This is a genomic window from Paraburkholderia hiiakae (assembly GCF_904848665.1).
GTDB lineage: Bacteria > Pseudomonadota > Gammaproteobacteria > Burkholderiales > Burkholderiaceae > Paraburkholderia > Paraburkholderia hiiakae.
In genome coordinates, this window is record NZ_CAJHCQ010000008.1 from 57,672 (window position 1) to 115,342 (window position 57,671).

The 57,671-nt window shown below is 64.5% G+C and carries 48 protein-coding genes and 1 pseudogene (2 of these 49 cut by a window edge); 23 read left to right on the plus strand and 26 right to left on the minus strand.

The genetic code is table 11. The annotated features are described in order from the left end of the window. From JMY28_RS16940 to JMY28_RS16950, 3 genes are all read right to left on the minus strand, one after another. Window positions 1-610: the 5' portion of a sugar kinase gene (locus JMY28_RS16940; RefSeq protein ID WP_201697082.1), read on the minus strand. The gene continues 377 nt to the left of window position 1, outside the view; 610 of the gene's 987 nt are visible here — the first part of the coding sequence; the start codon lies at window positions 608-610; its stop codon lies beyond the left edge, outside the window. Window positions 611-663: 53 nt separating this feature from the next. Then, on the minus strand, window positions 664-1,470 hold the full coding sequence (locus JMY28_RS16945; protein WP_201697083.1) for a TIM barrel protein: 807 nt from the start codon (window positions 1,468-1,470) through the stop codon (window positions 664-666). 185 nt (window positions 1,471-1,655) lie between these two features. Then, window positions 1,656-2,576: a LysR family transcriptional regulator gene (locus tag JMY28_RS16950; RefSeq protein WP_201697084.1), complete on the minus strand. Its 921-nt coding sequence runs from the start codon at window positions 2,574-2,576 to the stop codon at window positions 1,656-1,658. A 145-nt stretch (window positions 2,577-2,721) separates the two neighbouring features. Between JMY28_RS16950 and JMY28_RS16955 the strand changes: the two genes are divergently transcribed. The 6 genes from JMY28_RS16955 to JMY28_RS16980 all read left to right on the plus strand — a co-directional run bounded on the left by JMY28_RS16955 (window position 2,722) and on the right by JMY28_RS16980 (window position 9,153). Further along, on the plus strand, window positions 2,722-3,795 hold the full coding sequence (locus tag JMY28_RS16955) for a YeiH family protein (protein WP_201697085.1): 1,074 nt from the start codon (window positions 2,722-2,724) through the stop codon (window positions 3,793-3,795). 246 nt (window positions 3,796-4,041) lie between these two features. Beyond that, complete coding sequence (locus JMY28_RS16960) at window positions 4,042-4,776, plus strand: glutathione S-transferase (protein WP_201697086.1); 735 nt, start codon at window positions 4,042-4,044, stop codon at window positions 4,774-4,776. 148 nt (window positions 4,777-4,924) lie between these two features. Then, window positions 4,925-6,670 (plus strand): ClcB-like voltage-gated chloride channel protein, encoded by a 1,746-nt coding sequence (locus JMY28_RS16965; protein ID WP_201697087.1) that lies wholly within the window; start codon window positions 4,925-4,927, stop codon window positions 6,668-6,670. A gap of 161 nt (window positions 6,671-6,831) precedes the next feature. Beyond that, entirely contained in the window at window positions 6,832-8,190 is a 1,359-nt protein-coding gene (locus JMY28_RS16970; protein ID WP_201697088.1) for a C45 family autoproteolytic acyltransferase/hydolase, read from the plus strand. A 246-nt stretch (window positions 8,191-8,436) separates the two neighbouring features. Then, window positions 8,437-8,709, plus strand: coding sequence for a hypothetical protein (locus JMY28_RS16975; protein ID WP_201697089.1), 273 nt, complete (start codon window positions 8,437-8,439; stop codon window positions 8,707-8,709). Between the two features lie 213 nt (window positions 8,710-8,922). Beyond that, window positions 8,923-9,153, plus strand: a complete 231-nt coding sequence (locus tag JMY28_RS16980; RefSeq protein ID WP_201697090.1) for a DUF2795 domain-containing protein — start codon at window positions 8,923-8,925, stop codon at window positions 9,151-9,153. A 34-nt stretch (window positions 9,154-9,187) separates the two neighbouring features. Here the strand turns inward: JMY28_RS16980 and JMY28_RS16985 are convergent, their stop codons facing one another. After that, window positions 9,188-9,805 carry a TetR/AcrR family transcriptional regulator gene (locus JMY28_RS16985; protein WP_201697091.1) on the minus strand — a complete coding sequence of 206 codons (618 nt, stop codon included), beginning with the start codon at window positions 9,803-9,805 and terminating at the stop codon, window positions 9,188-9,190. Between the two features lie 252 nt (window positions 9,806-10,057). Here JMY28_RS16985 and JMY28_RS16990 point away from each other — a divergent pair, with 252 nt between their 5' ends. The 5 genes from JMY28_RS16990 (at window position 10,058) to JMY28_RS17010 (ending at window position 17,288) form a co-directional block, all read left to right on the plus strand. Beyond that, complete coding sequence (locus JMY28_RS16990) at window positions 10,058-11,194, plus strand: efflux RND transporter periplasmic adaptor subunit (protein ID WP_201697092.1); 1,137 nt, start codon at window positions 10,058-10,060, stop codon at window positions 11,192-11,194. Then, window positions 11,191-14,346 carry an efflux RND transporter permease subunit gene (locus JMY28_RS16995; RefSeq protein ID WP_328809413.1) on the plus strand — a complete coding sequence of 1,052 codons (3,156 nt, stop codon included), beginning with the start codon at window positions 11,191-11,193 and terminating at the stop codon, window positions 14,344-14,346. Before JMY28_RS16990 ends, JMY28_RS16995 begins: the two co-directional genes overlap by 4 nt. A gap of 2 nt (window positions 14,347-14,348) precedes the next feature. Continuing rightward, complete coding sequence (locus JMY28_RS17000) at window positions 14,349-15,926, plus strand: efflux transporter outer membrane subunit (RefSeq protein WP_201697278.1); 1,578 nt, start codon at window positions 14,349-14,351, stop codon at window positions 15,924-15,926. 86 nt (window positions 15,927-16,012) lie between these two features. Then, window positions 16,013-16,633 (plus strand): 2-hydroxychromene-2-carboxylate isomerase, encoded by a 621-nt coding sequence (locus JMY28_RS17005; RefSeq protein ID WP_201697093.1) that lies wholly within the window; start codon window positions 16,013-16,015, stop codon window positions 16,631-16,633. Window positions 16,634-16,865: 232 nt separating this feature from the next. After that, window positions 16,866-17,288 carry a hypothetical protein gene (locus tag JMY28_RS17010; protein ID WP_201697094.1) on the plus strand — a complete coding sequence of 141 codons (423 nt, stop codon included), beginning with the start codon at window positions 16,866-16,868 and terminating at the stop codon, window positions 17,286-17,288. 272 nt (window positions 17,289-17,560) lie between these two features. Here the strand turns inward: JMY28_RS17010 and JMY28_RS17015 are convergent, their stop codons facing one another. Next, on the minus strand, window positions 17,561-20,089 hold the full coding sequence (locus JMY28_RS17015; RefSeq protein ID WP_201697095.1) for a penicillin-binding protein 1A: 2,529 nt from the start codon (window positions 20,087-20,089) through the stop codon (window positions 17,561-17,563). Window positions 20,090-20,689: 600 nt separating this feature from the next. Here JMY28_RS17015 and JMY28_RS17020 point away from each other — a divergent pair. From JMY28_RS17020 to JMY28_RS17035, 4 genes are all read left to right on the plus strand, one after another. Next, window positions 20,690-21,349 carry a hypothetical protein gene (locus JMY28_RS17020; RefSeq protein ID WP_201697096.1) on the plus strand — a complete coding sequence of 220 codons (660 nt, stop codon included), beginning with the start codon at window positions 20,690-20,692 and terminating at the stop codon, window positions 21,347-21,349. 396 nt (window positions 21,350-21,745) lie between these two features. Further along, complete coding sequence (locus JMY28_RS17025; protein ID WP_201697097.1) at window positions 21,746-22,426, plus strand: PspA/IM30 family protein; 681 nt, start codon at window positions 21,746-21,748, stop codon at window positions 22,424-22,426. 129 nt (window positions 22,427-22,555) lie between these two features. Further along, window positions 22,556-23,722 (plus strand): tetratricopeptide repeat protein, encoded by a 1,167-nt coding sequence (locus tag JMY28_RS17030; RefSeq protein WP_201697098.1) that lies wholly within the window; start codon window positions 22,556-22,558, stop codon window positions 23,720-23,722. Between the two features lie 120 nt (window positions 23,723-23,842). Beyond that, window positions 23,843-25,333: a flavin-containing monooxygenase gene (locus tag JMY28_RS17035; protein ID WP_201697099.1), complete on the plus strand. Its 1,491-nt coding sequence runs from the start codon at window positions 23,843-23,845 to the stop codon at window positions 25,331-25,333. Here the strand turns inward: JMY28_RS17035 and JMY28_RS17040 are convergent. Together JMY28_RS17040 and JMY28_RS39345 are read right to left on the minus strand one after the other, a co-directional pair. Then, window positions 25,330-26,100: a class I SAM-dependent methyltransferase gene (locus tag JMY28_RS17040; protein WP_201697100.1), complete on the minus strand. Its 771-nt coding sequence runs from the start codon at window positions 26,098-26,100 to the stop codon at window positions 25,330-25,332. The genes JMY28_RS17035 and JMY28_RS17040 overlap by 4 nt on opposite strands. Before the next feature lie 19 nt (window positions 26,101-26,119). After that, a complete protein-coding gene (locus JMY28_RS39345) occupies window positions 26,120-26,251 on the minus strand; it encodes a hypothetical protein (protein ID WP_256094777.1) in 132 nt (43 codons plus the stop codon). 230 nt (window positions 26,252-26,481) lie between these two features. On the opposite strand from JMY28_RS39345, the gene JMY28_RS17045 reads away from it, so the two are divergent. Then, a complete protein-coding gene (locus tag JMY28_RS17045; protein WP_201697101.1) occupies window positions 26,482-27,903 on the plus strand; it encodes a methyl-accepting chemotaxis protein in 1,422 nt (473 codons plus the stop codon). A gap of 83 nt (window positions 27,904-27,986) precedes the next feature. Here JMY28_RS17045 and JMY28_RS17050 read toward each other — a convergent pair whose 3' ends face one another. From JMY28_RS17050 to JMY28_RS17065, 4 genes are all read right to left on the minus strand, one after another. Beyond that, a complete protein-coding gene (locus tag JMY28_RS17050) occupies window positions 27,987-28,805 on the minus strand; it encodes an ABC transporter permease subunit (protein ID WP_201697102.1) in 819 nt (272 codons plus the stop codon). Continuing rightward, complete coding sequence (locus JMY28_RS17055; RefSeq protein WP_201697103.1) at window positions 28,802-29,737, minus strand: ABC transporter permease subunit; 936 nt, start codon at window positions 29,735-29,737, stop codon at window positions 28,802-28,804. Before JMY28_RS17055 ends, JMY28_RS17050 begins: the two co-directional genes overlap by 4 nt. Next, entirely contained in the window at window positions 29,734-30,894 is a 1,161-nt protein-coding gene (locus tag JMY28_RS17060) for an ABC transporter ATP-binding protein (RefSeq protein WP_201697104.1), read from the minus strand. The genes JMY28_RS17055 and JMY28_RS17060 overlap by 4 nt, the downstream gene beginning before the upstream one ends. Before the next feature lie 133 nt (window positions 30,895-31,027). Further along, the gene (locus tag JMY28_RS17065; RefSeq protein WP_201697105.1) at window positions 31,028-32,128 is read right to left on the minus strand and encodes a polyamine ABC transporter substrate-binding protein; all 1,101 of its coding nucleotides are present in this window, start codon (window positions 32,126-32,128) and stop codon (window positions 31,028-31,030) included. A 457-nt stretch (window positions 32,129-32,585) separates the two neighbouring features. On the opposite strand from JMY28_RS17065, the gene JMY28_RS17070 reads away from it, so the two are divergent. Next, window positions 32,586-32,789, plus strand: a complete 204-nt coding sequence (locus tag JMY28_RS17070; protein WP_028204006.1) for a DUF1289 domain-containing protein — start codon at window positions 32,586-32,588, stop codon at window positions 32,787-32,789. A gap of 54 nt (window positions 32,790-32,843) precedes the next feature. Here JMY28_RS17070 and JMY28_RS17075 read toward each other — a convergent pair whose 3' ends face one another. The 5 genes from JMY28_RS17075 to JMY28_RS17095 all read right to left on the minus strand — a co-directional run bounded on the left by JMY28_RS17075 (window position 32,844) and on the right by JMY28_RS17095 (window position 39,231). Beyond that, complete coding sequence (locus JMY28_RS17075; RefSeq protein WP_201697106.1) at window positions 32,844-33,488, minus strand: OmpW/AlkL family protein; 645 nt, start codon at window positions 33,486-33,488, stop codon at window positions 32,844-32,846. A gap of 79 nt (window positions 33,489-33,567) precedes the next feature. Further along, window positions 33,568-34,758 carry an NAD(P)H-dependent flavin oxidoreductase gene (locus JMY28_RS17080; RefSeq protein ID WP_201697107.1) on the minus strand — a complete coding sequence of 397 codons (1,191 nt, stop codon included), beginning with the start codon at window positions 34,756-34,758 and terminating at the stop codon, window positions 33,568-33,570. A gap of 165 nt (window positions 34,759-34,923) precedes the next feature. Continuing rightward, a complete protein-coding gene (locus JMY28_RS17085; RefSeq protein WP_201697108.1) occupies window positions 34,924-36,357 on the minus strand; it encodes an aldehyde dehydrogenase family protein in 1,434 nt (477 codons plus the stop codon). Window positions 36,358-36,550: 193 nt separating this feature from the next. Next, a complete protein-coding gene (locus JMY28_RS17090) occupies window positions 36,551-38,143 on the minus strand; it encodes an ABC-F family ATPase (RefSeq protein ID WP_201697109.1) in 1,593 nt (530 codons plus the stop codon). Window positions 38,144-38,331: 188 nt separating this feature from the next. After that, the gene (locus JMY28_RS17095; RefSeq protein WP_201697110.1) at window positions 38,332-39,231 is read right to left on the minus strand and encodes an NAD(P)-dependent oxidoreductase; all 900 of its coding nucleotides are present in this window, start codon (window positions 39,229-39,231) and stop codon (window positions 38,332-38,334) included. A 192-nt stretch (window positions 39,232-39,423) separates the two neighbouring features. Between JMY28_RS17095 and JMY28_RS17100 the strand changes: the two genes are divergently transcribed. Beyond that, window positions 39,424-39,633 (plus strand): dodecin, encoded by a 210-nt coding sequence (locus tag JMY28_RS17100; RefSeq protein WP_201697111.1) that lies wholly within the window; start codon window positions 39,424-39,426, stop codon window positions 39,631-39,633. A gap of 176 nt (window positions 39,634-39,809) precedes the next feature. Here JMY28_RS17100 and JMY28_RS17105 read toward each other — a convergent pair whose 3' ends face one another. The 4 genes from JMY28_RS17105 to JMY28_RS17120 form a co-directional block, all read right to left on the minus strand. Further along, complete coding sequence (locus JMY28_RS17105; protein WP_201697112.1) at window positions 39,810-40,895, minus strand: BMP family ABC transporter substrate-binding protein; 1,086 nt, start codon at window positions 40,893-40,895, stop codon at window positions 39,810-39,812. Window positions 40,896-40,987: 92 nt separating this feature from the next. Continuing rightward, window positions 40,988-41,917: an ABC transporter permease gene (locus JMY28_RS17110; RefSeq protein WP_201697113.1), complete on the minus strand. Its 930-nt coding sequence runs from the start codon at window positions 41,915-41,917 to the stop codon at window positions 40,988-40,990. 39 nt (window positions 41,918-41,956) lie between these two features. Next, window positions 41,957-43,063, minus strand: coding sequence for an ABC transporter permease (locus JMY28_RS17115; RefSeq protein WP_201697114.1), 1,107 nt, complete (start codon window positions 43,061-43,063; stop codon window positions 41,957-41,959). Window positions 43,064-43,129: 66 nt separating this feature from the next. Further along, window positions 43,130-44,758, minus strand: a complete 1,629-nt coding sequence (locus JMY28_RS17120; RefSeq protein WP_201697115.1) for an ABC transporter ATP-binding protein — start codon at window positions 44,756-44,758, stop codon at window positions 43,130-43,132. 267 nt (window positions 44,759-45,025) lie between these two features. On the opposite strand from JMY28_RS17120, the gene JMY28_RS17125 reads away from it, so the two are divergent. Next, complete coding sequence (locus JMY28_RS17125; protein ID WP_201697116.1) at window positions 45,026-45,958, plus strand: LysR substrate-binding domain-containing protein; 933 nt, start codon at window positions 45,026-45,028, stop codon at window positions 45,956-45,958. Window positions 45,959-46,029: 71 nt separating this feature from the next. Here the strand turns inward: JMY28_RS17125 and JMY28_RS17130 are convergent, their stop codons facing one another. Further along, window positions 46,030-47,439: an 8-oxoguanine deaminase gene (locus JMY28_RS17130; RefSeq protein ID WP_201697117.1), complete on the minus strand. Its 1,410-nt coding sequence runs from the start codon at window positions 47,437-47,439 to the stop codon at window positions 46,030-46,032. A 576-nt stretch (window positions 47,440-48,015) separates the two neighbouring features. Between JMY28_RS17130 and uraH the strand changes: the two genes are divergently transcribed. Then, window positions 48,016-48,369, plus strand: a complete 354-nt coding sequence (gene uraH, locus JMY28_RS17135) for a hydroxyisourate hydrolase (protein WP_201697118.1) — start codon at window positions 48,016-48,018, stop codon at window positions 48,367-48,369. Between the two features lie 214 nt (window positions 48,370-48,583). Continuing rightward, window positions 48,584-49,777, plus strand: a complete 1,194-nt coding sequence (locus JMY28_RS17140; protein ID WP_201697119.1) for a urate hydroxylase PuuD — start codon at window positions 48,584-48,586, stop codon at window positions 49,775-49,777. A gap of 97 nt (window positions 49,778-49,874) precedes the next feature. Here the strand turns inward: JMY28_RS17140 and JMY28_RS17145 are convergent, their stop codons facing one another. The 5 genes from JMY28_RS17145 to JMY28_RS39350 form a co-directional block, all read right to left on the minus strand. Beyond that, window positions 49,875-51,494, minus strand: a complete 1,620-nt coding sequence (locus JMY28_RS17145; RefSeq protein WP_236596901.1) for a TolC family outer membrane protein — start codon at window positions 51,492-51,494, stop codon at window positions 49,875-49,877. Beyond that, on the minus strand, window positions 51,491-53,605 hold the full coding sequence (locus JMY28_RS17150; RefSeq protein WP_201697120.1) for a peptidase domain-containing ABC transporter: 2,115 nt from the start codon (window positions 53,603-53,605) through the stop codon (window positions 51,491-51,493). Before JMY28_RS17150 ends, JMY28_RS17145 begins: the two co-directional genes overlap by 4 nt. 1 nt (window position 53,606) lies before the next feature. After that, window positions 53,607-54,944, minus strand: a complete 1,338-nt coding sequence (locus tag JMY28_RS17155) for an HlyD family efflux transporter periplasmic adaptor subunit (RefSeq protein ID WP_328809414.1) — start codon at window positions 54,942-54,944, stop codon at window positions 53,607-53,609. Further along, entirely contained in the window at window positions 54,901-55,845 is a 945-nt protein-coding gene (locus JMY28_RS17160; protein WP_236596902.1) for a hypothetical protein, read from the minus strand. The genes JMY28_RS17155 and JMY28_RS17160 overlap by 44 nt, the downstream gene beginning before the upstream one ends. Before the next feature lie 94 nt (window positions 55,846-55,939). Continuing rightward, entirely contained in the window at window positions 55,940-56,074 is a 135-nt protein-coding gene (locus JMY28_RS39350) for a hypothetical protein (protein WP_268960645.1), read from the minus strand. A 377-nt stretch (window positions 56,075-56,451) separates the two neighbouring features. Here JMY28_RS39350 and JMY28_RS39545 point away from each other — a divergent pair. Together JMY28_RS39545 and JMY28_RS17165 are read left to right on the plus strand one after the other, a co-directional pair. Continuing rightward, window positions 56,452-56,574 (plus strand): annotated as a pseudogene (locus JMY28_RS39545) (ESPR domain-containing protein); the annotation flags it as partial. Between the two features lie 276 nt (window positions 56,575-56,850). Beyond that, window positions 56,851-57,671, plus strand: the start of a protein-coding gene (locus tag JMY28_RS17165; RefSeq protein ID WP_236596903.1) for a YadA family autotransporter adhesin. Its footprint extends 964 nt past the window's final position; the window shows 821 of its 1,785 coding nt (coding positions 1-821); its start codon is at window positions 56,851-56,853; its stop codon lies off the right edge, out of view.

Here is a 57,671-nt window from a genome sequence, read left to right on the forward strand (position 1 = left end):
GGCCTTCGCCCACGCCTGGCAGCACCCAGTCGGCGAAACTCGCGAGTTCGTTGAGCGTGCCAACCATCTCGGCTTGCGAGCCCCAGAGCGTCGGGCGCAGGTTTGGGTCGAACGAGATCGTGCGGCCCGCGGCGCGCATCTCGTGTGCAAGCTTGAACGCCAGTTCGCGCGACGACGAGGAGATCGCGGGCGCCACGCCGCTCAGGTGCAGATGGCGCGCGCCGAGCACGTAGTCGGCCTGATAGTCGCAAGCCGAAAGCTTGCTCGCCGCCGAACCGCGGCGGAAATATTCGACAGCCGGATCGCTCCCGTCGTCGTTCTTCGACTTGAGCTGGAAGCCGGTCGGGAAGTGCGTGTCGGTGCTTACGCAACGCGCGTCGATGCCTTCGTGCGCAAGCACGTCGCGCACGAACTGGCCGAACGAATCGGCGCCCACGCGGCTCATCCAGCCCACCTTGAAGCCAAGGCGCGCGAGGCCGGTCGCGACATTGAGCTCCGCGCCCGCCGCGCGCTTCGTGAAATGCGCGACCTGGGCAAGCGGCCCCGGCTCGGTGGCGACGAACATCGCCATGGCTTCGCCGTAGGTGATGACATCGAGTGCTTCGGTCATGAGATGCGTTCCTGATGAATCGTATGGGGAGTCTGGGGTTCGGCTACGTGTGCTCAAGCGGCCGCGAGCCACTCGACGTAATGCGCGGCGTCGTCTTCCACGCGCGCCGGGTCGAACGGAAACTCGATGCCGCGCGGCACGTGCGTCGGCAGCAGCGCGAGTGCGGCGCGGCACAGGGTGTCGTCGTCGCCTGGCGCCACGGCGAAGCGGCGTGCGCCCTCGCCGACCACGGCCTTGCAATGGATGTATTCGACGTACGGCGCGAGCGCGGCGGCGGCGAGCAGCGGTGGCTCGCCCGGCCATTGCCAGTTGCCGATGTCGAATGTCATGCCGATCACACCCGCTGCACCGCCGTCGCGCAACGCGTTGAAGAGGTCGATGAACTGATCGAGCTTGCCGCCCTGCTCGAGCTGCCCGTTCTCGACGACAACGCGAGGGCCTTTGCTCGCTTTATCCCTTTCATCCGTCCTGCCCGTGCGCGCGCCCAATTCTTCGAGCAGGCTCGCGAGGCGCACCGCGCTGGCGTCGCCTGCGAAACCGCCGAGTTGCAGCTTCACGAAACGCGCGCCAAGCGCGCGGCCCGCGGCGACCGCGCAGGAAAGCGCCGCCTCGTCGAGCGCGCCATCCTCGCCATACAGCGCGTCCGGCGTGGACCAGACGCGCCACAAACCCTCGCCCGCAAGCGCCGTTCCGAGCGCGCGCAGCGCATCGGGCTGCGCGTCGGCATCGTGCATCAACTCGCGCCGCACCTCGAACGCCTGTGCGCCCGCGCGCCGCGCTGGGCGGCTCCACGCCGCATGACCGTCACGCCAAATTGCCTGCGCGCCAAACGCGCTCGCCACGATTGCTACTTCCGCCATTGCCGTCTTCCTGTTGCCTGTCACCGCGCGCTTCGCTCTTGCTGGCTCTTCCTCGGTTTCTTGGAACCGGTTCCAAATCGAGCCCGAAAAAAAGCGCCTGCGCGCCGGTTGATTAGGGCGGATAGTGCGCGCTAGCCGCTCAGGCCGCCATTCTGGATTGCCCTGGGTCAGTTGGGTCAGGTGAATCAAGCGCCGGGAGCATCGGCGAGGCACAGTTCCAGAAAGCGCTGTGCGACGCGCGAAGCCGCGCCCGCGTGCGGCACCAGAATCGAGAACCGCCGCGCCAGCGGTTCGGGGCCAAGGCTGATCTGCCGCAGCGCGCCGTTCTCGTGGCGCATCGACATGGCCGAGACGAAGCCGATGCCCATGCCCGCCCGCACCGCCTCCTTCACGCCCTCCACGCCCGCGATCTCGAGCGCCACACGCATGGGCGCGCCCGCGCGCGCGAAGGCGCGCTCGACCACCTGGCGCACGCCCGAGCCATCCTCGCGCAAAACGAGCGGCCACTGCGCGAGCGTTTCCACCGTGATGGGCGGCATCGGTGCGGCCGCCTCCCCTTGCGCGTCGGACTGCGACGCCAGCGCGTGAGCGCGCGGCACGATGGCGACGATTTCATCCTCGTGCCACGGATGCACAGCCGTATCCGGCGGCAACTGCTCACCCACCGGCCCCTCGATCAACGCGATATCGACCGCCCCGAGCATGCCCACGACGTCCGTCGTATTCCCGCTCGATGTTTCGAGCTTGACCTGCGGATAGCGCCCGTGGAATTGCGCCACCAGATACGGCAACCGGTAGCTCGCGGGCGTGGTGGTTGCGCCGATGCGCAGCGTGCCGCGTTCGAGGCCGCGCAACGCATCGCGGTAGGTGAGCGCATCGCGCCAGGTGTCACGCAAGCGGGCCGCATATCCCGCGAGTTGTGCCCCCGTGGGCGTGAGGCGCACGCCCCGGCCGTCGCGTTGATAAAGCGGCTCCCCGATCTCCTCCTGCAGCAGCCGCAACTGGCCCGAAACGGCCGGCTGCGACAAATGCAGCGCCAGCGCGGCTCGACTGATGTTGAGGTGCTCGGCGACTGCAGCGAAAGTTATCAGTTGTTCCGGGGTCATTGTGGAGAACCATCGTGTTCTCCTATATATTACTTCACAAATCACGATTTTTTATATCGATATATCTAAATTAGGATTAGACCATTCGATAGCGATCTGTTCGCTACCCCATTTTTCGACCGATTCGTCCGGTAGAGAGGCCGTCATGTCTACACCCAGTCTTGCGCACTCGTTGCCGTCCACCCGCGGGCAGCTCAACGGCGTGCTGTTCGTCGCACTCTTCGCGGCGGCCGTCACCAGCGTCGCTTCGCTGCCCGCCATCGCCGGGTTAGGCATGAGCCCGCTGATCGTCGGCATCGTCGCGGGCGCGATCTACGGCAATGCGTTGCGCGACGGCATGCCCGAAAGCTGGGCTGCAGGCGTGAACTTCTCCGCGCGCAAGCTGCTGCGCATCGCGGTGGCGTTCTTCGGGCTGCGCGTGAGCCTGCAGGAAATCGCTCAGGTCGGCGTGCCGGGGCTCGTCGAATCGGTCGCGATCGTCGTGAGCACGCTCGTCATCGGCACCTGGGTCGGCATGAAGTTCCTCAAGCTCGACCGCGACACCGCCATTCTCACGGCCGCCGGCAGCGCGATCTGCGGCGCGGCCGCCGTGCTCGCCTTCGAATCCACGCTGCAATCGAAGCCGCACAAGAGCGCCATGGCCGTGGGCAGCGTCGTGCTGTTCGGCACGCTTTCGATGTTCCTCTACCCGGTGATCTACAACGCGGGGTGGCTGCATCTGGATACCCTCGGCGCCGGACTCTTCTTTGGCGGCACGATTCACGAAGTCGCCCAGGTGGTGGGCGCGGCGAGCAACGTGAGCCCGGAGGCCACGCATATCGCGACCATCGTCAAGATGACGCGCGTGATGCTGCTCGTGCCCGTGCTGCTCGTGCTCGGCGTGTGGCTCAACCGTGCGGCGCGCAGCAAGGCACAGGCCGACGGTCACGCCAGCCACGGCGGCGCGCGCAAGCTCGCGGTGCCCTGGTTCGCGCTCGGCTTCCTTGCGCTCGTGATCGTGAATTCACTCCACGTGCTACCCGAAACGGCCACCCACGCGGTCAACACGCTCGACACCTTCGCGCTGACCATGGCGATGACGGCGCTCGGCATCGAGACGCGCGTCTCGCAGATCCGCCAGGCCGGCCCGCGGGCGCTGACAGCCGGTTTCATCATCTACCTGTGGCTGGTCGGCGGCGGTCTCGCGATCACCTGGGGCGTGGAGCGCCTGTTCGGATGACCCGGCGCCCGAGGGCCGCGCGCCCCGACCCGCTCCCCTGTGTGCCGGCGCTCCCGGCCACCGGCCCCGCTTGCAGCGGGGCTTTTTGCGTTTCTGCGCGCGGCGGCCTCGCGCGCGCTCGCGAGCGCGCGCCACGCGCGAACCGGGCGCGACGGTTGCGAGCGATACTGTGCGTTGCTGTCCGTTACGTGGGCAGCCGCCGCGCAGGCCGTGGCGAGCACGGCAGTGAACGCAAGGGGACGACCGATGGCATACGAGCTCTATTACTGGGACGGTCTGCAGGGCCGGGGCGAATTCGTGCGGCTGGCGCTGGAAGAAGCGCAAGCGCCCTACGTGGACGTCGCGCGCGGCGAGAAGAAGGACGGCCTCGGCATCGGCGCGATGATGGGCGAGCTGGAAGGCGGCGAGCCGTACCCGCCGTACGCACCGCCCTTTCTCAAGGACGGCGACCTCATCGTGCCGCAGACCGCCAACATCCTTTTCTATCTCGGCCCGAAGCTCAAGCTCGCGCCGCACAACGAGGGCCTGCGATTCGTCGCGAACGGCCTGCAGCTCACGATCGCGGACCTCGTGACCGAGGCGCACGACACGCATCACCCAATCGCGAGCGGGCTCTACTACGAGGACCAGAAGGACGCAGCGAAGGCGCGCTCGGCGGATTTCATCGCGCATCGCATGCCGAAGTTCATGAGCTATTTCGAGCGCGTGCTCACGCAAAATCCCGACGGCCCGCGCCACATGGTGGGCAACGCGCTCACCTATGTCGATCTTTCGATGTTTCAGATCGTCGAGGGCCTGCGCTACGCGTTTCCGAAAGCGACGAAGCATTTCGCGGACCACTATCCGCATGTCGTCGCGCTGCGCGACGCCGTGGCGAAGCGCCCGAATATCGCCGCCTATCTCGACTCGGAGCGGCGGCTGCCGTTCAACGATACGGGCATCTTCCGGCACTACCCCGAACTCGACCGGGCCGTGCGCTGATTGCGCGCGGGCGGTGGAAGGTGTCCGCCGCCGCCCTGTTTCACGCACGCGGCGCGCCGTTGCAACACTGCACCCGCTATGCTTGCCGCCGCACGTCGCGCCCCGCGCACGCGCGGCTTTCTTTCACCCGTAACCTGACCCGCCCGCCGTGCTGTCATTCCTGCTGAAACTGCGCACCCGCGCCCGCGATCTCTTTCGCCTGTCAGACGCCCACACGATGCTGATCTGGTCGGTCATCGTGGGCGTTGCGGGCGCGTTTGCGACCGTGATCTTTCGCGAGGGCATCGCGCATGTGCAAATGCTTTTCACGGGCAGCGATGGCAGCCTCGTCGAGATGGCGCGCCATCTGCCGTGGCACCGGCGCATCTGGATGCCAACGGTCGGCGGCTTCATCGCGGGATGCCTGCTGTTGCTCGCGCGGCGCAAGGCCCCCAGCAGCGGCACCAAGGCGATCCACGCCGACTACATCGAGGCAGTCGCCATCGGCGACGGGGTCATGCCCGTGAGCACGAGCATCTGGCGCAGCCTCTCATCGCTCTTCACGATCGCCAGCGGCGGCTCGATCGGCCGCGAAGGCCCGATGGTGCAACTCGCCGCCCTCGCCGCTTCGCTGATCGGCCGCTGGGTGCACTTCGATCCGTCGCGCCTGCGCCTGCTCGTCGCGTGCGGCGCGGCGGCGGGTATCACCTCGGCGTACAACGCGCCCATCGCGGGCGCCTTCTTCGTGACTGAGATCGTACTCGGCGCCATCGTCATGGAGAGTTTCGGGCCGATCGTCGTCTCCTCCGTGGTCGCCAACATCACGATGCGCGAGTTCGCAGGCTACAAGCCGCCGTATGAAATGCCGGTGTTTCCCGCCGTGACGGGCGTCGAAGTGCTGCTGTTCGTGGCGCTAGGTCTCTTGTGCGGCGCGCTCGCGCCGCAGTTCCTCGTGATGATGGACACCGCGAAGAAAGGCTTTGGCCGGCTCAACGCGCCGCTGCCCGTGAGACTCGCGCTCGGCGGCCTCGTGGTCGGCATCCTCTCGGTGTGGACGCCCGAGGTGTGGGGCAACGGCTATAGCGTCGTGAACTCCATCCTGCATTCGCCCTGGACCTGGACCGCGCTCGCGACGGTGCTCGTTTTCAAGCTCATCGCGACGGCCGCAACGGTCGGCTCCGGCGCCGTGGGCGGCGTATTCACGCCAACGCTCTTCATGGGCGCCGTGCTCGGCTGCCTGTTCGGCCAGGGCATGCACGCGCTCTGGCCCGACGGCACCTCCGCGCCATACGCCTACGCGATCGTGGGCATGGGCGCGTTCCTCGCAGGCGCGACCCAGGCGCCGCTCATGGCGATCCTGATGATCTTCGAGATGACGCTGAGCTACCAGGTGGTGCTCCCGCTCATGCTCTCGAGCGTGGTGGCGTATTTCGTCGCGCGCGCGATCGGCAAGGCGTCGATGTACGAAATCACGCTGCATCGCAACCGCGAGGAAGCCGAACGCATGCGCCTGCGCATGACGCAGATGCGCGAGCTGGTGCGCCCCGCCCAGACTGTGGTGCTGGAAAGCGCCACGGTGCAGGAAATGACGCGCGTATTCCTGGAATATCCGGTGAAGTACCTCTACGTGACCGACGAGACGGGGCGCTTTCTCGGCGCGGTTGCGCTGGCCGACATCACCTCGGACTTGCTGCAAAAGCGCGACACCTCGAACAAGCACGCCCGCGACTACCTGAAGCCGACGTTCGACGTGCTCACGCCCGATATGCCGCTCGCCGTCGGCCTGCAGCACTTCATGTCGTTCCAGGGCGAGCGCCTGCCCGTGGTCGAAAGCACGCGAGAGCCGACGCTCGCGGGCGTGGTGTACAAAACCTCGCTTCTCGACGCCTATCAGCGCATGAACGCCGAGCGGTAAGCCTGGCCGGCGAGTGAGCCGCGTGGCAAAGCGCAGCGGATTTTCTAGAATTTAGAGGGCAGTTTCAAGAAATAGGCGCTACCCGGCCCGCGCTGTGCGCCCGCGTACGGACGCGCGTGCAGGAGGCCGCGAGAATCGACGCGGGGATGACCGGAGCGAAGATGAGCGAACCCTCACTCGAAGCCGTAAGGCGCGACCACGCGGGCTGGATATTCGTGCACTTGCAGGGCGAGCCCTACGACCGCGGCGAGCAGCACGGCAAACTGCTCGCCAACGAAATCCGCAACGCGATCCGCACCGCGCGCTACCTCGCGAAATGGGACACGGGCGAGGACTTCGACACTTTCATCAACGCTGCGATCCAGCAGTTCGCGCCGCGCCTCGACACCGAATTCGCCGACGAGATCCAGGGCATCGCCGACGGCGCCGGCCTCAAGTTCGCCGAAGTGCTTGCCTGGAACGGCTATATGGACTTGCTGCAGAGCTGGTGGCCGGTTCATGCGGCAGCGCAGCAGGCGCCACAGGGGCAGCTCGCGGTTCGCCCGTGGCGCGGGCGGCGCGGCCACCACTGCAGCGCCTTCATCGCCACCGGCAGCGCTACGCGCGACGGCCGCATCGTCATGGCGCACAACTCGTGGGACCGCTACGCGGCCGGCGACGCCTTCAACATCGTGTTCGACATCGTGCCCGACGCGGGGCACCGCATCCTCATGCAGGGCCTGCCCGGCTGCATCTCGAGCCTCACCGATTTCTGGATCAACGGCGCGGGCCTGATGGTGACGGAGACGACCATCTCGAACTTTGTCGGCTACCGCGCGAACGGCGCTCCCGAGTTCTATCGCTCGCGCCGGGCGACGCAGTATGCGTCGAGCATCGCGCAATGGTGCGAGATGTTTGCGCAGGCGAACAACGCAGGCTATGTGAACAGTTGGCTCCTCGGCGACACCAAGACGGGCGAGATCGCGCGCTATGAACTGGGCCTGCAGCACGCGGGCTTCGAGAGCACGAAAGACGGCTTCTACAGCGGCTTCAACACGGCCACCGACCTCAAGATCCGCAACCAGGAATGCACCGGCGAGGCCGACGACTACACCGACGTGCGCCGCAACGGCGCGCGCCGCCTGCGCTTCATGCAACTCGCTCAGGAGCACCGCGGCGCGATCGACGCCGAACTCGCCAAGGCGATGATCGCCGACCATCACGACGTCTATCTCGAGCGCACCGACAACCCCTGCTCTCGCACGATCTGCGGGCACCTCGAACTCGACGATGCGCGCTTCGGCGGCGCGGACCATGGGCCGTTCAACCCATGGGGCGCGAACGACGGCAAGGTGGTCGACAGCGACATGGCGCGAGATCTGTCGTTCTGGGCGCGCTGGGGCCACCCGTGCGGCCGCCCGTTCGACGCCCAGGCGTTCATGCAGCGCCACCCGCAGTGGAACTGGCTCAACGGCTATATGCGCGACCGCCCATCGTGGCCCTGGACGCGCTTCGAGGCGCTGCGCCGGCCCTCGCCTTAATCCCGCGTAACGGCGGCGCCCGTAAAAAAGCACGCGCGTTCGAGACGCGCAGGTGCATTTCCTGCCATCATGGTATTTCCGTATGCGCCTCGCGCACATGAGCCGTTCAGACGGCTCATGTGCCTTCGCGTAGCGGCGCGCCTGGCCGCCCCGGCTGGCGCGGCTGCCTGCTCCGCCACCACGCCTGGCGGACGCGGTACGGCGCTTGCTGCGACCTGTGGGCCGCATGAGAAAGGAGGTCGAGCGATGAAAACCTCGACACTGATGACCAGCGTACTGTTGTCGGCGTCTTGCTTCGCCGCTCCGGTACGCACCGCGCAGGACTCACCGGTCGCCCAGGCCAGCGCGCACATCCCGCTCGCAAGTGGACAGTCCCACGCCTACGATGCCCCCGTGGCGCCCCCCGCCCCCAACGTGCCCGTGACCGCGAACGGCCCGCAACACTGGGAGTACCTCACGCTGCCCAGGTCGCACCGCCTCGACAAGACGCTAAGCCCGGACCTGCACGAGCAGACCTGAGCCTGTCCGGCACCCCGGTTGCGATCATGCGGCAAATGGGCAGCGCCCGCGCACGCTGCGAAAGCGTGCGAAGCGGATTGTGTATGCTTGAGGCGCCGCGCTAGCGCTGCAATGCAAACAAAGCGCGGACCACAATCTGAACACATTCCGCACAACGAACGAGACGACGACGCGGACCGCCAACGCCGGCCGCCCGCGCAAAGGACGCCACGCATGCCTGCCTCTCGCATTCCCGATGAACCCATCGATCTGCAATTCGCTGACGTACTGCGCGAGGTGCGCTGGCCCGCCAACAAGGACGAACTCGTGGACGCTGCGCGCGAGGCCGGCGCCAGCAACGAGGTGCTAGCCATCCTCGACGGCATGCCCGAGCAGGACTATCAGGATGTCGCGTCCGTTACGCGGCTGATCGGCAGCAACTACGGCCCTGGCCTCGGCGCCTGAATCATGCGCGTCGCGGTCTCCGTGCGCGCTGGGCTCATGCGCCGCGGCCGAAGACCACTCGCGCGAAAAAGGTCCCCAACACGGTTTCGACGACCGGCGGCGTGACATGCTGCGGATCGGCCGTGGCAAGAAACTGCACCCCATCGCACAGCCCCATCAGCCCAATCGCGAGCAGTTCCGGATCGAGCGGCACCGGCGTGCCCACGCGCGCCGCAAATTCCTCGATATACACGGCCAGACTCTCGCGCTTTTCCTTCATGAAGGCGTTAAAGCGCGTGCGAAAGCGCGCGTCGCGCGCGGCCAGCAATTTCGCTTCCACCCACAGCAGGAAGACCTTGTTGTCCTGGGGCATGCGGCTGTAATAGGCGAGCACGCGCGCCTCCATCTGCTCGCGCGAGACCTCGGTCTCGAAGATGGCGCGCAAGTCAGCCTGCATGGCTTCGTGATCGCGCCGCAGCAATTCCACGAGCAGATCGGACTTGCCCGAAAAGTTCGAGTAGAACGCGCCGCGCGTGTAGCCCGCCGCGTGCGCGATGTCCTCGACGCTCGCGCCTACGAACCCTTTTTTCATGAACATGGCCTGCGCGGCGTCGAGCAGGCGCTCGCGCGTCTGATCGCGGCTTTGCTCGCGAGTGAGTCGAATGCGCTTCATGGGGTGGGGCGTCGTTATGTGTCGTGGATTGACGCGAGTCTAGCACTGAAACATTCCTCGGATTCAGTTTCGCACTCGGATACAAGGTTGTATTAGAATCCGGCTCATCACCCCAAGTCCGGGTGGGTGCGCGAGCCGTACCGCACCCGCGACTCAATGGCGCGCAACCGGCCTGGCGGTTTTGCGGTCTGCGCGCGCACAAGGCGTATCGAGGTCCAAGTGAATCGTTGCGGTCGTGGCGCATCGAGCAGGATGCGCAGTGGTACCGGTAAATTCAGTGCGCCGTGGCGGCACGCCGCGAGTGTGCTTCTCGTGCTCGGCGTTGCCGTGCTAGCTGCGTGTGGCAAGCAAAAGGAAGCGCCGCCGCAGCCGCGCCCGGTCGTCTCGTTGACCGTGCACCCCGACGGCGGCGGCGTGAGCCCCGCTTATCCCGGCGAGATCGAGGCGCGCAACACCACGCCGCTTTCGTTTCGTGTGAACGGCAAGATCATCGAGCGCAGCGTGCGTCTTGGCGACAGCGTCAAACCGGGCCAAACGCTTGCGCGGCTCGATCCGGCTGACTTCGAGAAGAACGCGGCGAGCGCGCAGGCCCAGTTCGACGCCGCACAGCATCGCCTCGTTTTCGCAAGGCAGCAGCTCGATCGCGACACGGCCCAGTCGGCGGCCAATCTCATCGCCCGCGCGCAACTCGAACAGACGCAAGATGCCTACGCGTCGGCCGCGGCCCAGCGCGACCAGGCGCAGCAGCAGCTCGCACTGGCAAAGAACCAGCTGCGTTACACGCAGATCGTCGCGGACCACGCCGGCGTCATCACCGCCGAAAACGCCGATACCGGGCAGAACGTGCAGGCCGGCCAGGCCGTCTACCAGCTCGCATGGACGGGTGACATCGACGTGGTCTGCGACCTGCCCGAGCGCGCCGTGGCCGCGCTGCACACCGGCGACACCGCGCAGGTCACGCTTGGCGCCCTGCCCGGGCGCCACTACACGGCGCGCCTGCGCGAACTCGCCGCCGCGGCGGACCCGCAAAGCCGCACGTGGCGCGCGAAGCTCACGCTCGAACATGCCGACGCCGACGTGCGTCTCGGCATGACCGCCAACGTGGCGTTCGCGGCCCCGAGCGAGGCCAACGCACCCGCTGCGTTCACGGTGCCGGCCACCGCGCTCTTTCACGACGGCGAGGCGCCCGCCATCTGGGTCGTCCACGCGCCCGACAACGTGCTGCAGTTGCGGCGCGTGAGCATCACGCGCTACGACGCGCGTACCATCACCGTGGCAGGCGGGCTGCAGGACGGCGAGCGTATCGTGCTGCAAGGCGTGCACACGGTCCACGCAGGCGAACGGGTGCGCCCGGTCGCGCCGCTGCATTCCGAGGACTTCCCGTCATGAGTCAGATGACAGGCTCGGGGCCAGGCTCCGATCACGAAGAGGGCCGCTTCAACCTTTCGGCGTGGGCGCTTCGGCATCGGGCGCTCGTGACCTTTCTCGTTGCGTTGGCAACGATCTTCGGCGCACTCGCCTATACGCGGCTCGCACAGTCGGAAGACCCGCCCTTCACGTTCCGCGTGATGGTGATCCAGACCTTCTGGCCTGGCGCTACCGCACGCCAGGTCGAGGACCAGGTGACGACGCGCATCGGCCGCAAGCTGCAGGAAACGCCTTATATCGACTTCCTGCGCAGCTACTCGCGGCCCGGGGAATCGCTCGTGTTCTTCACGATGAAGGACTCCGCGCCCGTGAGCGAAGTGCGCGAGACCTGGTATCAGGTGCGCAAGAAGGTGGGCGACATTGCCTACACGCTGCCCCAAGGCGTGCAAGGCCCGTTCTTCAACGACGAGTTCGGCGACGTCTACACCAACATCTACGCGCTCGAAGGCGACGGCTTTTCGCCCGCGCAACTGCACGACTACGCGGACAAATTGCGCGAGCAACTGTTGCGCGTGCCCGACGTCGGCAAGGTCGATTATTTCGGCGATCCCCAGCAGCGCATCTACATCGAGATTCCGAACACGCAGTTGACGCGCCTCGGCATCTCGCCCACGCAACTCGGCCAGGTGATCGGCGCGCAGAATAGCGTCTCGGCAGCGGGCACGCTCACGACCGCCGATGACCGTGTGTTCGTGCGCCCGAGCGGCCAGTACGAGGACCTGGGCGCGATCGCCGATACGCTGATCCGCGTGAACGGCCGCACGTTTCGCCTAGGCGACATCGCGACGATCCGGCGCGGTTATGACGAACCGCTCGCCACACAAATGCGTTTCCAGGATCAGGCGGTGCTCGGCATCGGCCTCACGATGCAGCCGGGCGGCGACGTCATTCGTCTGGGCAAGGCGCTCGATGCGCGCGTCGATCAGTTGCGCGCGCAACTTCCCGCGGGCCTGAAGCTCGTCGAGGTATCGAGCATGCCCGACGCCGTCTCGCGCTCGGTGGACGACTTCGTCGAAGCCGTGGCCGAGGCCGTGGGCATCGTGCTGCTCGTGAGCCTCGTCTCGCTCGGCGTGCGCACGGGCATGGTGGTCGTCATCACCATTCCGATCGTGCTCGCCGTCACCTCGCTCGCGATGTACCTCTTCGGCATCGGCCTGCACAAGGTCTCGCTCGGCACGCTCGTGCTCGCGCTCGGCCTGCTCGTGGACGACGCCATCATTTCAGTCGAGATGATGGCCGTGAAGCTCGCGCAGGGCTGGAACCGTACGCGCGCCGCCGCGTTCGCGTACACCAGCACGGCCTTCCCGATGCTGACCGGCACGCTCGTCACCGTCTCGGGCTTCTTGCCCATCGTGCTCGCGAGGTCGAGCACCGGCGAGTACACGCGCTCGATCTTCCAGGTGTCCGCGATCGCGCTGATTGCCTCGTGGTTCGCGGCCGTGGTGCTGATTCCGCTGCTGGGCTACCGGTTGTTGCCGGAGCGCAAGCCCGATCCGAACGCGACGCATGCGGCACACGGCGAGGATCACGAGCACGAGATTTACGACACGCGTTTCTATCGGCGCCTGCGTGGCTGGATCGCGTGGTGCATCGAACGCCATGCCATCGTGCTCATTCTGACCATCGCGCTTTTCGTGGCCGCGCTCGCGTGCTTCAAGCTCGTGCCGCAACAGTTCTTCCCGAGTTCCGACCGGCCCGAGCTGCTCGTGGACGTGCGCCTGCCCGAAAGCGCCTCGATCGATGCGACGCTGCGCCAGACGAAGCACCTCGAAGCGGCGATCAAGGGCCGCCCCGAGATCGACCATTTCATCGACTTCGTCGGCACCGGCGCGCCGCGTTTCTATCTGCCGCTCGACCAGCAGTTGCAGCAGCCTAATTTTGCACAGTTCGTGATCACGACGAAGTCGGTCGAAGACCGCGAGAAGCTCGCAAGCTGGCTCGAACCGATGCTGCGCGACACCTTCCCGGCCATCCGCACACGCCTCTCGCGCCTCGAAAACGGGCCGCCCGTCGGCTACCCCGTGCAGTTTCGCGTGAGCGGCGACGATATCCCGACCGTGCGCGACATCGCCAACAAGGTGGCAGCGACGCTGCGCGCCGATCCGCGCACCGACAACGTCAATTTCGACTGGGACGAGCCCGCGGGACGCTCGCTGCACTTCCAGATCGACCAGCAAAAGGCGCGCGCGCTCAATGTCTCGTCGCAGGACATCGCCAATTTTCTGCAGATGACCTACTCGGGCTATACCGTCACGCAGTTTCGCGAGCGCGACAAGCTCATCGGCGTCGATCTACGTTCGCCCACCGCCGAACGAGTCGATCCCGCTCGCCTGCTCACGCTCGCCATGCCCACGCCCAACGGCCCGGTGCCGCTCGGTGCGCTCGGGCATCTCGCCAACGATCTGGAGTACGGCGTGATCTGGTCGCGCGACCGGCAGCCCACCATCACCGTGCAGTCCGATGTGCGCGCGGGCGCGCAAGGCATTGACGTCACGCATGCGCTCGACCGGAAGCTGGAGTCGATCAAGCAAGCGCTGCCGCCCGGCTACCACATCGAGGTGGGCGGCTCCGTCGAGGAAAGCGCGAAGGGCCAGGCGTCCATCTTCGCGCAGTTGCCGGTGCTCGCCATTGCCGTGCTCACGCTGCTCATGATCCAGCTGCAAAGCCTCACGCGCGTGCTGATGGTCGTGCTGACCGCGCCGCTCGGGCTGATCGGCGTGGTGATCGCCTTGCTCGCGTTCCGGCAGCCGTTCGGCTTCGTGGCCATGCTCGGCGTGATCGCGATGTTCGGGATCATCATGCGCAACTCGGTGATCCTCGTGGATCAGATCGAGACGGACATTCGCGCCGGCCACAAGCGCTTCGACGCCGTGGTGGGCGCAACGGTGCGCCGCTTCCGGCCGATCATGCTGACCGCGGCGGCCGCCGTGCTCGCGCTCATTCCGCTGTTGCGTTCGAACTTCTTCGGGCCGATGGCCACGGCGCTGATGGGCGGTATCACGATTGCGACCGTGCTCACGCTGTTCTTCCTGCCCGCGGCCTACGCGGCCGCGTTCCGCGTGCGCAGCAGCGAGACTGACGAGACCGGCAACGCGCCGGAACAGGCATCATGAAGATGGCTCCTTTGACTTCGCCGTCGAGCGCGCGCAACCCGGCGCGCTCGCACGCAACACGTTCGGCGTTCGCGCCCCGTTCGCTGGCCGCATGCGTCGCGCTCGCGCTGGCAGGCTGCGCGATGGGGCCGACAGGTGAGCCGCCCGCCATGCCACAGCCAGAGCACTACGGCACCGAGGCGCAACCGACACAGACCGTCGCCGCCCAGGGCGTCGCCCAGCAGTTCGTAACGGGCGCGGAACCGGTGCCGCAATGGTGGACGCTCTATGGCTCCGACGCGCTCGATGCGCTCGTGAACGAGGGTCTCGCCAACAGCCCGAATCTCGCTGCCGCCGACCACAACCTGCAAGCCGCGCGCGAGCAGTTGCGCGGCCAGATCGGCAGCTCGCTCCTGCCGACCGTCGATGCCATCGGGATCGCGCAGCGTCAGCAGCAGCCCGCGATTCCGCAGTTCGGCATCGACCAGTTGCAATATGCGATTTTCGCGGGCTTGATCGACGTTCGCTATACCTTCGACGTGTTCGGCGCGACCCGCCTGAACAACGCGGCGCTCGCCTCGCGCGTGAACGTGCAGGCGTTCCAGTTCGAGGCCGCGCAGCGCGCGCTCGCGGCGAACATCGTGGCGAGCGCGCTCGGCGCAGCGACGCTGCAAGCGCAGATCGACACGACCGAGCAACTGATTGCGCTCGCCAACGCGCAGGCCGACGACGTGCAAAAACGCTACGCGCTCGGCTCCGCGTCGCGCACCGATTCTCTGAGCGCGCAGCAGAGCGCCGCCTCGCTCGCAGCGAATCTACCGGGGCTGCGCCAGCAATGGACCGCGCAGCGCCATGCGCTGGCCGTGCTGATCGGCCGGACGCCCGACCAGGCGCCGCCGGACCTCGATCTCGCCAGCCTGACCTTGCCCGCACAGGTGCCCGTCGCCATCCCTTCAGAACTCCTGAGAACCCGTCCTGACATCGAAGCCGCCGAAGCCACGCTCAAGGCTGCCGCAGCCGGTGTCGGCGCCGCGACCGCGCAGATGTACCCAAGCATCACGCTTTCGGCGGCGTTCGGCCAGGGCGGCTTCAGTTGGCCCGTGGTCACGTCGGGCGCGGGCGCGCTGTGGGCAATCGGCGCTTCGCTTTCGCAGCCGATCTTTCATGGCGGCGCACTCCTCGCGCAGAAGCGCGCGGCGATGCAGTCGTACGAGGCGGCCAACGACACATACAAGCAAACGGTGCTCACAGCGTTCCAGGATGTCGCCGACCGTCTCGCGGCACTCGAGCACGACGCCCAGGCCCTCGACGCGGCGAGTACCTCGGCGCGCACCGCCCAAGGCGTCTATGAGGACACCAACGCGCGCTACAAGCTGGGCGCCGTGCCGTGGTACGCGGTGCGCCAAAGCGAACAGCAATGGCGTAACGCGCGGCTCGACGAAATCCGCTATCGCGGCACGCGGCTTTCCGATACGGCCGCCCTCTTCCAGGCGATGGGCAATCCGCCGGTCAACCCGGCGACACTCGGGAGCGGGCGCGCCGCAGACACGGCCGCGGCGGCGCCAGTATCGGACGCTAGCGCCGCCGCGCGGGGCAAGTAACGCTCGCGGTTTTGCGTGCGCTTCGCGATACCATGATCGGCAGCGCGCCGTGCGAGATGGCGCATTCGCTTCACGGAGACGACACCATGCCCCGCCCTTCGCTCGACTTCTGGTTCGACCTCGCCAGCAACTACAGCTATTTGAGCGTGATGCGCATCGAAGCGCTTGCCGGGCGTGCCGGCGTGGCGGTGCGCTGGCGCCCCTTCCTGCTTGGCCCTATTCTCGACGCACTCGGCTGGGAAGGTCCGCCCTTCGTCGTGCAGAAGGAAAAAGGCGCCTATGTTTGGCAGGACATGCGTCGGCAGTGCCGCAAATACGCGCTGCCGTGGCAACAGCCCAGCGAGTTTCCCCGCCGCACCGTGCTCGCAACACGCATTGCCGTGCTCGCCGCCGACGAACCGTGGTTGCCCGACTGGTGCCGCGCCGTCATGACGCGCAACTATGGCGACGACGGTGAGGTCGATTCGCCCGACGTGGTCGCACAAATGCTCACCGCATTGGGGCTGCCAGCACAGCGACTCATCGAGGAAGCCAGCAGCGATGCGAACCGGCAGCGGCTGCGCGAGCGGACCCAGGCGGCTCGCGACCTCGGTATCTTCGGCGCGCCCACGTTTTTCGTCGGCGAGGACATGTACTGGGGCAATGACCGGCTGGAAGACGCCATCGAAGCGGCGCGCTGTGCGCCGCAGAACCAGGACATCGCCTAGCCCTCGCCCCCACTTCCGTCGTTGTTCTGTCAGGAATTTCTGGCCCTGATTTTCAAGACAGAGCTGATACACTGCGCCGTAACGTGAGTCAGGTTTTTCTGACTTCACCTCCACACAACGATTCGTATTCCTACTTATTTATAAGCAACCCCATCGGAGAGGGAGACGCTTCATCCGAACGGCCCGAGCCGTAGGAAAGGCGCGACGCACGACAACCTGAGAGATCACGATCATGGGACATCAAGCAAAGCGAGGTATTTGCTTCGTACTATTAATTATTTCCTGCGCCGCCGCTCATGCCGCCCTGGACTGCGAGGGCTCGCACGGCGGCTTCCGCTTCCAGACCGACGATGGCTGGACCGGCACCGACAAGCTCGAGCACTTTGCGGTGTCCATGCCGTTCGGCGCGCTCGGAGGCTGGCTCACGCGCGACACGGACCACCCTGTCGTGTATGGCACGCTGATCGGCACGGTGCCGGGACTCCTGAAGGAAACGCTCGACGGCACCTGCCGTACCGACGGCTTCTCCTACAAGGATCTGTTCGCCGATGCGCTCGGCGCACTCACGGGCGCGTGGCTCGCGCATTGGGCCGTCACGTATTCGCGCGGTTCGCACAGCCAAACCTTCGGACTGCGTTACGACAACGTGTTTTGACGCGCACTGCCTCATGCGGTTCGCCTGCGCACAAAGCCTTTGGCGTCAGGCAGTTAGCTTCGATATCCCAGGGTTATGAACAGGGGCTTCAACAAAAACTGTGGAAAACTCAGCGCGGAAGTTACCCACAGATTTTGTTGGCAGACCTGTGGAAAAGCCCTGGAAAGCTCAACCAACTCCTTGGCCCACAAGGAAATTCTGCTCATCAAACAAAACACGGCGCGCCGTTGCCGACGCGCCGTGTTTATCCTGCAGAACTCAACAAACCAGAATCAGGGCTTGTTCGATTCGAACAGATCCATGATCTGCTTCTTTTCCGTCGTGGTGACGCTCGGTGGCGTCATCCCGCCCGGGCCCATGGTGCCGGTCGCGCCGCTCGCATCGCTCGCAGCACCCGCCGGATTCGCCGAGTCCAGACCGATGCTCGCCACGAAGCCGTTACCCGGCGTCATGTCCGAGAAGTACAGTTCGTCGTTGATCGTCGTGAGGCCCTCGGGCATCACCGGCTCTTCCTGCGGCACGCCGCGCAGCGCGCGCTGCATGTACTCCACCCAGATCGGCAGCGCGAGCTGCGCGCCGAATTCGCGGCTGCCAAGGCTCTTCGGCTGGTCGTAGCCCATCCACGCCACGGCAACCAGCGTGCGCTGATAACCCGCGAACCAGCCGTCCTTGGCGTCGTTGGTCGTACCGGTCTTGCCCTGCAGGTCGTTGCGATGGAGCACGTTGGTGCCCGCGCCCGTACCCGCCGTCGCCACCGAGTGCAGCAGGCTGTTCATCACGAACGCGTTGCGCGGCGAGAGCGTTTGCGGCGCATTCTGGCCCGCCACGAGCGGCTGCGCGCGCAGGACAGGCTGGCCGCGCGCGTCGTCGACCTCGGCGATCAGATACGGGTTGATGCGATAGCCGCCGTTCGCGAACACGCTGTACGCGCCCGCCGACTGCAGCGGCGTGACGAGGCCCGCGCCGAGCGCCATCGGCAGGTACGGCGGGGTCTTGTCCGCGTCGAAACCGAAGCGCTGCGTCACGTAGTCCTGCGCGTACTTCGTGCCGATGTACGAAAGGATGCGGATCGACACGAGGTTCTTCGACTTCTGCAGCGCGAGGCGCATCGACATCGGGCCTTCGGGCTGGTCGTCGTCCTTCGGCTCCCACGCATCGCCGCCCGGCGTGCTGGGGGGAAAGTACAGCGGCGCGTCGTTGATGATCGTCGCCGGTCCAAGGCCCTTTTCCAGCGAGGCCGAGTAGATGAACGGCTTGAAGCTCGAGCCCGGCTGACGCCACGCCTGCGTGATGTGATTGAACTTGTTCTTGTTGAAGTCGAAGCCACCGATGAGCGCACGGATCGCGCCGTCCTGCGGCGTGAGCGAGACGAGCGCGCCTTCTACCTGCGGCAATTGCGTGATCTGCCAGTTGCCCTTCGCATCCTCCATCAGGCGCACGATTGAACCCGGGCGAATGCGCAGCGCCTGCGAGGCGCGCGGCGAGAGCGCGGCCGCGACAAAGCGCAGGCCCTCGCCCGTCACCGTCACCGCGGTGCCGTCGAGTTGTTGCGCCATCACCGACTTCGGACCCGCGTCGGTCACGACCGCCGAAACGAGGTCGCCGTTGTCCGGGTGGTCGGTGAGCGCGTCTTCGATAGCCTGCTCGCGGTCGTCGCCGTCGGCGGGCAGTTGCACGAAGCCTTCCGGTCCGCGATAGCCGTGGCGGCGCTCGTAGTCCATCACGCCCTTGCGCACGGCCGCGTAGGCGGCGTCCTGGTCGGCGGAATCGATCGTCGTCGTGACAGTGAGGCCGCGCGTATAGGTCTCGTCCTTGTACTGCGCGTACATCATCTGGCGCACCATTTCCGCGACGTATTCGGCGTGCACGTTGTACTCGGTGCCAGCGGTCTTCGTCTGCAGCGGTTCCTTGATCGCTTCGTCGTACTGCGCCTGCGTGATGTAGCCGAGGTCGAGCATGCGCTTGAGGATGTACTCCTGGCGAATCCTCGCGCGGTGCGGATTGACGATCGGGTTATACGCCGAAGGCGCCTTCGGCAGACCCGCGAGCATCGCGGCCTGGGCGAGCGTAATGTCCTTCAGGTCCTTGCCGAAGTACACGCGCGCCGCCGCCGAAAAACCGTAGGCACGCTGACCCAGATAAATCTGGTTCATGTACAGCTCGAGAATCTGGTCCTTCGTGAGCGCGCGCTCGATTTTGTAGGCGAGCAGCATCTCGTAAACCTTACGCGTGTAGGTCTTCTCGCTCGAAAGGAAGAAGTTGCGCGCAACCTGCATCGTGATCGTGCTCGCTCCCTGCGAGGCGCCGCCGTGCATCAGGTCCGCCACGCCCGCGCGCAGGATACCGACGAAGTCCACACCGCCGTGCTCGTAGAACCGGTAGTCCTCGATGGCGAGCACCGCCTTCTTCTGGATGTCAGGAATATCCTGGAAACGCATGAGCTGACGACGCTCTTCGCCGAACTCGCCGATCAGCACGTGATCGGCGGTATAGATGCGCAGCGGCACCTTGGGCTGATAGTGGGTGAGCGCGTCGAGCGATGGCAACTGCGGCTCCATCACGACGAGCGCGTACCCCACGAGCAGCGCACCCACCACGCAGAGCGTGCCGACCAGGCCGACGAACCAGAGCGCGAGCGTCGTGCCGATGGAGCGCCGCTTCGGGCTGCCATCGCGCGGCCCGTTGCCGTCGGACCCACCGCCCGATTCAGGCCGGCGAGGCGGCTGGCGCCCGTTGTTGAAGGAGGGTTCCCGATCTTCGTTCGGGTACTGCGGTGAAGGCGGTCGTTTGATGATAGGCATGACTGGAATGATGGGCGCGTCTCGCGCGCGCCGACTGCGCGCAACTCGCGCGCATGGATCTCGACCACGGCGTCATGGCGCCAATGCGGCATACGACGTCGCCGGCTCAAGCCCGGCGACGCGGCGCGACCGGCAACGCCCCCGTCCGGCCGCGCGGCGCGCACGACGGCACGCCACAGGCGAATACACGCCCGTTCAGGCGCCATTCGCGAAATGTAACAGCGCATTCTAAAGAAATCGCGGGCGGCGGGTCGCGCTTTTTTTGTAAGAGTTTCTTGGGAAACGCTCCCTGCCCGATTTTTTGCGAGCCAGACGCTCACTTGCGCTGATCGCGGCTTTATGCGCGAAAATTTTCGTCACTTCGGCATCTGTCAGGCAACAAATGACACGATTTCGCGTAAACAGCGGCAAATTCTTGCAGGCAGGGTTGTTCCCATCCGAGCACCTTCCGATTGCGCATCGGCGCACTCGTCTTATCATGGAAGATCTGCTACACGCCCCTGTTCGCGCCGAGGCAAGCCCGCATTAATTCTTACAAATTGCTGTGGCGCAGCCAGGAAAACCGACGTCATACGAAGCCGATCCAACGGCCCGTCGATCATGAACAAGCCTAGCGAACGCATCGTCGTCTTCGTCACGCCCGCGCAAAAGCGCGCGATCGCCGCTACTGCCGACGAGCTTGGCATCAGCATTAGCGAACTCATGCGCCGCGCCGTGATCGCGTTCAGCGCCACGAGCGATCAGGTGAAAGCGGCGAGCATTGTCGACCGGCTAAACGCGCCGCGTCAGCCCGACGCGCTTGCCCAGGTGCTGAAAAAAGCGGCGAGGCCGCTGCGCGCGGGCCGTTCGGGCGCGATCCGACCACCCGCGGGCGCGGTGGCGGCCATCGGTGCGGACCAAGCGAACCCAGACGCGCAGCTAGATGATGCGCACGCAAATAGCGAGGCGGCTGCGACCATTCACGATGGCGCCACCCATGAGGAAGCGCCTCAAGCGCCAAGCGCTCCCCTGCCCGCCACGCACACCGATGAACCGGACGTGAACCATGCCGCACACGAAATCGCCCAGGCTGTGGCCCGACTCAGCGCCGAAGCAGCCGCCGCAGCGGAAAGCGCCGCGCGCGACACGGCCGCCGCGCAATCGCTGGACGTCCAGCCGCTGCAGCCGCTAAGTTCGGCGCCCTTCGCACGCTCGCGGCGCACCGCAAGCGGCGAGGCCCACAGCGACGACGGCGCGCCCGAAGGCGGCAAATTCGCCTGACAGAGGCCGCAGCTGCGCCGCCATACACACCCGTCACAGTCGGCTTAACACCCGCTTACGCGCGCGTAAGCGGGCTGTGGATGGCCGCTTCCTTTAAGTCCCTTTTAAGACGGGCCGTGGTGTAATATCCGCGATCGATGGCGGCGCGCGGCCTGCAGCGGTGCTCCGAGCCGCGCAGCCAGCCCTCGTCCTGAAGAACACACGCGTGCAAGAAAACGCGATCACGCTATTGCATTTGCCGCACTCACCCCGATTTGCGCGGTGCATACGCGCCAGGCGCAAAGCGGCGTAAGCTGGCAGATGGATCAGCCGTAGCCAGCCAGCCGGCGCGTGAGCGCAAACCGCATGCACGCACCTCGGCCCACCATGGCCGATTTCATTTCACTGGAGGAATTCATGTCGCTTTTCGACTCCATCTCCCGCACTGTCAAGGGCCTGCTCAACGACGCGGCCGACTCGGTGCAGGATCCGTCGCGCGACGCGCGCCAGATCGTGCGTGAGCTCGACGACAGCATCGCCCGCGCGGAGAACTCGCTCGTCGAGATCCAGGCGCAGGTCGCGACGCAGCAAAGCAAGCGCGACGTGGCCGCCGACAAGGCGAAGAAGTACGAAGACGGCGCGAAGCGAGCGCTGCAATCGGGCGACGAAGCACTCGCGCGCGAAGCACTCGGCGCGCAGCAAACCGCCGAAGGCGAACGCGACGCGCTCGCGGGCGAACTCGCGAAACTCGAACCGTCGGTCGACCAACTGAAGCAGCAGATCGACGACATGCGCCAGCGTCGCAACGACCTGAACGCGCGCTCGAACATCCTGCAGGCGAAGCAGCAGATCGCCCAGGCGAAGGATGTCGCGGCCACGGCGCTAGGCGGCATCGGCGGCAAGAATCTCGATGGCGACTTCCAGAAGCTGGAAGAGAAGGTCGCGCTTTCGAACGCGCGCTCGGACGCCCGGCTGAGTTCGTCCGACCAGTCGAGCGGCAAGGCGCTCGAGGACAAGCTTGCGGCGCTCAACAAGGGTCCGTCGGTAGACGAGCGCCTCGAGGCGCTCAAGAAGCAGATGAACACGCCGGCACAATAAGCGCGCCGGAGTGCTGGATGCGACGCGGCATGGGCCATGCTGCCGGCACAGTGTCAGCAGACGCCTGATCGCGCCGCATCCTCGTATCGAATGCCATGGAGACGGGCGTCAATCCGCCCGGCCTGCAACATGAAAAAGTTTCTTGCCGCTGCCAGCATCGCTGCCGCATCGTTGGCCTTCACGGGCGGTGTTGCGTTCGCCGTGCCTAGCGTGCAGCAGATCGAATCCGCGATGTCCCAGGGCGACTGGCAGCGCGCTGACTCCGGCCTCACCGAAGTCCTGCAGGCGCATCCGGACAACGCGCGCGCCCACTACCTCTACGCCCAGGTCCTCGATCGCGAAGGCCGTTACAGTGACGCGCTCGCCCAGGTCGAGCAGGCGAAGTCGCTTGATCCGAAACTCCGCTTCACCCAGCCGCAGCGTTTCGCGCAGGTCGAAGCGAAGATCCGCACTGACGCCTCGCGCGCCGGCGCGGTGACAACGAGCAGTTCGAACAACCCGTTCACGCAGCAAGCAGCGGCACCGGCGCCGCAAAGGCAGGGTCCTGGTATGGGTATGTGGATTGGTATCGCTATTGTATTGATCGGCATTGCGCTCGTACTGCGCTGGACGCTGCGCCGCGCGAAGTCCACCGAAGACGCCAAGGCTGGCGACGACCGCCGCGACCAGCTCAAGCGCGCCACCGAACTGCTCAACGGCGTGCGCTCGCTCAAGCTCGACGTGAAGCTCTCGACCGCACCCGGCCACGAAGCGCTCGAAAAGGAAGTCGAAGGACTCGAAGCGCAGTTGCGCAGCCTCGTCGAAACGCTCTCGAACAGCGCGAATCCGCGGCCGCCGTATGAGATCGAGGACCTCGAACGCCAGTTCGCGAGCCTCAAGGCGCGCGCCGAGGGCCGCCCCGACCCGAATGCGCAGCCTGCCGCGCCGGACTACGGCAGCAACTCCACCTACGCGCGTGAAGCCGACGCCGCGTTCGGGCGTCAGCCGCAGTATCCGCCTGCGCCGCCGCAGCAACCGCCACAGGTCATCGTGCAGCAAGGCGGCGGTGGCATGGGCGGCATGGGCGGACTACTCACGGGCGTCCTGCTCGGCGAAGCACTGAACCACGGCCGTGACCGCGTGATTGAGCGCGACGTCTTAGTCGACGACGATGGCCGCCGTGTTCAGCGCGACGGCAACGGCAATGGCGGCGGCCTCGACTTCGGCCAGGGGTCGAACGACTGGGACGACGGCTCGGGCGGCGGCGGTGTCGATATGGGCAGCAACGACAGCTCAGACGACTGGAACAACTCCTGAGCGCCTGAGGCTTCCCCAGCGCACGCCGCTAGTGCAAACATCGGGCTCCTTCACGGAGCCCGTTTTGCATCGACGCAAAACACAATACATCGCACATCACACGTAACGGCGGACGCACACATGGCCACTGAAGCGCTCGGCAACGGGGCGGCACCGCGCATCGCCATCATCGGCAGCGGCTTTTCCGGCATCGGCATGGCGATCCGTCTGCGCCGCATGGGCGTTGAGTCGTTCACGATCTATGAGGCAGCCGCAAGCCTCGGGGGCACTTGGCGCGACAACGCCTATCCGGGCGCTGCTTGCGATATTCCTTCGCACCTCTACTCGTTCTCGTTCGAGCTGAATCCGGCGTGGACGCGTACTTTCGCGCCGCAGCGCGAAATTCTCGACTACCTGCGCCATTGCGCGCACAAGTACGACGTCGAGCGCTTCATCGAGTACCGTTCGCGCGTGCGCGCAGCGCGCTTCGTGGAGGCGCGCGGTATCTGGCAAGTGGAGATCGAGCGCGACGGCGCGATCAAGACGATCGAAGCGGATATCGTGATCGCCGCGAACGGCCCGCTCTCTCGCCCGGCACTGCCGCATATCGCGGGCATCGAGCGCTTCGAAGGCAAGCTCTTCCACTCGGCGCGCTGGGACCACGACTATGCGCTCGAAGACAAGCGCATCGCCGTGATCGGCACTGGCGCAAGCGCGATACAGTTCGTGCCGCATATCCAGCCGCGCGCGGCGCAGCTCACGGTGTTTCAGCGCACGCCGCCGTGGATCATGCCGCGGCGTGATCGCGCCATCAGCGCACGCTGGCGCTGGATTTATCGGCACATGCCCTTCGCGCAACGCGTGGCGCGCGCCGCGATTTACTGGCAGCACGAATCGCGCGCGCTTGGCTTCGCGGTGGAGCCGCGCCTGCTCAAGGCGCCGACGAAGTTCGCACTGAGCTATCTCGCGCATAAAGTGAAAGACCCCGAACTGCGCGCGCGGCTCACGCCCGACTATGTGCTGGGCTGCAAGCGCGTGCTGCTCTCGAGCGACTACTACGCTGCCCTCGCGCAGCCGAACGCGGAGCTGGTGACCGACGCGATCCGCGAAGTCGTAGCCGATGGCATCGTCACCGCCGACGGCACGCATCGGCCTTACGACGCGATCGTTTGCGGCACGGGCTTTCAGGTCAATGACGTGGACGCGCCTTTCCAGGTGACGGGCGTAGACGGTCAGGACCTCGGCGAGACGTGGCTGCGCGACGGCCCCGAGGCGTACCTCGGCGCGAGCATCGCGGGCTTTCCGAATCTCTTCTTCGTGGCCGGCCCGAACACGGCGCTCGGCCACAACTCGATGATCTACATGATCGAGTCGCATATCGCCTATATCGCCGCCTGCATCCGCGCGCTGCAGCGCTCGGGCGCGCGCACGATGGAGGTTCGCGCCGAGGCGCAGCAAAGCTGGAACGCGCGCGTGCAAGCGCGTTTCGCGCGCACCGTGTGGCAGTCGGGCTGCCGTAGCTTTTACCTCACGCGGGCGGGCAAGAACACCGCGTTGTGGCCAGGCTTCACGTTCATGTTCCGCCGCAGAACGCGCCGCGTGCGCACCGCCGACTACGCGTTCGAGCGTTAGACGCGCTGCGGATGCCCCGCGTACACACGCGTCTCGTAGGCGAAGTTCACCGTGCCGTCCTTTTGCGTCGTCTCGAACAGCTCGCGCAGCGCCGCGAGCATCGGCTCGTGGCGCTCATCGTCCGCTCGCGGCGCGTACGACGACGACATCAGCCGCCCGCGCAGGCCGTCGAAGTCGAGCCATTGCGCATTCGGGAACACGGTCTGATGCTCGAAGCCATCGCCGAACCAGTCGGCCATCGCGGCCGAGTCGGGATAGCTTTCGGCCACGCGCGCGTAGTCGGGGCAAAAACGCTGCAGCAGCGCCTCGTAGCCCTCCAGAAACGCCGAACCTTCGAGCAGGCGGCTGTTCCAGAACAGCACGATCTTGCCGCGCGGTTTCAGGATGCGCGCGAACTCGCGCTGCGTATCGGTCTTGTGGAACCAGTGGAACGCCTGCGCGGCGCTCACGAGGTCCACGCTCGCGGCTTCGAGCGTCGTCGCCTCCGCCGTGCCCGCCACGCTGCGATAGCCTTTGTAGCCGCCTAGCAGTTCGTCCGCCGCGGCGCGCATGGCCGCGTTCGGCTCGACGGCCGTGACGGGGTGGCCCGCGTCGAGGAAGAGCTTGGTGGAGAGGCCCGTACCCGCACCGATGTCGGCCACGGGCGCGCCCGGCGCAATGCCGCACTCCACGTGCACGAAGGTCGCCACTTCGCGCGGATAGGTCGGCCGGAATTTCACGTAGTCTGCAACCCGGTCGGTGAAACGCCGGGTGGAATCGTCGATCATCGTTCTGCCCTTTTGTCGTTCAACCGCCGCCGCCCAGGAGCTTCACCAGCTCCCAGAGGAAGCGCAACACCATCACGATCAGCTCCCAGAGCTGGATCAGTTGCTGCCAGAGCGCGAGCGGCGCGCTCCCGCCGAAAATCGCTTCTATCATCTTGCTCCCATCGCGACGCTCCTCCGCTCCTCATTTCCCGCTTTCAGAGCGCCCGAGTGTCCGATCATAGCGCCAGGCGATCCCCTGCGCTCAAGTCCCCGTATTACGCGCCGTAAACACGTTCAGAAAGCCCGGCGATCGGACCTGCTGACGACCGGGCACGCAGCTTTTTCGCTGCTTTTCCGCAGCCGTCCGCAGTTTTCATTGCGCACCGGGCAAGGAGACACCCGATGACACCTTTGCGTTTGCTGGGCCTGCGCGGTCGCCGCCGCGCGGGAAAATCCGCCGGCGTCGTCGGCGACATTGCCGCGCACGCCGGCAGGCTCGGTATCGAGATCTGCGACGTGGCGGGCCACGTCGACGAAGTCGCCGCGCGCGCGCAGCGTCAGACCGACGTGTGCCATGCCCTGCGCGAATCGGCGGCCCATACCCTCGCCGGCAACCATCAGATCGCCTCGGCAGCGCGCGCCATGCGCGAGCTGAGCACGGGCACCGCCGCCACCGTGCAGCAGTCGCAGCAGACCATCGAGGAGTCGCTCGCCGACATTCACGGGCTGGTTGAGAGCGTCACCGTCATCGAGACGCAGATCCGGGCGCTCAAGAGCTCGCTCGCGCATGTCTCGAAGGTCTCCGAGGAAATCTCGATGATCGCGCGGCAAACTCAGCTTCTCGCGCTGAACGCGGCCATCGAAGCGGCGCGCGCGGGCGAGTCCGGCAAGAGCTTCGCCGTGGTCGCGGCCGAGGTCAAGAACCTCTCCGCCAAAACTGCGCAGGCCACCGGCCAGATCGAGAAAACGCTCGGGCAACTCACGCAGCAGACTGAGCAGCTTATCGCCGAGGGCACCGCCAACACCGAACGCGCGCACCGCGTGCGCGAAGGCACGCACACCATCGGCGAGGCCGTGCACAGCACCGGCCAGGCGATCATGCAGCTCGACGAGCACGCCGGTCAGATCGCTCAACTGACGGGCGAGATCGAGACGAAATGCGACGGGCTCGAAAGCCAGGTGGGCGAGATGGTCGCGGGCGTCGAAGACTCAGGGCGCAACTTCGTGCAGGCGAAGGATCAGCTCGGCAAGCTGCTCGATGTCTCGGAAACGCTCATCGAGCTTTCCGCCGCCACGGGCGTGGAAACCGACGACACGCGCTTCATCGAGGCCGTGCAGCGCGCCGCCGCCCACGTCAGCAAGCTGTTCGAAGGCGCGCTTGCGCGTGGCGAGATCGGCGAAGCGGATCTGTTCGACAGCGTCTACGCGCCGGTGCCGAACACGAACCCGCAACAGCATATGACGCGCTTCACGGCGTTCACCGACCGTGTGCTGCCCGCGATCCTCGAACCGCTGCTCACGTTCGACGAACGCGTCGCCTTCTGCGTAGCGATCGATCCGCGCGGCTACATTCCGACGCACAATCGCAAGTTCTCGCATCCGCAGGGCGCCGACCCGGTGTGGAATGCCGCGAACTGCCGCAATCACCGCGTCTTCAACGACCGCGCGGGGCGCGCCGCCGGCTCGCACACCAAGCCCTTCCTGCTGCAAACGTATCGTCGCGACATGGGCGGCGGCACGTTCGTGATGATGAAGGACGCCTCCGCGCCGATCTTCGTGAACGGCCGGCACTGGGGCGGATTTCGCATGGGATACCGGCTGTAGCGATGAAACGCCCAAAAGCAAACGGCGCGCGGACATGGCTGTCCGCGCGCCGTTTTTGCATGCGCCTCGAAGCGCGTTGGCGATCAAACCGCCATCGCCATACGCTTGCGCTCCGCGCGCTGCATGAAATAGTTGCCGGCGATCACACCCACCGTCACGACCGCGATGAACAGCGTAGCGAGCGCGTTCATCTCCGGGTTCAGGCCGAGGCGCACACGCGAGAACACCACGAGCGGCAGCGTGGTCGAGCCCGGGCCCGAAAGGAATGCCGAGAGGACCAGATCGTCGATCGAAAGCGTGAACGAGAGCAGCCAGCCGGCCGCTAGCGCTTGCGAGATGAGCGGCAGCGTGATCTGGAAGAACACCTTGAACGGTGTCGCGCCCAGGTCCAGCGCAGCCTCCTCGAGCGACGGGTTCAATTCGCGCACGCGCGACTGCACGATGATGGCGACGTACGAAATACACAGCATGACGTGGCCGATCCAGATCGTGAACACGCCGCGCCCAGCGGGCCAGCCAATCAGCTTGCCCATTTCCACGAAGAGCAACAGCAGCGAAATGCCCTGGATCACTTCCGGAATCACGAGCGGCGCGTTGATCATCCCCGAGAAGAGCGTGAAGCCGCGAAAGCGCCCCATGCGTGCGAGCACGAAGCCCGCCCACGTGCCGATGATCACCGAGGCGAACGCCGTCATCAGCCCGATGCGCAGCGAGAGCCACGCAGCGGTGATCAACTCGTCGTCGGCGATGAGCGCCTGATACCAGCGCGTGGAAAAGCGCGTCCATACCGTCACGAGTTGCGACTCGTTGAACGAGTAGACAATCAGGCTCAGGATCGGGATGTAGAGAAACGCGAAGCCGAGGCCTAGCGCGATGAACTGCAGAACGCGATTCGGTTTCATTTGCCGCGGCCCTCCAGTTCTTTCGCCTGGTAGTGCTGGAACAGCGCCATCGGCACGAGCAGCAGGAGCACCATCGCGCAGGTGACGGCAGAGGCCATCGGCCAGTCGGCATTGTCGAAGAACTCGTTCCACATGACGCGGCCGATCATCAGCGTGTTCGCGCCGCCAAGCAGCTCAGGAATCACGTACTCGCCCACCGCCGGAATGAACACCAGCAGGCAGCCCGCGATGACGCCGTTCTTCGAGAGCGGCAGCGTGATTTCGACGAACGCGCGCCACGGCTTCGCGCCGAGGTCGTACGCGGCCTCGAGCAGCGTGAGGTCCATCTTCACGAGGTGCGCGTAGAGCGGCATCACGAGAAACGGCAGATACGAATACACCATGCCGATATAGACGGCCGTGTTCGTGTGATAAAGCTCGATGGGCGAATGAATGATGCCGGTCGAAATCAGGAAATTGTTCAGCAGTCCGTTGTTCTTGAGGATGCCGATCCACGCGTACACGCGGATCAGGAACGACGTCCAGAACGGCAGCATCACGGCCATCATGCGGATGTTGCGCGAGGCCGGATTCGAGCGCGCGATGTAATACGCCATCGGATAGCCGATGATGAGGCACAGCAGCGTCGAAATCGCCGCCACGACCACCGAATTCACGTAGGTCGCGAAGTACAGGCTGTCCTGAAACAGGAACGCGTAGTGCGAGAAATCCAGCGCGATGTGCCAGACGCCATCCGCGAACGACGTCAGCTCCGTGTACGGCGGAATGCCCAACTGCTGGTCGGCGAAGCTGATCTTCACCACCAGGATGAACGGCACGAGGAAGAACAGCAGCAGCCAGATGAACGGGCCTGCCACGACCGCCGTGCGGCCCGTCAGGTGAAAGCGCTTCGCCGGCCAGTTCAGGATGTTGCGGAAGGTCGTCGTACTCATGACGTCAGCACCACACCGGCCGAAGCGCTCCAGCGCACGTAGACTTCGTCTTCCCACGTGGGCGAGTCGATCTCGGAGAGCGCGAGGCTCGACATGTTCGCGATCACCGTCTTGCCCGAGTCGAGCTTGACGTGATAGAGCGAGTAGCCGCCCATGTAGGCGATGTTCTTGACTACGCCCTTGCCCCAGTTGAACACGCCCTCGGGCGGTTTGCGCGTGAGCGCGATGCGCTCGGGGCGCACCGAGATCGTCACGGGCATGCCGAGCGGCCCGGTGATGCCGTGGTTCACGTAGAGGCGCACCGGCAGCTCCGGGCACTCGACGAACACGTGATCGGGCTCGTCCTCGACCACATTGCCGTCGAAGAGATTGGTCGAGCCGATGAACTCCGCCGAGAAGCGGCTGTTCGGGAATTCATAGACCTGGTTCGGCGTGCCGAGCTGGACGATCTCGCCTTCGCTCATCACGGCCAGGCGCCCCGCCATCGTCATCGCCTCTTCCTGGTCGTGCGTGACCATGATGCAGGTGACGCCGACCTTGTCGAGAATATTGACGAGTTCGATTTGCGTGCGCTGGCGAATCTGCTTATCGAGGGCCGACATCGGCTCGTCGAGCAGGAGCAGCTTGGGGCGTTTCACGAGCGAGCGCGCGAGCGCCACGCGCTGCTGCTGGCCGCCCGAAAGCTGGTGCGGCTTGCGCCTGGCGAAGCGCGTCATCTGCACGAGTTCGAGCGCGTTCGCCACGCGGTCCTTGAGCTCGCCTTTCTTCACGCCCTCCTGGCGCAGCCCGAAGCCCACGTTCGCCTCCACCGTCATGTGCGGAAAGAGCGCGTACGACTGGAACATCATGTTGACCGGCCGGCGGTACGGCGGCATGGAGGCCAGGTCCTCGCCGTCGATCAGGATCTTGCCCGACGTCACGGTTTCGAGGCCCGCGAGCATGCGCAGCAAGGTGGACTTGCCGCAGCCCGAGCTGCCAAGCAGCGCAAACAACTCGCCCTTCTTCACCGAAAGGTTGACGCCCTTGACTGCCGTCGTCTCGCCGAACTTCTTGACGACATCGACGATCTGCACGAAGTTGTCCGCGGCCGAATCTGCCGCGGTGAAGCCCGAAGGCAGCGAACCGGCGGTTGCCGGCGCGCTCGACTGGTCACTCATGATTCTCTCTGCCCTGCCTGTTTCTGCGTGAATGCTGGACGGGGTTGACGAACAAAGCCCCCGGCATCGTGCCGAGGGCTCGGGGTAAAACGGAATCGAATTTCAACCGCGAATCGACCGGAAATCGACCGCGTCAGCGGCCCGACTTGAACTCGGTCCACAGACGCGTCTGCAGGCGCTGGATCTCAGGCGGAAGCGGCTTGAGCAGGAACAGCGTCTTCAGGACTTCGGGCGGCGGGTAGACGGCCGGGTCGTTGGCGATGTCCTTGTCCACGTACTTGCGCGCTTCCGCGTTCGCGCTCGGGTAGTAGACCGCGTTCGTGATCGCCGCATGGACCTGCGGCGTCTCGATGTAGTTGATCCACTCTTGCGCGGCTTCCTTGTGCTGCGCATCCTTCGGGATGGTCATCACGTCAAACCAGATCGGCGCGCCGCCCTTCGGGATGTAGTACTCGATCTTGTAGGGCTTCTTCGCGTCGATGGCGCGGTGCTTGGCGATCACGACGTCGCCCGACCAGCCGTACGCGAAGCAGATGTCGCCGCCCACGAGATCGTTGATATAGCCCGACGAGTTGAACTGCGTGATGTACGGACGGATCTTCTTCATCATCGCCAACGCGGCGCGATAGTCGTCCGGATTCGTCGAAAGCGGGTCACGGCCGATGTAGTGCAGCGCGGCCGCGAACATCTGGTCCGGCGCGTCGAGCACGGACACGCCGCAGGCCTTCAGCTTCGAGATGTTCTCGGGCTTGAAGAGGATGTCCCAGTTGTCGAGCGGCACGTTCTTGCCGAGGATCTGCTGTGCCTTCGTGACGTTATAGGCGAGACCGGTCGTACCGTACGCCCAGGGCACCGCGTATTTGTTGCCCGGATCCGCGCCGGCGACGAGCGCCATCAGTTGCGGGTCGAGATACTTGAGGTTGGGGATCTTCGACTTGTCGAGCGGCGCGAAAATGCCGGCGGCGATCTGCTTGCCCGCATAGTTGCTGGTCGGCACGACGATGTCATAGCCCGAGTTGCCCGCGAGCAGCTTGGCCTGGAGCGTGTCGTCGCTGTCGTAGTTGTCGTACTTGACCTGAATGCCGGTCTGCTTCGTGAAGTTCGGAATCGTGTCCTTGGCGATGTAATCGGACCAGTTGTACACGTTCAGCTGCGTGTCCTTCGCCACCGACGTCATCCACGGCGCCGCGCACAGCGCGAGCGCGGCCAGTTGCGCCACAACCCCTTTCTTCATCCCGTTCTCCGATCCTGACCGGCTCCGGCCGGTTGCCTGCCTCGCTTCGTGCCGCGCTTCGTGTCACTTGTGCACGGCTCCCCTGACTTTCCCCAAAACCTACCATCAAACCCGCCCGGCAAGAAATAAAACGCGGGCGTGTCGCGCAAACGGAACATGGGCCATGGGAGTACGGCGAGCCGCGCGCGGACGGTAAATCGCGCGCAATTTTAGCCGTTTCACGGGCCGTGTCCACAAAAAACCGCTTCGGTGGCGCATGCGCGCGACGGCCCGCGCCCGGCGCCGCGCGCCACCTTGCTATCGGCTTGCAGTCGCCTGGCCGATGCATCGCGCATCACGCGCCGCCGCGGCGTGTCCAAGGGCGCGGACGGCCGCCTCGTCCGGTATCGGTTAACATAGCGGCGTTTCGTACCAACGCCGGCGCGCGCGACGCCCGGCCACGCCCCAAGGCTCTTCAATGGCTTCCAATCTCCACGACCTCCCCGACAGCCCGTGCATCGGCGTGTGCTCGACCCTTTTCGACGACGTCTGCAAAGGCTGCGGGCGCACCGCCGTGGAAGTCTCCAACTGGGTCTTCCTGAGCGACGAGGAAAAGCGCGCCGTGTGGGAGCGCATCGAGCGCGAAGGAACCGCCATGCGCTTCCAGAAAGACCGCGCCTGACGTAAAAAACGCCGGGCATGCCGGCGTTCGAAAAGCAGCGGAGGGGCCGATCGATCAGAACTTCATGCCGACGCCCAGACCCACCACGAGCGGATCGATATGCAGCGTGCCGAGCGACGTGCCGCCCATTGACGCGTCGGTGTGCATCCAGATCTTCTTGATATCCGCGTTCACGAAAATCTTCTTCGTCACCTGGAAGTCGATGCCGAACTGCAGCGCCGGGCCCCAGCTGTGGTTGTCGATCGAAACCGACTGGCCGCCTGCGTGCAGACCGTTGTTGTAGAACAGCGTGTAGTTGATGCCCGCCCCCACGTACGGCCGCACCTTACCCGCGTTGTTGAAGTGATACTGCAGCAGCAGCGTAGGCGGCAGCACGCCGACGCCGCCGAGTGCACCGATGTTCGATGTGACCTGGTTGCGCGACGTGCCGAGAATCAGCTCCACGCCGATGTTGTTGGTCGCCATGTAGGTGAAGTCGACCTCGGGCACGATGGCGTTGTTCACGTCAGCGCCAATTGCACCGAGCGTACCGTTCCCGCGCGCGTCCGGTGCGATCTCGATCGCGCGCAGGCGCACCAGCCAGTCTCCCGCGTAGATGCCCGAGTCGGGCGAGCCGGCTGCGCTGGCCGGCGCTGCAAAGAAGGCTGCGCCCATCATGAGCGCAGAGGTTGCTGCAATCTTTCTAATTGCTTGTTGCATCGTAAATCCCCGTGTCTGTAGAGCCTGTCATAGGCTGATAAATTGTCAGAGACGGGGTCCGACGCAGTTTTGATACTTCTCAAGCGAGTGCAAAGGCCGCCCGCTGTGCGACAGCAGGTCGCGCAACACCGGTCAGCAGCAGCTCCAGCAAGTCGCGGACACTGCGGATCGCGCTGCCGAACGGCAACGCTTCACGGCCACGGAAGAACAAGCCATTCGCGACGTCGCCACGCAACGCCGCTGCGAGGCGCGTGTCGATGCAAAAGTGGCCGAACTTCTCGATGCCATCGCGCAGCCCGCAGGCCGAAAGGCATTCGAGCCCGGTGGGGCAAGCAAGCTTGAGCGAGCCGATCTTGGTGCGGATGCGCGCCTCGTTGCGCAGATAACGTTCGAGCCACGGTGTTTTCACCGCGCGTGCGGGCAACCCCGTCACGCTCACGAACTCGACGATGTCTTCAGGCTTCGCGTCCGCGAGCACGCGCTTGAAGTCGGGGTGCGCGTCGCCCTCCTCGGTCACCGCGAACGGCGTGCCGACCTGCACGCCGTTTGCGCCCGCTTCGAGCCATTTGCGCACGGCCTCGTGGCTGTTGACGCCGCCGGCCACGACGAGCGGCACATCGTGCCGCGTAATGCCGAGCGTGGCATAGACGCCTTCGAGTTCCGCGAAAATCTGCGTGAATGCGAAGCGCTCGTGGCCCATGTCGGCGATGTCGGTCACGCCCAGGTGGCCGCCCGCGTAAGCAGGATGCTCGATCACGATGGCGTCGGGCAGACGGCCCTTCTTCATCCACTTCTTGAGCACGAGCGCGACGCCGCGTGCGTCGGACAGGATCGGTACGAGCGCGATATCCACGCCCGCCGTGAGGTCGGGCAGATCGAGCGGCAGGCCAGCACCCACGACGATGGCGTCCGCGCCGTGCTCACAGGCGGCGCGCACGTAGTCGGCATGGGCGTTCACCGCCTTCATGACGTTCACGGCGATCATGCCGTTGCCGCCTGCGAGCTTGCGTGCCGCCGCAATTTCACGGCCAAGTGCGATGAGGTTCGCGCGAGCGAGCGTTTCGTGCCGCGGGTCTGCGCGGCACATGTCCATGAGATCGCTGTGATGATGGCGCAGGTCGATGCTCGCGATCGTGCCGAGCGCGCCTTCACGCGCGACACTGCCAGCAAGCCGGTGTGCCGAGATGCCGACACCCATGCCGCCCTGCACGACGGGCAGGAGTTGACGACCGCGAATCTGGAGCGGAGCGAAGGAGTGTCCAGGAAACATGTTGTGCTCTGTCGATGACAAAGCGCCTATGGTCGCGCGTACCCCACATATAACATTGACATACCTCAAACAAAAACGCGGACATCCAAGAGGAAATCCGCGTTTATGACTTACATCAACACGTCGCATTAAAAGATTTGCGATAGCGCGCGACGAGATGCCTCATCAGCCCTTCGGCACCTTGAACTGCATCGACTTGTATTCGAGGTACTCCTCGAGGCCGTACGCGCCGTTTTCGCGGCCGTGTCCGGACTGCTTGAAGCCGCCAAAGGGCGCGGCCATGTTCCAGGCGCCGCCGTTGATGTCGATCTGGCCCGTACGGATGCGGCGCGCCACGCGCATCGCGCGCTCGTCGCTGCCGGCCCAGACTGCGCCGCCAAGGCCATAGAGCGAGTCGTTGGCGATCGCCACGGCGTCGTCTTCGTCCTTCGCCGTGAGGATCGTGAGCACCGGCCCGAAGATCTCTTCCTGCGCGATCGCCGCGTCGCGCGGCACGCGCCCGAACACGGTCGGCTTCACGAAGAAGCCCTGCGTCACGCCTTCCGGCATGCCGGGGCCGCCCGTCACGAGTTCCGCGCCGTCGGCCATGCCGCGCTCGATATAGTGCAGCACGCGCTCCTGCTGCACCTTCGAGGCGAGCGGACCGAGCTTCGCCTTTTCGTCGCGCGGATCGCCCACCTTGAACGCCTCGGCGGCCTGTTTCGCGAGGTCTCGCGCTTCTTCGTAGCGCGACTCCGGCACGATCATGCGCGTGTGTGCCGAGCAGGTCTGCCCCGAATTCAGGAAGCACGCGCCCACCGTGCCCTTCACGGCGGCCGCGAAGTCGGCGTCGTCGAGCACCACGGAGGCCGACTTGCCGCCCAGCTCCAACGCCACGCGCTTGACCGTGGCCGATGCGACTTCCGACACGCGCTTGCCCGCGCGCGTCGAGCCGGTGAACGACACCATGTCGACGCCCGGATGGCGCGCGAGCACCTCGCCGACCACCGGACCGTAGCCCGTCACGAGGTTGAACACGCCCGCGGGCAAGCCGGCTTCGTGGATGGCCTCGGCGAGCACGAATGCATTGAGCGGCGCGACCTCGGAAGGCTTGAGCACGACGGTGCAGCCAGCGGCGAGCGCTGCGGCGACCTTGAGCGTGATCTGGTTGAGCGGATAGTTCCACGGCGTGATGGCCGCGACGACGCCCACCGGTTCGCGCACGACGAGCGAGTTGCCCACACGTTCTTCGTACTGGAACTCGCTTGCGAGTTGCGCGTAAGCGCCCCAGTTGTAGACGGGCCCACCCACCTGGATGGCACGCGCGAGCTTGAGCGGCATGCCCACTTCGCCTGCGATCAGTTGCGCGAGTTCGTCAGTGCGGGCTTTGAGGTTGTCCGCGATTTTCTGCAGATACGCCCCGCGCTCGGCGGCAGGCGTGGCGGCCCAGCCTTCGAATGCGGCGCGCGCGGCGGCGACGGCGGCCTCGGCGTCCGCTTCGCTTCCCTCGGGGATGCGGCCCATCACCGCTTCGGTGCCCGAGTCGATCACGTCGATCGCGCCCTTACCTTGCGGGGCAACCCATTGGCCGTTGATGTAGAACTGCGCGTAGTTGTTCATGGACGGTGCTCCTGTCTCCGTGTTCGTTTGCGTTTTTCATCGCGGCGCTCGCCGCGGCGACAGTGCATTCTAGCGTGGTTGACGCATACGTAAAGCGGGCGTGAGGCCAGCGCGATACGACGCCATAAAAACAAAACGGGCGACGCTCACGCGCCGCCCGTTTTCATTTCACGCCTCGATCAGCGACCGAACCTCAATGCAGCCCCTGGCTCGCGAGGAAGTCTTCGTAGTTGCCGCTGTAATCCTTAACCACACCGTCCGTCTTCACCTCGATGATGCGGTTGGCGAGGCCATTCACGAACTCGCGGTCGTGCGAGACGAAAATAAGCGTGCCTTCGAACTTTTCGAGCGCGATCTGCAGCGACTCGATCGACTCCATGTCCATGTGGTTCGTGGGCTCGTCCATGAGCAGCACGTTGTGGCGGCCGAGCATCAGCTTGCCCCAGATCATGCGGCCCTTCTCGCCGCCCGACAGCACCTTCACCGACTTCCTGATGTCGTCGGCGTTGAACAGCAGGCGGCCGAGCGTGCCGCGCACCGACTGCTCGTCGTCGCCTTCCTGGCGGTATTGGTCGATCCAGTCCATCAACGTGACGTCGGCCGGGAACTCTTCGTACGTGTCCTGCGGCATGTAGCCCACGTTCGCGTTCTCCGCCCATTTCACCGAGCCGTTATCGACGGCCAGGTTGCCCAGCAGCGAGCGCAGCAGCGTGGTCTTGCCCGCGCCGTTCTCGCCGATGATCGCGATGCGCTCGCCCGGCTGCACGCTGATGCTGAGCTTGTTGAAAATGCGGCGCTCGTATGTCTTCGTGATCTCTTCCGCGACCACGACGATGTTGTGCAGCTTCTTTTCGAACTCAAAACGGATGAACGGGTTCTGGCGCGAAGACGGCTTGAATTCCTCGATCTTGATCTTGTCGATCATCTTCAGACGGCTGGTGGCCTGACGCGCCTTCGACTTGTTCGCCGAGAAGCGGCGCACGAAGTCCTGCAGGTCGGCCACGCGCTCCTTCGCCTTGGCGTTGGCGTTGGCCTGGCGCTCGCGCGCCTGCGCCGAAGCGAGCATGTAGTCGTCGTAGTTGCCCGGATACACCTTCAACGTGCCGAAATCCATGTCCGCCATGTGCGTGCAGACCTGGTTCAGGAAATGTCGATCGTGGGAAATGATGATCATGGTCGAGTTGTACTCGTTCAGAACATCTTCCAGCCAGCGGATCGAGTTGATGTCGAGGTTGTTGGTCGGTTCGTCGAGCAGGAGCACGTCCGGTTTCGAGAACAGCGCCTGCGCGAGCAGCACGCGCAGCTTCCAGCCCGGCGCCACGCCGCTCATCGGGCCGCTATGGAATTCGGTGGCGATGCCGATGCCGAGCAGCAGTTCGCCCGCACGCGCTTCGGCCGTGTAGCCGTCGTACTCGGCGAACTTCGCTTCGAGTTCGGCGGCGTGCATGTAGTCGTCGTCGGTGGCTTCGGGGTTCGCGTAGATTGCGTCGCGCTCGCTCATCGCGGCCCACATTTCCGTGTGGCCCATCATGACGACGTCGAGCACGCGCACGTCTTCGTACGCGAACTGGTCCTGGCGCAGCTTGCCCAGACGCACGTTCGGCTCGAGGATGACGTTGCCCGAGCTCTGCTCGAGGTCGCCGCCGAGGATCTTCATGAACGTGGATTTGCCGCAACCGTTCGCGCCGATCAGGCCATAGCGGTTGCCTTCGCCGAATTTGACCGAGATGTTCTCGAACAAGGGCTTCGGCCCGAATTGCATGGTGATGTTGGCGGTAGAGAGCACAGCGCGTCCCGGTAAGTAGATCGACGAAAAACCTGTAATTTTAGCAGGTTATGCCACTTCGCGCGCGAGTTCCAGCCGCGTGGACTGCCCTGCTGCGCTCAGCAGGGCACGGCCAAAAGTGAGGAATGTGAAGCCCGCCGTGCGCGCCGGTTACAACGGGGCCGCATCGCCTGTGCGTGCCAATCCGTTCAGGCTTCGCCGGTGCGCGGCGTCTGCAGCACGTCGATGAAGCCCGAAAAATCGGCCTGCGCAAGGCCCATGGCTGCCCCCAGACGCAGCAATTGCTGGACCGTGCCCGAAACGGGCATGGGCGTGCCGGTCTGCGCGGCCGCAGCGGCGATCGTGTCCACGTCTTTCTGGAACGTTTTGAGCGCGCCGATGGGTTCGAGCCCGTCTTGCGTCATGCGCGGCACGAACGTGCGCAGCAACGTCGAATCGGCCCAGCCACCCGCGAGCGCCTCGGGCAGCTTGGCCGCATCGATGCCGCTGCGCCGCGCGAGGCTCACCGCTTCGGCAATCGCGGCGACCGTGGCTGTGACGATCGCCTGGTTGCACAGCTTGGTGGTCTGGCCCGCGCCAACGCCGCCCATATGGGTCACGCGCGCCGCGTAGGCAGCAAGGATCGGCGTAACAGCCGCGAAGTCGGTCGCTGCACCGCCCGCCATGATCGCCAGCGAGCCGCTCTGCGCGCCCGCCACGCCGCCCGAGACCGGTGCGTCGACCCAACCCACGCCGAACGCCGCCGCACGCTCTGCGAGCCTGCGCGTCGCGTCAGGAGGGATGCTCGAGTGATCGACGATGCGGCGCACGCGCACGCTCTCGCCGGGCGCACCGGCCAGAAGTCCGTGTTCGCCGAACACCACCTGCTCGACCGCCGCCGCATCGGCGACACACAGCAACACCACATCGGTCTCGCGCGCCAGCCCGTTGGGTGTCGCGGCCACTTGCGCACCGTCGGCGATCAATGCCTCGGCCTTCGCCGGCGTACGGTTCCACACCCGCACGGCGTGCCCGGCGCGCAGCAAATGACGGATCATCGGCGCGCCCATCAGCCCCGGTCCGCAAAAACCCAATACCTGCTCATCCATGTTTTTCGTCTCCTGCTTCCTCTGTTGCCAGCGTGGCGCGCCCGTTCTGCCGGGCCCGCTCGATGCCCGGTTTCACGCGAGGCGCCATCATAACCGGCGCTCGACTCGTTCATGTTTGCGCTGGCGTTCCGGTCCGTTACCTATACTCGATTGACGCGCCCACGCCGCGCGCGCTCCCGAGGAGACACTGCCATGAACGACCACGTCTACAAGCAGATCGAACTTACCGGCTCGTCGAAGGTATCGAGCGACGAGGCCATCCGCTGCGCGATTGCGCGAGCGTCGAAGACACTGCGTTATCTGCACTGGTTCGAGGTCGTGGAAACGCGCGGACTGATCGAGAACGATCAGGTCTCGCACTGGCAGGTCACGATCAAGGTAGGCATCCGCATCGACGACTGACACGGCGCGGCTTCGCGCCGCGTCGGCGCATCGTCTTTGCGGATGACCATCAAGGCAAAACGGCTGCGCGAGCCTCGCAGGCTACACGCAGCCGTTTCGCGTACGCACGTCAAAATCGTACGAAGAATGTACTCGTGCTCGCACCGTATCAGGCGGCCGGAGCGCCCGACGCATGCTTACTTCGGCAGCGAGCCGTCCACGCCCTCGACGTACCAGTTCAGGCGTTGCAGTTCCGGGTCGGTCAGCGTTTTGCCTGCGGCAATCTTGACTGCGCCCGTCTGATCCTTGATCGGGCCCGTGAAGACGTCCCACTTGCCGCTCGCGATCTGATCGCGCTTCGCGGCGACGGCCTTTTGCGCATCGGCCGAAAGCTCGGACGTGTTGACGTCGCCGAGATCGACGGCCTTTTGCGGAATGCCCCACCACACCGGGTCGTTCTTCCACTTGCCATCGAGCACCTGCTGGATGGCGGCGACGTAGTACACGCCCCAGTTCGCCTCGACCGAACCCAGGTGCGCGTGCGGGCCGAACTTCTTCATGTTCGAGTCCCAGCCGAACGCGTGGACCTTTTTCTCTTCGGCGGTGGCGAGCGTGGCGCTCGAATCGGTGTTTTGCAGCAACACGTCGGCGCCCTGGCCGATCAGCGTTTCAGCGGCCTGCTTTTCCTTGCCCGGATCGAACCAGCTGTTGATCCAGATAACCTTGGTATGCACCTTCGGATTCACCGAGCGCGCGCCGAGCGTGTACGCGTTGATGTTGCGCACGACCTCGGGAATCGGCACCGAGGCGACGAAGCCGAGCGTGTTGGTCTTCGTCGCGTAGCCTGCCGCAACGCCCGCGAGATACGCGCCCTGATACATGCGCACGTCATAGGTGCCGAAGTTCGGCGCCTTCTTGTAGCCCGTTGCGTGGAGGAACACGGTGTCCGGGAAATCCTTCGCTACCTTTAGCTGGAAGTCCTGATAACCGAAGCTCGTGCCGAAGATGATCTTGTTGCCCTTGTTCGCAAGATCACGGAACACGCGCTCCGAATCCGCCGATTCCGGCACATTTTCCACGCGCGTGATCTTGATCTTGTTGCCGAACTTCTGCTCGGCGACCTTCGAGCCCTGATCGTGCGCGAAGGTCCAGCCGGCATCGCCCGGATTGCCGAGGTAGACGAACGCGACGCCCGGCGCGTCGGCGGCGTGAGCCGCGGGCGCGAGGGCCGCCGTGCCGCACGTGGCGGCGACGGCGAAAGCGGTCAGGATGGTTTTTTTCATCGTGGATCTCCTGTCGTGATGGTGAAAACTGCGAGCGTTCAAAGCATTTTAGTTAGTAATCCAGACAAGTAACTCAACCTGCGCGCCCCCACCTAGGCGGCCCCAAAGAACGGCTTGCCAAGCGAAGCCGGCGCGTTCAGGCGGATCGTGTTCGGGTTGCGCGAAATGAGCACGAGCACGACGATCGTCGCGACATACGGCAGCATGGCGAGGAACTGCGTGGGCACCGGCACGCCCACGGCCTGCGCGTAAAACTGCGCGCCCGTGACCGCGCCAAAGAGCAGCGCGCCGATCAAGAGACGCCCAGGGCGCCACGTCGCGAAGACGACGAGCGCAAGCGCAATCCAGCCACGCCCTGCCGTGATTTGCTCCTGCCACAAATGCAGTTGCACCACGGAGTAATAGCTGCCTGCGAGCCCCGCCATGGCGCCACCGAAGGCCGTCGCGCCATAGCGCACGCCAATCACGGGAAAGCCCACCGAATGCGCGACTTGCGGCGACTCGCCCACCGAGCGCAGCACGAGTCCGGCGCGCGTGCGATAGAGGAACCAGCCGACCACGGCGAACATGATGAACGCGAGGTAATCGACGGGCGTGAGGCTAAAGAACGCCTGCCCGACCACCGGCAGTTGCGAGAACCCCGGAATCGGCCAGGCCGCGATGGTCGCCGATGTGGCGGCCGAGGTGTACGGTTTGCCGACATACGCCGAAAGCCCGACGCCGAAGATCGTGAGCGAGAGGCCCGTTGCGACCTGGTTGGCGAGCATGGTGAGCACGAGAAAGCCGAACAGCAACGACATCACCACACCAGCGGCCATGCCCGCGATCAGGCCGAGCCATGGGCTGCCGGTGAGGGTCGTGACCGCGTACCCCGTCACGGCGCCCATCAGCATCATCCCTTCCACGCCCAGGTTGAGGACGCCCGACTTCTCGGTGACGAGTTCGCCCACGCCCGCAAACATAAGAGGGATGGCGGCGGTGACGGCGCTCGAGGCGAGCGAGCTGGCTTGCTGGATATCCATGTCGTGTGGCCTGTTTCGTTGTTCTCTGGATTACGCCGATCAGCTCGCAGCCGCGACCGGATGACGGCGGCGCACGCGATAGTTCACGAACAGGTCCGCGCCGAGCAGGCAGAAAAGCAGCAGCCCCTGAAATACGCCGGAAAGCGCCTGCGGCAATTGCAGCGACGTCTGCACTGCTTCGCCGCCCAGATAGAGCAGCGCCATCAAGAGGCTGGCGAGCACGATGCCGACCGGATGCAGTCGCCCCACGAACACGACGATGATCGCCGTGAAGCCATAGCCCGGCGACCACGTCGCTTGCAGTTGGCCAATGGGACCGGCAATTTCGCCCATGCCCGCGAGCCCCGCGAGGCCGCCGGAAAGCAGCAGCGACGTCCAGATCGTCTTTTTCTCCGAGAAGCCCGCATAACGCGCGGCGAGCGGCGCGAGCCCGCCCACGCTCATGCGATAGCCCGCGAAGCTGCGGCGCATGAAGAGCCACACGAGCGGAATGGCCGCGAGCGTGAGGAAGATCGACGCGTTCAGGCGCGTGCCGCGCAGCCAGTGGATACGCCAGTCGCCGCCGAACGTCGGATAAAGCGCGTCGCCACTGAACATTTCGGAGAGCGGAAAGTTCATGCCTTGCGGGTCGCGCCACGGACCGCTCACGAGCCAGATCAGCAGTTGCGTGGCGACGTAGGTGAGCATGAGGCTCGTGAGAATTTCGTTGGTGTTGAAGCGGCTCTTGAGCCACGCTGGAATCGCCGCCCACGCCATGCCGCCCAGCACGCCCGCGAACATCATCAGGAAGAGGATCCACCAGCCCGAGGATTGATCGAAGTAGATCGCCACGCCGCTCGCCGCGATGCCGCCCAGCACCATCTGCCCTTCCGCGCCGATGTTCCACACGTTGGCGCGATAACCCGCCGCGAGACCGAGCGCGATCAGGCATAGCGGCGAGGCTTTGAGCAAGAGTTCGGACCAGCCGTTGACGCTCGAAAGCGGCTCGATGAAGAACGCGTGCATGGCCTGCAAGGGATCGCGGCCCACGAGGCCGAAGATCAGGAAGCCAATCGCGAGCGTGAGCAGCGCCGCAATGAGCGGCACGGCGATGCGCACCGTGCGCGACGGCGTCGTGCGGGCTTCGAGTCGGTACGGGAAGATCATGGTGGTGGAGTCGGTGGTCGGTCTCGGGTGGTTTATGTGCGTGCGCGTGTCGTTCTGTGCCGCATATCAGGCGTTCGCCACGGTCTGCGCGGGCGGCTCGCCGTTCGGCCGGCCGCCGCCATCTCCACGATCGGCGCGCTCGCCGAAGAGCCCCGCCATCCAGCGGCCAATTTCCTCGGCGTTCGTCTCGCCTGTCAAACGCGCGGGCGAAAGGCGTCCGCCCGCGAGCACGGCAATGCGGTCGCAGATGTCGAAAAGCTCTTCCAGTTCTTCCGAGATCACGAGTATTGCCACGCCGCGCGCCGAAAGGTCGAGCAACTGCTGGCGAATGAATGCCGCCGCGCCCACGTCGACGCCCCATGTAGGTTGCGCGACCACGAGCACCTTCGGCGCCTGGAGAATCTCGCGCCCCACGATGTACTTCTGCAGATTGCCGCCCGAGAGGCTTTGCGCGAGCGCGTCCGGGCCGCCGCAGCGCACATCGAACGCACCAATGCAGCGCTCTGCGAACGCGCGCATCGCGCCGGTCTTGAGCCAACCCGAGCGCACCATGCCTTCGCGGTGCGCCGTGAGCAAGGCGTTTTCGGCAAGCGACATCGCCGGCACCGCGCCCCGCCCAAGCCGCTCCTCGGGCACGAACGCGAAGCCGAGCTTTCGGCGCGCGCCGGCCGAAAGACGTCCCGCTGGCTTGCCGCAAACCTTGACCGCATCGGCGCTCACGCCGTGGCGTGTCGCTTGCGCCTCGCCCGAGAGCGCCGCGAGCAGTTCCGCCTGACCGTTGCCCGAGACGCCGGCAATGCCGAGAATCTCGCCCGCATGCACGCTGAACGAAACGTCATTGAGCGACGTGCCGAACGGGTCGTCGCTCGGCATCGACAGATGCTTCGCTTCGAGCAGCACGTCGCCGGGTGCGTGCGCGCGCCGCGTGTAGTCGGGCAGTTCGCGCCCGACCATCAACCGCGCGAGCGACGCATGCGTTTCTTCGCGCGGAATGACGTGGCCCGTGACCTTGCCGCCGCGCAGCACGGTGGCCGTGTCGCAAAGCTCCTGGATTTCGTCGAGCTTGTGGCTGATATAGAGAATGCTGCAGCCTTCGGAAGCCAGCCGCCGCAGCGTGCCGAACAGCTTGCGCACCGCTTGCGGCGTGAGCACCGAAGTCGGCTCGTCCATGATCAGAAGACGCGGATTCTGCAGCAGGCAGCGCACGATCTCCACGCGCTGACGCTCGCCCACCGTGAGGCTATGCACGTGGCGCTGCGGATCGACATCGAGGCCGTATTGCGCTGACACCTCGCGAATACGCTTGCCGAGCGCTTTCAGGTCGAACGGTTCGTCGAGCGAAAGTGCGATGTTCTCGCCAACGGTCAACGTTTCGAACAACGAAAAATGCTGGAACACCATGCCGATGCCGAGCTTGCGCGCCGCAGCCGGACTCGCGATTTCGACGGCATGGCCTTCCCAGCGAATCTCGCCTGCATCCGGGCGCACCGCGCCGTAGACGATCTTCATGAGCGTGCTCTTGCCCGCGCCGTTTTCGCCGAGCAAAGCGTGAATTTCGCCAGGCGCGACCGAGAGCGTGACGTCGTCGTTCGCGCGCACCGCCGGGTACTGCTTCGTGATGCCGGCAAGCGCGAGGCGCGGCACACCGCTGCCGTCTTGCGCAAGCGTTGCCTGACGTGAAGAAGAATCACCCATGGAGGTTCCGCCGTTGTACGTTATTGCTGTCCGAAAACCGTTTGACGCTTACCGCCTCGCCCACACGCTGTCCGCCGCCGTGCGGGGGTGACGATACCTGTTAGCCCTGCGAAGGTCGAGCCGCCAAAATTCGCTGTTGCCTCGCTGCACGGGCTATCCGGCGTAAGCCTCGGGGTAAGCCTCGCTTGACGCCACTTTTTGTCCATATTAAAAACGATATACCCCCAAGCCCCATCGATCAGCCGGAACATATAATTCGGAGAATTCATGAGTCAGCAACGCGAGGCGATCGACACGTACCTCTTGCGCGTCTTGCACACGCTTCTGATGGAGCGCAGCGTGACACGCGCGGCCGTCAAGCTCAATCAGTCCCAGCCCGCAATCAGCGCGGCGCTGCGGCGTCTGCGCGACATTACCGGGGACCCGCTCCTCGTGCGCGGCAAGTCCGGCATGGTGCCGACCGAGTATGGCCTGCGCCTGCTCGAACCCGTCCAGAACGCGCTGCGCGAGATCGAGCGCATCCGCTTCCAGCAACACAATTTCGATCCGGCCACGTCCATCCGCTGTTACCGGATTGGCTGTCCTGATTATCTGAACGTCCTGTTCGTGCCGACCGTGGTCGAGCGCTTTCGCCAGGCCGCGCCCAACGCCACGCTCGAGTTCCACTCGCTCGGGCCCGCGTTCGACTACGAGCTCGCGCTCGAGGAAGGCAAGCTCGATATCGTCATCGGCAACTGGCCCGAGCCACCCGAGCAACTGCACCTGTCGAACCTGTTCGTCGACCAGATCGTCTGCCTGATGAGCAACACGCACCCGTTCGCCAAGCGCGGCGGGTTGACGCTCGACCAGTATCTGAACGCGCCGCATCTTGCGCCCACGCCCTATTCCGTGGGCCAGCGCGGCGCCATCGATGTGCACCTCGCGCGCGAGCGCCTCAAGCGCCACGTGGTCGTCACGCTGCCGTATTTCAATCTCGCGCCCTACGTGCTCGTCAAGTCGGACCTGGTCTTCACGACCACGCGCCTCTTCGCCGACCACTATGCGCGCTTCCTGCCGCTTACGGTCGTGCCCGCGCCCCTCGACTTCCCGCCGATGCAGTACTACCAGTTGTGGCACGAACGCTGTCATTACTCGGACGAAGTACGCTGGTTGCGCAGCCTCATCGCCGAAGCGACGAAGACGCTGATCGGCAAGCCTTGAGTCACGCGGCCGCGCGTTGCCGCGGCCGCCTGAGCGTTTCTACACCCCTGTGCGTTGCGCGCTTGCCCGCCTTAGCGCGCCATCTGCACGAGTTGTGCGGCGAGCCGGTTGTGCCGTTCGATGACCGGCCCAAGCTCCACCGTCTGCAACACGCCCTCCTTCACGACCACGCGTCCGCCGATCACGCTCAGCGCGACCTGTGACGGCGCGCAAAACACGAGCGCCGCGACCGGATCGTGTAGCGCACCGGCGAAAAGCGGCTGGCGCAAGTCGAACGCCACGAAGTCGGCCGCCATGCCAGGTGCGAGCGCGCCGATGTCGTCCCGCCCCAACACCTGCGCGCCGCCTAGCGTCGCGATTTCGAGCGCTTCGCGCGCCGTCATGGCGTCCGGGCCGAAACCCACGCGCGCGAGCAACATGGCCTGACGCGCCTCGGCCACCATCTGCGCGCCGTCGTTCGACGCCGAGCCGTCTACTCCGAGTCCAACCGGCACGCCGGCGAGCCGCATCTTCTTCACGGGCGCGATGCCCGAGGCGAGCCGCATGTTCGAGCACGGGCAATGCGCGACGCCCGTACCGGTCCGACCGAACAAACCGATGCCGTGGTCGTCGAGCTGTACACAATGCGCATGCCATACGTCGCGGCCCACCCAGCCGAGGTCCTCGGCGTATTCGGCGGGCGTCATGCCGAACTTTTCGCGGCTGTAAGCAATGTCGTTCACGTTCTCGGCGAGGTGCGTGTGCATCGATACGCCGTAATGCCGCGCGAGCACCGCCGATTCGCGCATCAAGTCGCGGCTCACCGAGAACGGCGAGCATGGCGCCACCACGACGCGCAGCATCGCGTACCGGCCCTCGTCGTGATACGTCTCGATGAGGCGTTGCGTGTCCGTGAGAATCGCGTCTTCGCGCTCGACCACGGAGTCGGGCGGCAGGCCGCCGTCCTTCTGCCCGACGCTCATGCTGCCGCGGCTCGCATGAAAGCGCATGCCGATGCGTTGCGCGGCGCGAATGCTGTCGTCCAGGCGGCTGCCGTTCGGATAGATGTACAGATGATCGCTGGACGTCGTGCAGCCCGAGAGCAGCAGTTCCGACATCGCCGTGAGCGTGGAGACCTCGATCATCTCCGGCGTGAGATTCGCCCACACCTTGTAGAGATTGGTGAGCCAGCCGAACAGTTCGGCGTCCTGCGCGGCCGGCACGGCCCGCGTGAGGCTCTGGTACATGTGGTGATGCGTGTTGATGAGCCCAGGCGTCACGAGGTGGCCGCTGGCGTCGATCACGTCGTCGGCCGTGGCGGGCAACTCCGCCGTCGGGCCGACCGCGACGATGCGGTTGTCTTCCACGTAAATGCCGCCGCCGCGGATCTCGCGGCGCGCGCCATCCATCGTCACAAGCATGTCGGCGTTTTTCACCAGCAAGGTCTTGCCGGCCTGCTGTGGGTTTTGCGGGTCCTGGCCCTGCGCGAGTGTGCGTTCCATCGTCCTTGTTCGCTCCGTTGTCGTGCCGCCGCGAGCCTTTTCGCTCGCGCGACGTGTGAACCAGACGCCCTCGCCTCACCGGCCGGCCTCACCAGTCGCCCAGGCGCCCGGTGCCGACGCGTCCCGACGAGGACGCCGCTGGCCCGGTTACCCGGCGTCCACCGCCGTCTTCGGGACGCGCAGCACGTGCTGCGCATGGCCTCTACGATCCGCAACCAAAATAGTCGTGGCAATTCGCGCCGCTGCGATACCCACATTTACGCCACGCATATAAAGGTCGATTTTTGGCGTCGCTACGATACAAACAAGGGACGCTGCAATCCAGGGCGCAATGAGCGCCTTCACCGATGCGGCACCCAGGGCGTACCCTCATGCTCGAAGATTTATCTTTCCTATCGCTCGCGCGCGCCGGGGGCGATCGTTCTTAAAATGCGTTCACGGCGCTCGCTTCGATCCGCCGACGGGTATGTAGCCACTGACGTGGAGCCTCGATCCGCCGTATTGCATCATGCATGGGATCGAGAGCTGCCGCTGAAACCTCGCAATCGCACCAGGCACTCACAAGGAAAACTGCGAATGGGCAAGCTGACTACCCACGTGCTCGACACCGCGAACGGCCGTCCCGGCGCGGGCATCAAGGTCGAGCTCTTTGCGCTCTCGGGCGACGCGCGCCGCGCGCTGAAGACCGTGACCACCAATGACGACGGCCGCTGCGACGCGCCGCTGCTCGAAGGCGAGGCGCTCGCCAAAGGCGAATACGAACTCGTTTTCCACGCTGGCGACTATTTCGCCGCCCTCGGCACGAACGTGCCCGAGCCGCGTTTCGTCGACCGTGTGGTGCTGCGCTTCGGCATCGCTGACGCCGGCTCGCACTACCACGTGCCGCTACTCGTTTCGCCGTGGTCGTACAGCACCTATCGGGGCAGCTAAGCGACAACTGAACGGCCAGCGCAACCTATTCTCATGGGGCATTCCGGGCGATATTCAAACCCGATTCAACGAGCCCAAGGTCATACGAACAACAACGGCGGCGCGGCAGCGCTTGGGTCGTCCAGCGGCCCGAGAGCTGCACGGCGCGCTCATACCCCGCAGTTAGCGCTTGCGAACAAACGCGCGCGCGATGCATCAGGACTGGAGACGTTTCATGGAAGGCTTTATTACCGATTGGCTGAACCTCGCGCTGCGCTGGTTCCACGTCATCGCGGCGATCGCCTGGATTGGCGAGTCGTTCTATTTCGTCGCGCTCGACAACAGCCTCAAACCACCTACGGACCCGAACCAGCGCCGCCGCGGCGTGTTCGGCGAACTGTGGCACGTGCACGGCGGCGGCTTCTACAACATGCAGAAGTACACCGTGGCGCCCCCTGAAATGCCCGACGACCTGCACTGGTCGAAGTGGCCGTCGTACACCACGTGGCTCTCGGGCGCGTCGCTTTTCACGGTGCTGTACCTGATGGCGCCGAACACGTATCTCATCGACAAGAACGTGCTCGACATGGGCCCGGTCGTCGCGATCTTCTCGGCGCTCGGCTTCCTCGCCGCGGGCTGGATCGTCTATGACTCGCTGTGCCGCGCGCTCGGCACGAAGGACAAGCTGCTCGGCGTGTGCGTGGGCATCTATGTCGTGGTTGCCGCTTACCTCGCCTGCCATATCTTCTCGGGCCGCGCCGCGTATCTCATCATGGGTGCGATGCTCGCGACGATCATGTCGGCCAACGTGTTCTTCGTCATCATCCCCGGCCAGCGCAAGATGGTCGCCGCGATGCTCAAGGGCGAAGTGCCGAACCCGATCTACGGCAAGCGCGGCAAACAGCGTTCAGTGCACAACACGTATTTCACGCTGCCCGTGGTGTTCGCGATGCTGTCGAACCACTACGCCATGACCTATGCCCACACCTACAACTGGGCCGTGCTCGTGGTGATCATGCTGGCCGGCGCGCTGATTCGCCAGTTCTTCGTGATGCGTCACCGTGGCCAGCAGCTCTGGTATCTGCCGATCGGCGGCGTGGCGCTGATGTTCGTCGCGCTGGTGTGGACGCTGCCGCGCCCGGTCGTGCCGCAGGCCGAGGCCGCGAACGCACCGCAGCTCAAGGTTGCCGATATTCAGCCGATCCTGCAGCAACGTTGCGCGTCCTGTCACTCGGCCCACCCGACGTTGATGGGCGCCGCGCCCGCCGGCGTGATGTTCGATACGCCCGATGAAATTTCGCAAAATGCGCAGCGGCTGTATCAGCAGGCCGTGACGCTCAAGGCAATGCCGCTTGGCAACGTCACGCACATGACCGACGACGAGCGGCAGAAGATTGCGGCGTGGTTCCAGGGAGGGGCGAAACAGTAAGCTTTCGCGAGCGCTTGTGGCGCGGACAAAAAATCCGGTGCACGTCGTGCTCCGGATTTTTCTTTCGCGGCAAACCGGGTTGATCGTCGATGTCCGATCAAGGCACAAGCGGTGTGTAGTTAGTCGCTTGCCCCGGTGAGGCGGCGGCCATGTTCGCCGCGGTGGGTCCGTGAGCGGCGTCAGGCGCTAATGGCCAGACGCTTTCGACCACGGGCGGTGCAAGCACTGGCGCAGATGGCCCTTGCCTGTTGCTTTCAACTCGAGGCGCAGCCTGCGCTCCGGAGATTGCGATTTGAGGCGCGGCAACCATCTGTGGCGAAGCCGCCCGTTGCACTGCTCCCGCACTGGCGCCGACTGGACGCGCCGACCGCTCAGCACCCGACTCGCGCACCGCAACGCGCTGCGTCGGCATCGCCGCAAAAAGCTGGACATTGATGCGCGCGACTTCATCCAGGTCGAGCATCGACGTCTGCGCGAGCAGTCTGAGCAACGCTAGTACCGCGTCATAACGCGCACGGATCAGGTCGCGACGGCTCGCGTAGAGGGCGTCGGTCGCCCGCAGCACATCCAGACTCGTGCGGCTGCCTGCGCCGAATCCAATACGCGTCGCGTCGAGCGCTGCCTGTGCCTGCTGCACGAGCCGGTCGAGCGCGGCCACGCGCAGACGCCCAGAGTCCACGCCCACCCACTGCGTACGCGCATCCGTCCCGGCATCGCGCACGGCTGCTTCGAGCTCGTTGCGCGCCTTGTCTTCGAGCGCCATCGCCTCGTTCACCTTCGCAGTGACTTCTCCGCCCGAGAACACCGGAATCATCACTTCGAGCATGCCCGTCGTGGTTGTGGTCGGTCTCGCATAGCCCGCTGCCGCCCCGGCAGGCGTGTGCGTGAGTTGCACGTCTGCACTCGGATAGCGGGCTGCCCGCTCCCGCTCGGTATCCAGCTTTGCGATCTGTAGCGCCAGTTCACCAATTTGCACCGAATAACCGCGCGTCTGCGCCTGCGTAACCCACGACTCGACATCGGCTGGCTCAAGTGCAGGCGTCCCCCCTGGCGGGAGCGCGGCAAGCGCCTCGGCCGGTTTCCCGGTGATTCGCTCAAGCGCCGTGCGCGCCAGTTGCATGCGGGTTTGCGCATCGAGTCGCTGCACCAGAGCCTGCGCGCGGCTCGACTCACCATCGCGTACGTCGACGAGCGTCGCTTCTCCCGCCGCTTTGGCACGCGCTAGTAGCGCAAGGTGCGCGTCGAGAGCGCGCTGGTAATCTTCGACCCGCGCCAGTTCGTCACCCGCAGCGAGCAAATCGAAATAAGCCTGTGCCGCATTGAGGATCGTCTGCTGCGCGACGCTCGCGAACTGCAAGCGCTGACGCGCCACCACATAGTCGGCCTGGCGATATGCGGTCCACTTCGCCCAGTCGAAGACTGGCTGCGTGAGCACGACGGTCCAGCCGCTCTGCCAGTAGTGCTGGGTCGGGAAATCCTCCGTCACAATACCGTTATATGCGCGTGCCCATCCCCCGGAAACGTGCGGCAGCAGCGCGGCGCGCGCTTTCGGCACCGCTTGCATGGCCGCTCGCGAAGCGGCAAGTGAAGCGGCCAGCGTCGGGTCGCGATCGAGCGCATCATCGACCACGGACAACAGATCCGCTGCATGCGCACTGCCTGCGAATATCGCTACCAGGAACGCGACTGTCATTCGCGCGCGAAGATTCAGGTTCACGTGCCCCCGTCCATTGCCGCTTCGGCTTCGCGTCGCTCGACTCGCGAGAAAGCTCCGTCTATAAGACGATAGTGTTTGTCGAAGCCCTCCGCCATCGCAACGTCGTGCGTAATGACCACGACGGTGCGCTCGATGCGTTGAAGCAGCGCCGCAATACGGCGCACGGCTACAGGGTCGAGGTTCGAAGTCGGTTCATCGAGCAGCAATATCTCGCGCGGCTGATACAGCGCGCGTGCGAGCAACAGCCGCTGACGTTGGCCCGCAGAAATGTTCGCGAGCGAATCGCTGATCACCGAGCGGGTGCGCATGGGCAGCCGCATGACGTCCTCCAGCAGGCCAACTTCCTCGAGCAGGGCGAGGATCCTGGCTTCATCCGGATTGCCCTCGAAAAATGAAATGTTGTCCGCAATCGAACCATGAAGAATAATGTCGCCCTGGCGCATATGTGCGGCGTGGCGCCGGATTTCGTCGACGCTCAGGTTCGTCCAGGCGATACCATTGAGCGTAATCTCCCCTTGTTGCGGCTTTTCCGAGGCTGCCAGCAACTTGAAAAGCGTCGACTTGCCCACACCCGAGGGCCCGGTGATCACAATCTTGTCGCCGCGCCGGATATCAAGGTTGGCACCAGTGAGAACAGGCTGATCGGAAATACCGTAGCTAAACGTCACATCGCGCACGGAGATATGCTCGAAGCGACGAGCTTCGAACGTCTTATGCATGTCTTCGAGCGGTGTATAACGCTCCGGCTCGCATTTCACGATGTCGTCCACTCGCGTGACCGGAACGGTCAACATGAAATACGAAAAACCCGTATTGATGACGTGTGCAATACGCTCGGAAAAGAGCGATTTGTAGATCATGAACGAATAGAAGCCCCCCACCGAAATCGCCCCACCCAGCATCAGCCTGGCCGCGAACCATGTGACCGCGAGTGTCTCAACATGAGAAAGCAGTTTGAGTACCGCTTCGCGCGTCGCCGACAGCTTGCTGCTCTGGAACGATGCCGCGGCGTACGTGCGAAACAGTTCCATGAATCGCGCCATGCGGCGGGTTTCTCCCTGGGCGAGTTTGATCAGCGCTACTCCGCGCAAGGTCTCAAAGAGCGCGTCGTCACAGCGCGCACTCTGCTGGAAAACGCGTGCATGCGAATCTCGCATCGAAGCGAACATCGTCGTGGCGACCAGCACGTAGAGCGTGAAAATCCCGAGAACCAGGATGGTTAATTTCGTGCTCTGCACGACCATGAGCAAAAGTGCGAGCAACCCGACTGCCAGGTCGAGGCAGAACGACACGGCCGAGCGGGACGCAAAGCCGTTGACTTCATCCTGCGCCTTGAACCGAGTAAAGACATCGCCGACGTTTCGCTTCTCGAAATACGAGATGGGGATACGCAACAAGTGCGCGAACAATCCCTCGGTCGAGTTGATACTTACCTGCACGTACAGCAATTCGACAAGTACACCCTGCGCGTATTGTCCGGCCGCTCCCACAAAAAAAATCGCGCCGAACGTCAAAACGAGCACGTTAAGCAGATTCAGATTGTCATCGGCGACAACATGATCGAGTACGAATGAACCCAGGTAAGGTGTCGCGAGGATCGCGAATTGCGCACCCAGCGCAACAAACAGAATCTTCGCGAAGCTTTCTCCCATTTTCGGATACAGCTTGCGCAGCCGAGCAAGCGCGTCAGGCACGCGCGAGCGGCGCTCGATACGCTCGAGCGCAGGAGTCGGCGAGCATTCAACAAGATAGCCTGAGACGTTCGCAAGGAACGTATCCATGGCAATGCGCCTGCGTCCAACTGCGGGGTCGATCAACGAGACATAGTTGCGTGTACAGCGTTCAAATACGACGAAATGCGCACCGCCGAAATGAACGATTGAGCCGCGCTTGATCTCCCCGACTTGCGAAGCGTCGAAACGAAACGCCTGCACTTCGAGGCCGAATTCCACTGCAGCATCGTAGAGGTCCATCAGCGAAAGACCGTTTACGGAAATCGGACGGAATGCCGACAACTCGCGCACTTCCGTTGCGCGTCCGCAGTGGGTCAACACCATGGCGAGACAAGCATAGCCACACTCGGCAACCTCATTCTGATAGATCACCTGCATATCAACCCCGCACGATCTTGAACAAAGGTTCGAACACCCATTCCGCGATGGTGCGCCGCTCCACGACGATACTCGCCGTCGCCTGCATACCCGGCAGGATGTCGTAATGCTGCTTGCCGTAAGCAAATGTATGGCCCGGTAACGTCACCCACGCAACGTACAGCTCGCCGCCGTCTGACGACGCACCATTCCCGGAAGATGCGGACTGCTCGGGCGGCGGAGTCGCGCTGGCAACTGTCGTTCGCGAGACCGAGGCGATCTTCGCCTCGTACGAACCGAAGCGAGCGTAGGGAAATGCGTCAAACTTGAGCCGAACAGTCTGCCCTGCATGCACGAATCCGCGCCGGCGCGAGGGAATACGCAGTTCTGCGCGCAATGGCTGAGTGTCATCAGTGACTATGACCATTGCGACGTCCGACGGTTGCAGCGTACTACCCTGCACGAGGCGCGAGAATGTGACTGTGCCCGCCTTCGGCGCCGAGATCGTCACGTCGAGACGACCCTGCTCGAAGCGCGCGTCGGCCTCCTGCAAGTCGCGTGCATGGCTGGCGTCTAGCTCCTGCAACTGCGCGGCGAGCGTCGTCTGCGTATTACGTAGATCAGCGAGCACCGCGAACGCCTGCTGATGCCGCGCTGCGACGTCAGCACGCGCAATGCGGCTCTGGTGCAGTTCGGTGCGCGCCTGCTCAATTCGATCAGCCATCACGTAGTCCTGAATCGAATCGAGACGCGCAAGCTTCTTCTCTGCCTCGTTGACGAGGTCCACGCTTTGTTCGGCTTGTGCGCTTAACTGGATTAGTTGCGCGCGCTGGCTTGCTTCGTTTGCACGTGCCGTGGCGAGCCGCGATTCCAGGTCGGTATGACGCTGCACATAGCGCGCGTCCGCAGCACGACGCTCTTCGTCGCGAACCTGCGCTTCGAACTCCGTGCGCCGCGAGCCGTCGCTCGCGAGCGAAATGTCGCGCTCAAGGCGAAAAAGCGGCTGGCCAGCCGTGACGCGGACGGGCGGCTGTATATAGATTGCCGAAACGAGCCCACCTGCACCCTGTACCTTGATTTCGTTCGGCGCCACGACTTCGCAGCGCACGTCCTGCTTGAGTTCAACTTCATGAGTGAAGGCGAATGCAACACCTAACAAAACGGTTGCCGATGCACAGTAGGCAATCCAGCGCCATCTGATGTCCTGGAATCCCGGAAGATTGGTCGGTTCCACGTACTTATAAAATCCCCGTTGCCCGACCGTTCCGATCAGGCATGTATGGTCTGGTTTTGTGCGCCCATATGCGCTGCCCGTGCTAGCGGGTTGGCGCAAAATGATAGGTCGACGGATGTCCTGCAAAAAGCCAATGCGAATAATTTTCTATGCGCGCCGTTTCGATCAGGTCGGCAAGCCGCTGCGGGGCATCGGCCTGTGCAAGCGCAACTGGCTCGAACATACGCACACTGAAGCGCCCATTGTCGAAGCGCAAGTAGAAGGAGAACAGCAACGCGTCAAACGGCGCGCCTAGGCGGAATACCCCGTTATGAAGGCGCGCAGGACGCCCTTTCATCAGCACACCTACGGTTTCCATCGGAAATTTCGCGAGCGAAAAAGGCGCGACGTCCGCGAACACCACGACTAGTCCCTCCCGGCGCAACGAACGCGCAACGCGCAACCCCAAACCGTTGCGGCTGCCACTGCCACCCTCGTCGTAGGTGTACAGCACCCGCAAGGCAGGAATCATTGCCGCGTCATTGCCGTACACATCGCGAGGCACGCCGGAAACAACCGATACTGACGCAAGATTGAGCATCTTGCGCACCTCGTCGACGACATAGATGTTCGCGTACTGCGATACAAAATGGAATGGCGACAGGACAATGGGGCGCTCCGGATAGTTTGCGCTGATCCACCGGATTTGCCAGGCCAACTCAGCCGCCACCGCTTGCATGTCCGACCATCTGTCGCGCGCGAGCGCGCGCCCGGCGTAAAGGCATTCATCAAGCAAGGTCTCGCGCATGCTGGCGCTGAGTGTGCGCAGTGCTTCCCTGCGAGCGAGACCAACGTCATGTCGGCCAGCATCATAGCGCGCAATTCCGGCCGAGCGCACCCTGCCGTTGCACGACGCCAGCGCGAGCCAGCAGAGGAGCGCCGCGTGCCCAACCATGGAGAGCGGCAGACGTGCGAGCACCTGACGGCGCAATGCGAGCCTCATCCGCAGGAAACGCGTACGCAGATGCTTGAGCGACATCGAAATCATGGTACCAGTCGACGGCAGGAGTTTTCTTGGTGCAAGGATAACTGCGGCGGACGCGACCAACGAGAGGGGCGCAGCCCTCTCGTTGCCCTACACGTTAGACGGGACCGACCGGCGATTTCGGAGCGGAAACCGTAACCGTTACATTGACGGTGGCCTTCGAGCCGCTCGACTTGCAGCAGCCGCCAGCAGCTTGAATATTAGCGAGTTGGTTACGTTCGATTTTGTTCATTTAGTTCTCCATATAGTTTCGCCATCCCTTCTGGTATGGCCCTTCCATCTTAGCAATCTAAATTCCAAACAATAAACACCCCAAACAATTTTTCACAAAAACCACGAAAAAATGATAATTGCAAATAACACCAATAAGAATTTCATAAAGATTTTTTCAAAAAATGAATCAGGATTGATGTCGAATGAAATTTTCAATTCATGGTGGAATTTCGATATTTTTAGGAAATTTCGCATTCTAAATTCACCTCTCGATATATAGATTCCAGAATTACATCGCCTAGGACGGTGCGCCCTATTCGAGCCCATTCCTCATCCCGGTGTATGTATGAAAAGTGTTTCTGATCAGAAGATCCTTCGACAACGAGGAATATTTAGATGAACAAGATATATGGCTCGCTCTGGAGCGAAACGGACCAAACGTGGGTTGCCACGCCGGAGACAGCTTCGGCAAGCGGAAAAACTTCTGCGCGACGCCGCGCAGCCGTGTTCACTGGCGCGATGGGGATGGCAGTTGGATTTTCTTCGGCTTCGGCTTTAGCAGCCGGAACGGTCGGCCAAGGTGGGGTCGAACTTTGCACAGGTGCCAGCGGCGCTGCGTATGGTTCCACGGGCAGCGAGTGGCTCGACTGCTCTGCAGAAAGCAAGAACCGCGGCGGTCTCACCTTTGCGCTGAACAACGCGGCCGACTCCACGGGAGGATATGGTTACAGCGCGGCTACGGCCCAGGTAGCTGGGTTTAACGACGGCACCCTTACGGTCAAAGGAAAAAGTGTCATGGTCTTCGGCCCGACGACATTCGACAGCGTCGTCACGATGAGCGATCAGAAGATCGTCCGGCTCGCGCCGGGAGACCTGTCGGCCACCAGCACCGACGCCGTGAACGGCTCGCAACTCTACGCGACAAATCAGTCCATCACGAATCTGGCCGGCAAGATCGGTGACGCCGTGCAATACGATTCGTCGGCCCACGACTCCGTGACACTGCGCGGCGCGGGTTCGACCGCGCCGGTGGCGCTGAAAAACGTCGCCGCCGGCGCCGTGAAGGCAGCGAGTACCGACGCCGTGAACGGCTCGCAACTCTACGGCCTCGCATCGAGCACCGCAGCGGCTCTGGGCGGCTCGACCTCCGTGAAAACGGACGGCTCGATCGGTGCGACGCGTTACGTCCTGTCGGGTAAGACCTATAACAACGTGGGCGACGCGCTCGGCGCGCTCAGCGAGAGCAGCGGCCCTGATCCGTTGGCGGTGCACTACGACGACTCGTCGATGTCCGGGGTGACGCTGGGTGGCTCCGGTCATTCTCCAGTCGTGCTGTCGAACGTTGCGGCAGGCACGGCTCCGACTGACGCGGTCAACGTCGCGCAGATGAAGCAAGCGGTCATCACGGGAAATCCCTACATCGCCGGCATCGGTACCGGCGCGGCCGCGACGGCCACCTCGCCAGGCGCGGTGGCGCTCGGGCTCGGTTCGGTCGCGAACACACCTTATTCGATTTCCGTGGGTAATACGGCGACAGGGCTTGTGCGTCGGATCACGAACGTGGCGACGGCCGTGGACGATAGCGACGCGGTAAATCTGGGGCAGGTGAAAAGTAT

Bases quoted from the DNA above. Each gene is read 5' to 3' on its own strand.
- JMY28_RS17100 (WP_201697111.1), top strand. From the start codon at position 39,424: ATGAACGACCACGTCTACAAGCAGATCGAACTTACCGGCTCGTCGAAG.
- JMY28_RS17095 (WP_201697110.1), bottom strand. From the start codon at position 39,231: ATGGATGAGCAGGTATTGGGTTTTTGCGGACCGGGGCTGATGGGCGCG.
- JMY28_RS17040 (WP_201697100.1), bottom strand. From the start codon at position 26,100: ATGATCGACGATTCCACCCGGCGTTTCACCGACCGGGTTGCAGACTAC.
- JMY28_RS16975 (WP_201697089.1), top strand. From the start codon at position 8,437: ATGAAAACCTCGACACTGATGACCAGCGTACTGTTGTCGGCGTCTTGC.
- JMY28_RS16985 (WP_201697091.1), bottom strand. From the start codon at position 9,805: ATGAAGCGCATTCGACTCACTCGCGAGCAAAGCCGCGATCAGACGCGC.
- JMY28_RS17000 (WP_201697278.1), top strand. From the start codon at position 14,349: ATGGCTCCTTTGACTTCGCCGTCGAGCGCGCGCAACCCGGCGCGCTCG.
- JMY28_RS17140 (WP_201697119.1), top strand. From the start codon at position 48,584: ATGGAAGGCTTTATTACCGATTGGCTGAACCTCGCGCTGCGCTGGTTC.
- JMY28_RS16980 (WP_201697090.1), top strand. From the start codon at position 8,923: ATGCCTGCCTCTCGCATTCCCGATGAACCCATCGATCTGCAATTCGCT.
- JMY28_RS17050 (WP_201697102.1), bottom strand. From the start codon at position 28,805: ATGAAACCGAATCGCGTTCTGCAGTTCATCGCGCTAGGCCTCGGCTTC.
- JMY28_RS17045 (WP_201697101.1), top strand. From the start codon at position 26,482: ATGACACCTTTGCGTTTGCTGGGCCTGCGCGGTCGCCGCCGCGCGGGA.
- JMY28_RS17080 (WP_201697107.1), bottom strand. From the start codon at position 34,758: ATGTTTCCTGGACACTCCTTCGCTCCGCTCCAGATTCGCGGTCGTCAA.
- JMY28_RS16960 (WP_201697086.1), top strand. From the start codon at position 4,042: ATGGCATACGAGCTCTATTACTGGGACGGTCTGCAGGGCCGGGGCGAA.
- JMY28_RS16955 (WP_201697085.1), top strand. From the start codon at position 2,722: ATGTCTACACCCAGTCTTGCGCACTCGTTGCCGTCCACCCGCGGGCAG.
- JMY28_RS16970 (WP_201697088.1), top strand. From the start codon at position 6,832: ATGAGCGAACCCTCACTCGAAGCCGTAAGGCGCGACCACGCGGGCTGG.
- JMY28_RS17065 (WP_201697105.1), bottom strand. From the start codon at position 32,128: ATGAAGAAAGGGGTTGTGGCGCAACTGGCCGCGCTCGCGCTGTGCGCG.
- JMY28_RS17130 (WP_201697117.1), bottom strand. From the start codon at position 47,439: ATGGAACGCACACTCGCGCAGGGCCAGGACCCGCAAAACCCACAGCAG.
- JMY28_RS17060 (WP_201697104.1), bottom strand. From the start codon at position 30,894: ATGAGTGACCAGTCGAGCGCGCCGGCAACCGCCGGTTCGCTGCCTTCG.
- JMY28_RS17010 (WP_201697094.1), top strand. From the start codon at position 16,866: ATGGGACATCAAGCAAAGCGAGGTATTTGCTTCGTACTATTAATTATT.
- JMY28_RS17025 (WP_201697097.1), top strand. From the start codon at position 21,746: ATGTCGCTTTTCGACTCCATCTCCCGCACTGTCAAGGGCCTGCTCAAC.
- JMY28_RS17055 (WP_201697103.1), bottom strand. From the start codon at position 29,737: ATGAGTACGACGACCTTCCGCAACATCCTGAACTGGCCGGCGAAGCGC.
- JMY28_RS17110 (WP_201697113.1), bottom strand. From the start codon at position 41,917: ATGGATATCCAGCAAGCCAGCTCGCTCGCCTCGAGCGCCGTCACCGCC.
- JMY28_RS17120 (WP_201697115.1), bottom strand. From the start codon at position 44,758: ATGGGTGATTCTTCTTCACGTCAGGCAACGCTTGCGCAAGACGGCAGC.
- JMY28_RS16995 (WP_328809413.1), top strand. From the start codon at position 11,191: ATGAGTCAGATGACAGGCTCGGGGCCAGGCTCCGATCACGAAGAGGGC.
- JMY28_RS16950 (WP_201697084.1), bottom strand. From the start codon at position 2,576: ATGACCCCGGAACAACTGATAACTTTCGCTGCAGTCGCCGAGCACCTC.
- JMY28_RS16990 (WP_201697092.1), top strand. From the start codon at position 10,058: ATGCGCAGTGGTACCGGTAAATTCAGTGCGCCGTGGCGGCACGCCGCG.
- JMY28_RS17005 (WP_201697093.1), top strand. From the start codon at position 16,013: ATGCCCCGCCCTTCGCTCGACTTCTGGTTCGACCTCGCCAGCAACTAC.
- JMY28_RS17125 (WP_201697116.1), top strand. From the start codon at position 45,026: ATGAGTCAGCAACGCGAGGCGATCGACACGTACCTCTTGCGCGTCTTG.
- JMY28_RS17115 (WP_201697114.1), bottom strand. From the start codon at position 43,063: ATGATCTTCCCGTACCGACTCGAAGCCCGCACGACGCCGTCGCGCACG.
- JMY28_RS17105 (WP_201697112.1), bottom strand. From the start codon at position 40,895: ATGAAAAAAACCATCCTGACCGCTTTCGCCGTCGCCGCCACGTGCGGC.
- JMY28_RS17030 (WP_201697098.1), top strand. From the start codon at position 22,556: ATGAAAAAGTTTCTTGCCGCTGCCAGCATCGCTGCCGCATCGTTGGCC.
- uraH (WP_201697118.1), top strand. From the start codon at position 48,016: ATGGGCAAGCTGACTACCCACGTGCTCGACACCGCGAACGGCCGTCCC.
- JMY28_RS17015 (WP_201697095.1), bottom strand. From the start codon at position 20,089: ATGCCTATCATCAAACGACCGCCTTCACCGCAGTACCCGAACGAAGAT.
- JMY28_RS39345 (WP_256094777.1), bottom strand. From the start codon at position 26,251: ATGATAGAAGCGATTTTCGGCGGGAGCGCGCCGCTCGCGCTCTGGCAG.
- JMY28_RS16945 (WP_201697083.1), bottom strand. From the start codon at position 1,470: ATGGCGGAAGTAGCAATCGTGGCGAGCGCGTTTGGCGCGCAGGCAATT.
- JMY28_RS17020 (WP_201697096.1), top strand. From the start codon at position 20,690: ATGAACAAGCCTAGCGAACGCATCGTCGTCTTCGTCACGCCCGCGCAA.
- JMY28_RS17160 (WP_236596902.1), bottom strand. From the start codon at position 55,845: ATGATTTCGATGTCGCTCAAGCATCTGCGTACGCGTTTCCTGCGGATG.
- JMY28_RS17070 (WP_028204006.1), top strand. From the start codon at position 32,586: ATGGCTTCCAATCTCCACGACCTCCCCGACAGCCCGTGCATCGGCGTG.
- JMY28_RS17035 (WP_201697099.1), top strand. From the start codon at position 23,843: ATGGCCACTGAAGCGCTCGGCAACGGGGCGGCACCGCGCATCGCCATC.
- JMY28_RS17075 (WP_201697106.1), bottom strand. From the start codon at position 33,488: ATGCAACAAGCAATTAGAAAGATTGCAGCAACCTCTGCGCTCATGATG.
- JMY28_RS17150 (WP_201697120.1), bottom strand. From the start codon at position 53,605: ATGCAGGTGATCTATCAGAATGAGGTTGCCGAGTGTGGCTATGCTTGT.
- JMY28_RS17085 (WP_201697108.1), bottom strand. From the start codon at position 36,357: ATGAACAACTACGCGCAGTTCTACATCAACGGCCAATGGGTTGCCCCG.
- JMY28_RS39350 (WP_268960645.1), bottom strand. From the start codon at position 56,074: ATGAACAAAATCGAACGTAACCAACTCGCTAATATTCAAGCTGCTGGC.